Source organism: Bradyrhizobium sp. CSS354, from assembly GCF_029051725.1.
Lineage (GTDB): Bacteria > Pseudomonadota > Alphaproteobacteria > Rhizobiales > Xanthobacteraceae > Bradyrhizobium.
The window spans coordinates 1-55,553 of the sequence record NZ_JAACFU010000024.1; the positions used below are offsets into that span (position 1 = coordinate 1).

Sequence of the window (55,553 nt, forward strand, 5' to 3'; positions counted from 1 at the left end):
CCCTTCAGCCTCCAACCCCGTCCCCAGCTGATCCGCCCCCAGATCAGTCAGCTCGCATTCCAGGCATTCGACATCGAGGCGGATGGCGCCGCCTTGAGCAAACAGGAGCAGCGCGCTCCCGCCGGGGGCGTCCTGGCCGTGGAATTCGATGCCGACGAGGTCCAGGACAGTGTCCGGGGCGTCGAGGTCGATGTCGCGCGACTTGCACGCGAGCACGCGGTCGAAACGGAGGGCGGCCACCAGCCTGCGCGGCTCGGCCTCGCCGTCCAGCGTCTGCTCCCAGTCCAACCGGCTCATGCCGACCACCAGCCGCTTTTCGCTTTGTCGCCAGATGATGTCAGAGGGCTGCACGCGGGCGTCCTGGACGTGGGCCGAGATCACGGAGAGGTCGTCGGCGTCGAGTGCGATCAGTTTGAGTTGGGGAGACATCGACGGCGCTTCTCCTTCGGGCGGACAGGGCTCAACGCGCGCGGGCGGCGAAATTTCCTTAGAACTAACGCCCCACTGGACTAGAGGCTATTGATATCCTCCATCTCCAGCACCTTCTTGGGATAGCCGGCGCGGGCGACATGGATCATGGCGCGGCCGATCTGCTCGGTCGAGGTGACGAGCTGCGGCGAGAGCCGGCGCAGCACCGGCCACAGTGGCCAGGTTGCTGCATACACGGCCTGCACCCATGCGGTCTTGGAGCGGGCACCGTGGAGCGGTTGGATCGCACCGGGCCGGAACATGTAGGCCGCCTTGAACGGCAACTTGAGCAGATCGTTCTCGGTCTTGCCCTTGATCCGCGCCCACATCCGCGAACCCTGCTCGGTGGAATCGGTGCCGGCGCCCGTGACATAGACGAATGTCATCTGTGGATTGAGCCGTGCCAGCGCGGTCGCCGCTGCGAGCGTGAGGTCATAGGTGAGATGACGGTAGCGCTCCTCGCTCATGCCAATCGAGGAGACGCCGAGGCAGAAGAAGCAGGCGTCGAAGCCGGTGAGCTGCGCTTCGATCGGCGAGTAGTCCGTGAAATCGCCGTGCGTGATCTCCGTGAGCTTGGAGTTGCGGACGCCGGTCGGACTGCGGCCGATCGCAACCACGCGGTCGATGCCGGCATCCACCAGGCATTCACGCAAGACGCCCTGCCCAACCATGCCGGTCGCGCCGAAGATGATGATCTGCATCGGGAGCTCCGCGACAGGCTCGCGGCTCATGCGGCGGCCGCGATCTCGTCGAAGGATATACCGGTCAACGTCGCCGAGACATCCCACAGCATGGCTGCGGAGGCGAAATCCTTTGCCTGCGGCATGATCTTCGCCGACCGCGGCGGCCCTTTCAATTCGTAGAACCCGTTCGGACCGTAATAGCCGCCGGGCTGCGCCGCCGGCGAGGTCGCCGCCAACAGGGTCGGGAGCGCGCCTTCCGCGGCAGACTGGCTGATGAAAGGCTGCAGCCACCGGCTCACACGCGACTGGAACGTGTTCGCACCCGGCCCGTTCGCAATAAGGTCGGTCCGCGCGTAGCCGGGATGTGCGGCAAGGCTGGTCAGACCCCAGCCGGCGGCGAGGCTGCGGCGCTGCAACTCCAGCGAAAACATCAGCATCGCCAGCTTGGACTGGCAATAGGCCCGCCACGGACGATAGGAATGCTTAGCCTGCAAATCGTCGAAATTGATCGCCCCGGAACGGTGCGCAAGGCTCGAGACGTTGACGACTCGAGCCGCCTTCGCCCGGCGAAGCTGCGGCAACAGCTGCGCCGTCAGCGCGTAATGACCGAGGTAATTGGTGCCGAGCTGCATCTCGAAACCATCCGCCGTCTGCTGCCGCTTCGGCAGCGCCATTACGCCGGCATTGTTGCCGAGCAGGTCGAGCTGCTCGTTGCCGGCGGCAAAGCGCCTGGTAAAATCGGCAACGGAGGCGAGGCTGGCGAGGTCGAGATGCTCGTAGGCGATCAGCGCATTGGGAAAGCGCTCGCAAATGCCCTCGATCGCGCGCAGACCCTTTGCGTCGTTGCGCCCCGTGAGTATGACGATGGCACCGGCGCCCGCCAGCGCCATGGCCGTCTCGTAGCCGAGGCCGCCGGTCGCCCCGGTCACGACGGCAGTCTTGCCGCTGAGGGAGGGGATGTCTGCCGTGGTCCAGTCGGTCATGCGATAGCTCCGTCGGGGCTGGGAAAAGCCCCGCGACGGCTCTAAATGTGCACTGGGTGCAACTTTGCAAGTGGTGAAATGATTTGAAGCTTTCCAAGGTCGCCGGGAAATCAATCAACAAGCGCACCAAGCCATTGCCGGCAGAAGCAAAATCCGCCGACGGTCCCGGCCTGCGCCAGCGTAAATTGCAAGAGACCCGCGAGCGGTTGACCCGCGGGGCGATGGCACTATTCCTGGAGCGCGGCTTCGAGGCCACGACCATCGACGACATCGCGGCCGCGGCGGACGTGTCGCGACGCAGCTTCTTTCATTATTTCGCCTCGAAAGAGGACGTGGTCGCGGCCTGGCAGGAAGGCGCCGCCGCCGCGCTGGTCGCGGAGGTCGTGGCGCGGCCGGCGGGCGAAACCATGCTGACCGCGGCGGAGAACGCGATCGCGGCGGCGCTCAAGCGGATCGATCCGGCTGAGGCTGCGGCAATGTCGCGGCTCAAGCGCGACAATCCCGCGCTTCGGGCCCGCGATCAGCTCAAATACGAGAAGCTCGAGCGGGCGCTGGCCGAAGGGCTCGCCCTGCGCGCCCGAACCAAATCGGACCAGCTGAAGGCGCGGCTTGTCGCCATGATCGCCACCGGCGCGATGCGCGTCGGCGGCGAGAGCTGGATCGGCGGAGGGGCGCGGGAGAAGCCGGAAGTTTTCGTCAAGCGCACCTTCGACGCGATCAGGGCGATATTGGCGTGATGCCGCTCACTCCTTGAAAAACGCCAGCAGGTCCGCGTTGATGGTCTCGGCGTGCGTTGTCGGCATGCCGTGCGGGAAACCCTTGTAGGTCTTCAGCGTGCCGTTCTTGAGCAGCTTGGCCGACAGCGGCGCGGAATCGGCATAAGGCACGATCTGGTCGTCGTCGCCGTGCATCACCAGCACCGGCACACTGATCTTCTTCAAATCCTCGGTGAAGTCGGTTTGCGAGAACGCGACGATGCCGTCGTAATGCGCCTTTGCGCCGCCCATCATGCCCTGGCGCCACCAGTTCTGGATCACGGCTTCCGACGGCTTTGCGCCGGGACGATTGTAGCCATAGAAGGGGCCGGCCGCGATGTCGCGGTAGAAGCTGGCGCGGCCGGCAGCGAGCTGCACCTGGAAATCGTCGAACACGCTCTTCGGCAGGCCGCCGGGATTGGCCGCAGTCTGCAGCATCAGCGGCGGCACCGCGGAGAGGATCGCGGCCTTCGCCACCCGGCTCTCGCCATGGCGCGCGATGTAGTGCACCACTTCGCCGCCGCCGGTGGAGTGGCCGACATGGATCGCATTCTTGAGGTCGAGATGGGCCGTCACGGCCGCGAGATCATCGGCATAATGATCCATGTCGTGGCCGTCGGCGACCTGGGACGAACGGCCATGGCCGCGGCGGTCATGGGCGATGACGCGATAGCCGTGCGTGACGAAGAACATCATCTGCGCGTCCCAGTCGTCCGCCGACAGCGGCCAGCCATGGCTGAACACGATCGGCTGGCCACTTCCCCAATCCTTGTAGAAGATCTCGACGCCGTCCTTGGTGGTGATGATAGGCATTGTCAGGCTCCTTGAATGATCAGGCGAACGCCATCGGTTTGAAGCGGCGCCAGGCGCCGACGGTGAGCACCACGAAGAACACCAGCACGAGGCCCTGCACCACGGCGAACACGGGGCCTCCGGGCGGCGCCGGCGCCACGGCGGGTGCGAGCGCGGCGAGCGCCGGCACCTTCAGGAACGACTGGATCACCAGCACGAAGACGTTGAAATACAGCGAGATCATCGCGGTCACGATGTACACCGGGCGCCAAACACCAGCGAGCTTCATGCCGTAGAGCGCGAGGCAGGCGATCGCGAGCAGGACCAGCGAGATGATGGCGATGATATGCGACGGCAGCAGCTCCTTGAACGGAAACAGGAAGCCGGTGGCGCTGGTGAGGATCGTGAACAGCAGGAAAATCGCGGTGAGGCCCGGCATCGACTTCGAGCCGAGCAGGCCGAACATCACGACGAGGCCGGCCGCGATGCCGATCAGGCTGATGATGACATGGACCAGCGTGAAGGCGGGCAAGCTCAACCCAAGAACCATGGCATCTCTCCTAATCTCCGCATTGAGATCGGGATTGATATTACGGTCCTCATCGGATTGCCACATGCGCTGGCGTCACACATGCGTGCGCAGCCATGCGTCGTCGTGCGAATCGAAAAACGCATGGCTGAATTTTTTGCAACGCTGTCACAGACGACGGCAGCTTGTGGTGCGTAGCCCGGATGGAGCGATCGCGTAATCCGGGATTGTCGCATGCAAATGCAGTGGCCCCGGATTACGCTGCGCTCCATCCGGGCTACACGACGAAAGTCGAATCGCGGCTCACACTTCCTTGGTGTCGAAGATCAAGAGGTCAGCGCCGCCACTGGCGAATTTCGGCACGTCAGCGCCGGTCGCCTTACCTTCCGGGCTGGCGAATGCCGCCTGGATGTCGGCCGTGCTGTCGAAGGTGAGAATGGCAACGAGATGGATTCCGGAAGGTCCAGCGGGGGAGCCGACCGGCCCCTTGCTGATGGCGTACTTCTTCAGGCCTGGAAGTTTCTTCGCGAGCGGAATGTGGGTCTCGGCATAATATTTGTCGAAGGCCGCAGCATCCGTGGGTGTTTTATACAGCACGACGATTTCAGCCATTTAGTCCTCCCGTTAAGCGTCTTCTTTGTCGATCCTCATGGTGAGGAGGCGCGCGAGCGCCGTCTCGAACCATGCAGGCCCGGCTGTTGCATCCGGGCCTTCATCCTTCGAGACGCGCGCAATGCGCGCTCCTCAGGATGAGGAGATAGTCACGCATCACCCGGCAAGATGGCAAGCCTCATTCGACTTGCCATTTACTTACCTTGTCCTTGACTAAAGCGCCGGTTTTGCGGCGTCGCCGAGATAGCCGTGCAGGGAGGCCACGACCTGCGCGCCTTCGCCGATGGCGCCGCCGACGCGCTTGACCGAGCCGGAGCGGACGTCGCCGACGGCGTAGACGCCGGGCACCGAGGTCTCCAGCGGCGCGACCAGCCGGCCCTGGTTCTGCTCGGACTGCGCGCCCGTGACGACGAAGCCGCCGCGATCGAGCGTCACGCCGCAGCCGTCGAGCCAGTTGGTGGCGGGATCCGCGCCGACGAACAGGAAGAGATTGCGGATGTCGGCAAAATCCTCGTCGCTCGAGAGCCGGCTCTTCCAGCGGATGCGCCGCAGCAGCGAGGCCTCGTCGCCTTCGAGCGCGGTGATCTCGGTGTTGAACATCAGTTCGATGTTCGGCGTGGCTTCGATGCGCTCGATGAGATAGCGCGACATGCTGGCACCAAGGCCGCCGCCGCGGATGATCATCAGCACTTTTTTGGCGTGCCCCGAGAGAAAAACAGCGGCCTGTCCCGCGGAGTTGCCGGCACCGACCAGCGCGACCTCCTCGCCGGCGCACAGCTTCGCCTCGACGGGCGAGGCCCAATACCAGACGCCGCGGCCTTCGAATTTATCGAGGTTCTCGATCTCAGGCCGGCGATAGCGCGCGCCGCTTGCGACCACCACCGCGCGCGAATGCAGCGGGTCGCAGCCGTCAAGCGCCACCGAAAACGCGCCATCCTTGCGCGTGCAGTCGAGCGACTTCACCGTCACCGGGATCATGATTTCCGCGCCGAACTTTTGCGCCTGGTTGAAGGCGCGCGCGGTCAGGGCCTGGCCGGAAATTCCGGTCGGAAAGCCCAGATAGTTTTCGATGCGCGCGCTGGCGCCGGCCTGGCCGCCGAAGGCGCGGGTGTCGAGCACCGCGACGGAAAGTCCTTCTGACGCGGCATACACGGCGGTGGCGAGCCCGGCCGGCCCGGAGCCGACGATCGCGACGTCGTAGATACGGTCGTTGCGCGGGCCGCCGATCATGCCGATCGCGCGTGCAAGCTCGGTTTCGCCGGGATTGCGCAGCACCGCACCATCGGGGGTGACGACCAGCGGCCAGTCGTCCGGCTTGGGCGAATAACGCGCGATGACGTCGGCGGCGTCGCGATCGCGCGCGGGATCCAGCAGATGATGCGGCTGGCCGTTGCGGGTGAGGAAGCCCTGCAGCCGCACCACACCTGCCGAATGCGACGGGCCGATCAGCACCACGCCGCCGACGCCGCCCTGGAGCAGATTGACCCGGCGCAGGATCAGCGCGCGCATGATGCGCTCGCCGAGCTCGGCCTCGGCGACCAGCAGCGCGCGCAGCCGCTCCGGCGGCAACAGCAGCGTCTCGACTTCGCCTTCGGCGCGGCCGTCGACCAGCGCCGGCCGTCCCGAGAGCTGGCTGAGCTCGGCCAAAAATTGCCCCGGCCCCTGGTCGATCAATGGGGTGACATGGCCAAGGCCGTCGCGCTGGGTGATGGCGACGTGGCCCTTCAGCACGACGAACATGCCGGGCCCGGGCTTGCCGGTCTCGAACAGGAATTCCCCATCGGTATAGTTGCGGACCTCGCCGAAATGTCTCATCCGCTCGATCTCGGCCGATGTCAGCGTCGGAAAGGTCTGTTCAGGGCGGGTGAACCGCGACATCTGCGCGTCACCGTCGGGTCGTTGCGATTCGTCCTGCCCCATTGCCACGTCCATGCACTCCAAAAAATTCTAGTCGCCGGTCTTGCCGGCCATCTCGCCGGCGGTCCCCTCATTTAGGGAATCATCTTCGTTCTGCGAGGGGCCGCCACTTGCGGCCCGTTCGCGCGCCTGCATCTTTCGCCGTTTCAGGTTTTCGCGCAGCGCCGATTTGAGCCGGTCGTCGCGGGACGCCCTCGCCTGTCTCGACTCCTGTCGGTCGCCCTTGTCGTTCTCGTCTGCCATCGGGGTCCATTACAGCGATCGGCGATAGCATGCCCGAGGAATAAGGCAGCTCAAGAGGCCCGCGCGATCCGATCGTGCGAAAATCGAAATGGATCGAATCTGGCGCATCCGGCAACTGGCCAGTTGGGTGGGGGTATCGGAACCGAATCCGGGGAAAGTCGGCCGTTTCGAGCCAAAACAGGCATTTTGGCCTCGATATCGGCCCGATTTTATCGGTTTGGCGGAGCTAGCAAGCTTGCACAGGAGGGGGGCTTGTGGCAGATATCGGCCCGCTTGGTAGGCCCCTCGTGGCGGCCGATTCTTACCCCAGCACATGCTGCCGTAGCTCAGTGGTAGAGCACTCCATTGGTAATGGAGAGGTCGACAGTTCAATCCTGTCTGGCAGCACCATTCCCTCGCTCAAATCACGCATGAAGCAGCCTTCTCGCGGCATGGGATGCCCGAGTTTTGCTTTTCCGTAGCCCTCTTCTGTGAAGAGAGCGCAGGGAAGACCGGGTGCCGGCTGGCACCCGCGGTCCGCTGCGCAAAGATGTAGCGCAAAGAGACCGCACAGCAGCATACAGGTGACGCCGAACACTCGGCCTTCCCTGCGCAGTGGGTTGACGGCTTATGCCGCGCTCTCCCCGGCGACGAGTTCCTTTTGTCACCGTCGCCTTGCGAATTGGCGATGGACGAAGACCCGGTTGAGCCCCGATCCATCTCCGCAAGGCTTGACCGTAGCAACGACGGCCAGGACCACGCGATTTTGCCGTACGCAGCGATCCGGCTTCGCCAAGAGGCTTCGCCGGACACGTCCTGCTTCGCCCAAAAGGGCTTCGCAGGGCGTTGGCGCCGGTCGTCCGCACGCTAGACAAGACCTCACGAGGTTCATCTCGCCCTGGTCCCCCCTTCGTGCCCGACGCTGCCGCGTCCACCGCACCCCGATCCACGTTCGTTACGACGGACGATCGCCCCTCTCCCTGGACCGGGATGACGGACGGATACTGCGATTCCGAATTTCGGTAAAGTGGAATATTTTTGTGAGGGAGGGTTGACGAGGATCTGTGGGAGGCGGTGTGTTGCCCGACGGGTTAAAATCAGGTTTTCAATTCCCGCGTCAGACAGTTAACCCCACTTCCCGCCAGTCAGCTTCATTCCAAACATGGAGAGGGCTTCATCTACAAAAGCCTCAAGGGTTGCCGCCGTGCTAGCGACGCACGGCGGCTGGCCACTGACAGGAAGAATGAAGCCCCGCTGCCCCACTCTAAAATAGATTCCAATGCCGCGCTCAGGCTCATTCGATGCCATAACGATGAACCCTCCAGATGGCTCCCATGGGAAATGAGAGGCCTCAACGGTTTGAAGGTATTCGAGCTGTCCTGAAATTCGGGCATCGACAACGCGAACAACGCAGCCGCTGATTGCTCCGACAGTTGGCTCTTTTCGGCTGACGCATTCCCAGCACAGTGCTTCCATAGCATCGGAGACGATCGAGAATTCCTTCTCGCCGTTTGTCACTGGGTCTGACTGCACAACTCTTCCATTCTCATCGATCGTGTGTCGCTCAGTTGCCCGCTATATTCCTTCTTTAGTTGGAGAAACCTATTCCACTCCTCGGCGTCGCCGATATGCGCGTTAATCGCCTGTCGAACGTTGGCAGACTCGATGACGAATAGTTCCTTCCTCACGCCATTCTTCAGGACAAGAAAATCAGCGTCAGTGATGCTTCTAGAAGCGAGCCATTCGGTGGGATCGAGCGTGGGATCAACAGATAGGGCAAATTTCAAAGCGGCGACCGCAGAATAAGCGACATCAAAATTGCCCGCAAATCCGATCGCAAGTTCGCCCGTCAGTATTTGTATTTTTAAGCTGTGAAATTCGCCGTTGACTGGGCCAAGATCGCCTTTGAGTGCAAAGTGCTCGTGGCTGAGGAGCGTATCTCCCACCATAAAGCAAATATCGGCTCCAGCATACGCTACCACCAGCGTCATTGTCGTTCCTCCCAATTAAGCGCTCGTCCGAGAAGCGATCCCATCGAGACCTTGTTCGACGACGCAGCATGATGGGTTTCGCAAGGGCTCTGCCCATCCTACGCGAGCTGACCGGATCTACCGCCGACCACGGCGCCACGAGGCTCCGATCAGCCAAAACACGAACCTGACAAACAGGATCGCGGCCGTGATCTGGATCCAAAGGAAACCACCGAGTTCACGCAAGACAATTTCGGCCTGAGCGCCCCAATAGCCAGGAAGCGCATCGCCGACAGCTTCAATACCGTGCGTTCCGGTCCGCAGGGCCCATCGGACCCACTCAGGCTTGTAAAAGAGCGTCGCGCCGAGCAAAATCCAAGTCAGCAAAGCAGTGCTAAGTCTGAAGGAGTGCACCTTGGCGTGGTGCTTGAACGTCGCCAGTCTTCCATTTTCTCCGGCTTGAGCCATGTTATTTTCCTATTCGAAGCCTACGGTGCCGGGAAGTTCGTAGGATGGGTACGGCGAAGCGAAAACCCATGGAAGGCTTGCTCGATGACGAATGGTGACGGGTTTCGCAAGTGCTCTGCCCATCCTACGCGAGCTTAAGACCAAGAAAAGGGGAGAGGCATGCTTGGGAACGCGAAGGTGGCAACCCGGCTTCCAGCCAAAGACCTGGATCGGGCGCGAGCGTTCTATTCGGAAAAACTCGGGCTCGAGCCGGTCGAACAGCGCGAGGGTGGACTCCGTTACGTCTGTGCGAATGGCGAGTTTGCGATATTCATCTCGGCCGGACTGCCATTCGGCACGCACACACAGATGGGCTGGGAAGTCGAGGATATCGAGGCAACGGTGCGCGAGCTTCGCGTGCGGGGAGTCGAGTTCGAGGAATATGACCTACCCGGCTTGAAGACCGTTGATGGAATTGCCGCGATTACCGGGAATTACCCCAGCAAGGGGATCGGTGAGCGGGGCGCGTGGTTCCGCGACAGCGAAGGTAACTTGCTGGGAATCGGGCAGCCGATTCGATCTTGACGAGCAGCTAGGTCGCTCGTGTCGTCGACATGCGGACGGCCGCCTCCAATGGCCGTCACGCTCGGGCACGGTCATTTCAGCGCGACGGAGGACCACAAGCGCCCAAAAATGGGTAAAGCGAAGCGAAACCATCAAGGCCATGCACGGTGACGAAACATGATCGGGTTCGCAAGTGCTCTACCCATCCTTACGCATTATCACTTGATCACTTCTCGTCACCATCTGATGCTCCGCAAAGCGATCGTCGCTGCGGCGCAGCCGTCGGCAAAGCTCGCGATTGATGTTCTGCAGGACGATCACATAGGCGTGGATATCGGCCTTGTAGCAGGCGTAGAGCTTCTGGGCCGTCAGCTCGTACAGCACGGTCGGACTCTCCGCGACCACCGTGGCGGATCGATTCTGCATTTCGATCAGCGTCATCTCGCCGAAGAAATCGCCGGGCTCCAGAACGGAGATCGGGATGACGCTCCCCGAATTGGCCCGTTTGCTCACCGCCAGCCGGCCGGACTTGACGATGAACAGCGAGCGTCCGGGATCGCCCTCCGTCACGACGGTTGCTCCGGTATCAAATCGGCACTCGACCAGCATCGACATCAGGAGGTCGAGACTTTGATCCGGGATACCGCCGAAGAACGGTGTGGCGAGCAGGAATGCTTTCAGGTCGGGGACACTGACGGCCATCCCGCGAGGATAATCTTCACCGCCATCCGCGGCAAGCAGACCGGACATCGGCGCTGACGATGCTCAACGCGTGTGAAAGGCGGCGTAGCCCGGATGGAGCGCAAGCGTAATCCGGGGCCGGTGGCTATGGATGCGGTCGTCCCGGATTTCGCTTTGCTCCATCCGGGCTACGAACCCTAATCTGGCCATGTCACTGCCGCGCAGCAGTCTCGCCGCGCAACGTTCGCCTTCGCCAGAGGTCAGCCATGACCTTGACGGTCGCCGCAAGCACAGCTGCGCACAGCGCCGCCTTCGAGATTGTCTCCATCGTTCCCTCGATCAGCAGGCAATGGGCGACGCTGCCTGCGACGATGACGATCGCGAGCGGAATATGGACGATGCGCCAGGTGCGCAGCCGCAGGCCCAATCGCCGGCGGAGTGGCGCCAGAAGCGCGACGATGAAGATGGCCCACATGGCGGTCACGCCGAAGGGGGAGAACGGCGTCGGTGAGGTATAGGTCAGAGCGTCGATCATATCGGGCGGACTGGTGATCCAGAGGCCGGCGACATGGATCACCATCGCCAGAGCGAGCGCGCCGCCGATCCACTGATGGGCGCGCCGGCCGCGATAGGCCGACAGGCCCGGCAGATATCCGCCGATCAGCAGGGGCTGAACGAGCACGAGACCGAGCGCAATGATCCCGGCGAAGCCGGCGAGGATGTAGACCGGGCCGCGCCATGCGAGCTGTTCGCTTCCCGCAGCGAGCGCGATCGGCACGCCGATGGCCAAGGCAAGGGCGACCCAGATCAGGGGCGCCCGGGCCGATCTCCGCCCCTTCTTCTCCAATGCGATCAGGCCGCCTGCAGGACGAAGTGCGCCTCGAGGCTGGTTTCCTTTGCGCTCCGCATCACCGGCCGCAGAAAGACTGTTTTGAACTCGCCGCTGTCATAGGCGAGGTGGCCATGCGGCTGGCCGAAAATCGGAATGATCTGCGGCATATCGAGCCGGAACTTGCCGTCCTTGTCGGTCAGCGTGGCGCCATGGCTCTGCGGCTCGTGCTCTTGGCCTTCGGTGGTGTGCGCCCAGATCTGGATGCGCTGCCCAGCCAGTGGAGCCCCGTCGCCGGCGCGGCGGACGGTGCCACTCATCCAGAAGCCGCCCTTGCCGATCCGCTCCACGATCGCCGCGCCCTTGCGGTAGTTATTCGCCCCGCCCGACATCGTTTCGGTCGGTGCGAGGCCGTCCGCGCGGGCGGGCAACAGCAGGCCGGAGGTTCCGGCTGCCAGGATGGAACCGCCGGCGACGAGGAGGTTGCGGCGGCTGAGTACGACCGAGGCCATGTCAATTCCTCCTTGTGACCGTGCGATTTGGCGACCATGCGATTTGCTGCGGCAAGGATACAACAACCAGCGCGAGGCGCCCAGTGGAGGCAAGGCGCATGATCGGTCGCAATGACGGTGTTGTGAACGGGGTGCAGGCCGCCCGCACATGCATCAGTGATCGTCGTCTTCCTTGACCAGCGTCAACAAGCGAAGCGTCAAGAACGTGAATACGGCGACCGTCACCGCGACATCGTAAGCGCCGAGCCCGACGGAGACGCCGATGGCGCCGGTCGCCCAGAGGCTCGCGGCCGTCGCGGTGCCCTGCACCGAATTCCCCTGCTTGAGAATAGCGCCACCGCCGATGAAGCCGATGCCGGTGATGAGGCCCTCGATCACCTTTGCCATCCCGTCAGGCGAATGCACGAGCAGGCTTTCGCTGGCCTGCACGAAGCCGCAGCTTGCCATTGCGACCAGCGGAAAGGTGCGCAAGCCCGCGCTTCGCGCCCGCTTCTCGCGATCCCAGCCAATGGGAACGGCGAGCGCGAAGGCCGCAGCCAGCGCAACGACATGAACGCCGATGTTGAATCTGTCCAAAGAAAGCCCCCGAAATGAAAATCGTCGCCATTGATCAAACAGGCCGGCAACGCCGCAATGCGGCCCGCGGTTTCAGTGCAGGCGGATTTGCCGCATGCACCAGCACAGCGAGGGCTTCGCCTCCGCGCGATGAAGCCGCCGGCGCAGCACATTTTCGTTTCGGCTGGTATTCCTGCGACCGGCTCCTACATGTCGAGTCCACGTTCCCATCGCACGCGCCATCCGGACCCGCCCATGATCCCTTTCTCCGTACTCGACCTCGCTCCCATCCGTCAGGGCGGAGACGCATCACAGGCATTTCGCAATTCGCTCGATCTGGCGCAGCATGCAGAAGCCTGGGGCTACAAGCGGTTCTGGCTGGCCGAGCATCACAACATGACGGGCATCGCGAGCGCGGCGACGTCGGTGGTGATCGGGCATGTCGCGGGCGGGACAAAAACCATCCGGGTCGGGTCCGGCGGGATCATGCTGCCGAACCATTCGCCGCTGGTCATCGCCGAGCAGTTCGGCACGCTGGCCTCGCTCTATCCCGGGCGGATCGATCTCGGGCTCGGCCGCGCGCCAGGCACCGACCAGTTCACCGCGCGGGCGCTGCGGCGCGATCTCGCCACCAGCTCCGAGAATTTTCCGCAGGACGTGCTGGAGTTGCAGGCGCTGCTCGGCGACGTGCAGCCGAACCAGACCATCCGCGCCGTGCCGGGCATGGGGACGAAGGTGCCGCTGTGGATCCTGGGATCCAGCACCTTTGGCGCGCAGCTCGCAGGCATGCTCGGCCTGCCGTTCGCGTTCGCCTCGCATTTCGCGCCGCAGATGATGATGCCGGCGCTGCGGGAGTATCGCGCGCGGTTCGAGCCCTCGGCGCAGCTCGACAAGCCCCATGCGATGGTCGGCGTCAACGTGTTCGCCGCCGACAGCGACGCGGACGCGCAGCGGATGTTCTCATCGCTGCAGCAGCAGTTCATCAATCTGCGCCGGGGCACGCCCGGCCCGCTGCCGCCGCCGGTCGACGACATGGACGCGCTGTGGTCGCCGGCCGAGAAGGCGATGGTCGGCCAGTCGCTGTCCTGCTCGGCGGTCGGCTCGCCTGCCGTGATCGAAGAGAAGCTGAAAGCGCTGATCGCCGAGACCGGCGCGGACGAATTGATGACGACGGGACAGATCTACGACCACGCCGCGCGGCTGCGCTCGTTCGAGATTGCGGCTGGGGTGCGCGACAGGCTGGCTTCACAGCCGGCCGCGTGAGCGCAGTGGGTGCAGTTCACGAGGTCGTCATGCCCGGGCTTGTCCCGGGCATCCACGTTCTTAGTGCCGCGTGGCGACGCGTGGATGGCCGGGACTAGCCCGGCCATGACGTTGTGGAAGCCTTGGTGCCCGCTCTCCCCTCAATCCGGAAAGCCGAACAGCTTCGCCGGATTGTGCACCAGGATCTTCTCCAGCTCCGCCTGATCAGGAGCGTAGCGGTACATCAACTCCAGCAGGTCGGCGTCGTTGGGCGGCTGCTTCACCGAGACCGGATGCGGCCAGTCGCTGGCCCAAACGCAGCGGTCGACCGCCGCCTCGATATAGGCGCGCGCGATCGGGATGACGTCATCGTAGGGTGGGCCGAGCTTCGAGGTCTTCTCGCCGAGCGACAGCATCACCCAGAAATTGCCCTTGGCGAGCAGCTCGAGCATCTTGCGCAAATTCGGATCGTTGCTGCCGGCTTCCGGATCGGGCCGCGCCATGTGGTCGATCAGCACGGGCACGTCGAGATTCTCGTATTTGGCGACGCTGGAGACGATGCCGTCCTTCTCGGGCTGGATCTTGACGTACCAGCCGAGCTCGCGGATGCGCGCAATGGCGCGGGCGAAATCGGCATCCGACAGCACGGCGCCGAGCTCCTGGCGGAAGCTGAAGCGCGCGCCGCGAACACCTGCGTCATGCAGCTTTGCGAGATAAGCGTCGTTCGCCTCGGCGAACACCAGGGCGTTGGCGCAGCCGCGATAGTTCGGGCCCATCGCGGCGAGACCGTCGAGAACGACGGCATGGTCGGCGCCATAGGTGGTGGTCTGCACGATGATGCCGCGCTCGATGCCGAGCGTCTTGTGCACGCGCAGCGCCGCTTCCCAGGTCGCGGTCGGCATCCGATAGGCCGCGCCGGGACGTTCCGGATATTTGTCCACGGGACCCAGGACGTGAAACTGGCTGTCGACGGTTTTGGGCGGCGGCGCCTTGACCGGGCGGCGCGGATTCGGGTCGAACGGCAGATAGGTCGGCATGCGCAAAACTCCCTCAGTCGATCATGGCGGTGAAGTCGCACTGCACCAGCGCGCCGCCGTCCATGTTGTCCATCGGCAGCGCGTGGCGCGCCGGGCGCGAATGCTCGTCCGGAAACATCTTCAGCCACTCGACATTCACGGGCCCCCGTTGCGTACGGTCCTTCAGCCACACCGTCATCTTGATGATGTCGTCCGTGGTGCCGCCCGCGGCCTCGACCGTCGCCTTCATATGCGCGAACATGTTGGCGCATTGCGCGTCCAGGCTCTCGGGCATCGCGCCAGCCCCATCGCGGCCGAGGATGACGCCCGACATCACGAGATTGCCGATGCGGCAGGCGTTCGGAATCGGATTGGCGTGCTTGAAGCCGCCGATATGGATGCTCTTGCGCCGCGTGTGACCGGTCATGATGCGCTCCCTCTTTGTTGCTTGTTCAGACGAACTGGCACGACACCGAGCCGAAAGCGCCATAATCGGCATGAAACGTGTCGCCGCGGCGGATATCGACGGGACGCGTGAACGATCCCGCCAGCACCACCTCGCCGGCGGCGAGATGTTCGTCATGCGGCGCGAGGCGGTTGGCGAGCCAGGCGATGCCGTTGGCGGGATGGTTGAGCACGCCGGCGGCAAGCCCGGTCTCCTCGACCTCGCCGTTGCGGAACAGCAGCGCGCCGATCCAGCGCATGTCCGCGTCCATCGGGCGAAACGGCCGGCCACCCAGCACCAGAGCGGCGTTGGCCGCGTTGTCCGAGATCGTGTCCATCACCTTTCGCGCCTTGCCCGTCTGGGGGTCGACGCGGTGCATGCGCGTCTCCAGAATCTCCAGCGCCGGGGTCACGTAGTCGGTGGCGTTGAGCACGTCGAAGATGGTGCAATCGGGCCCGCGCAGCGGCGCCTTGAGCACGAAGGCGAGCTCGACCTCGATTCGCGGCGCGTGGAAGCGGTCGAACGGAATCGGCGTGGCATCGGCATAGAACATGTCGGCGAACAGCACGCCGTAGTCGGGCTCGGAAATCCCGACCACGCTCTGCATCGCCTTCGAGGTCAGGCCGATCTTGTGGCCCTTGATGACCCGGCCGCGACCGAGCTGGAGCTTGGTCCAGGCGCGCTGAACGGCATAGGCATCCTCAATACTGAAATCGGGATAATCTTTCGTGAACATCGTGATCAGCGTCTTGGTGCGCTCGGCCTCGTCGAGGCGCGCGGCAAGGCGTTCGATCGTGGGAGTATCCAGCATGGCTTAACTCTCCGCGGCCACGGTATTGCGCAGCACGCCGATGCGGCTGGATTCGACCTCGACGACATCGCCGACCTTGAGCCAGCGCGGCGGGTCGAAGCGGGCGCCCGCCCCGGTCGGCGTGCCCGTCACGATCATGTCGCCGGGCTTGAGGGTTGCGAAGGTGGAGAGATAGGAGATCAGAAAATCGAACGGGAACATCAGCCGCTCGGTGGTGTCCTGCTGCCGCACCTCGCCGTTGACGCGCGTGACGATGTCGTGAGGCCCGCGCGGGTCGAGTTCGTCCGATGTGACGATCCAGGGACCGATGCTACCGGAGCGGTCGAAATTCTTGCCTTGCGTGACATTGAACTTGCCGTGGCGCAGCCAGTCGCGGATCGTGCCCTCGTTGCACAGCGTCATGCCGAAGATGTGCGCCCAGGCCTTTTCGCGCGGGACGTGGCGGCCGCCCTGGCCGATCACGATGACGAGCTCGCCTTCGTAGTCGAGCTGATCGGATACCTCAGGCTTCTCCAGCGGCTGACCGGAGCCTGTCATCGAGGACATGCTGCGCACGAACAGGCTGGGATATTTGGGCAGGTCGGAGCTGTCTTTATACTCCGCATTGCGCTCAGCATAATTGACGCCGATGCACCAGAGCTTTTCCGGAGTCAGCACCGGCGGAAGCAGCACGAGATCGTCGAGTGCGTAGTCCGGCTTTTGTCCGGCGACGGCTTCCTGCGCGTCGGCCAGCGCATTGGCCGCGATCAGCGCCCTCAAATCGGAGAAGTCACGGCCGATCCGCCGGGTCAGGTCGACGACACCGCCGTCGATGGCGGCACCGTAGCGCGGCTCTCCGTCCACGAGATAACTTAGGAGTCGCATGGTCGTTCTCCAATGGTCTTGTGGCGCGCGCAGGGGCGGCGCGCTCAGTCTTTCGATTTGGGAGTCTGGAACACGCCGCGCAGCGTCACGATCTCGCCGAGCCGGGCGTAGCGCGGTCCGCCGATGCGTGCGATCGGATCGAGCGCCGCGGTTTCGACCTTGCCGTCGTTCACGAGGCCATCGCGGAGGTGGAACATCACGACTTCGCCGACGATCAGCCGGCTGCGGGCGTCGCCGAATTCGAGGCACTGCCGGAAGCGGCATTCCATCGCAACCGGTGCGATGCTGAGCCGCGGCACCTTGATGCGCTCGCTCGGATGCGTCTCCAGGCCGAGCTCCGCGACCTCGCTGATCTCAGGCGGGTGCTCGACCGACGAGTCGTGCACGGCCTGCATCAGCGGGGTATCGGCGATGTGGATGACGTATTCCTCGGTGTCCAGAATATTATGCGCGGTGTCCTTGTAGTCCGCGCCCTTGCGGCCGACGCTGATGGCCAGCATCGGCGGCTTCTGCGAGACGAAGGTGAAGGCGCTGAACGGCGCGAGGTTGAGCACGCCTGCGCGCGACAGGCTCGTCACCCAGGCGATCGGACGCGGCACCACGATGCCGGTCATCAGCCGGTAGATGCGTTCGGCGCCGAGCTCGGTGGGGTCGATCCGCATCGATCAATCCGCCTTGATGTTGGCCTTGCGCACGATCGGAATCCATTTGGCGTCCTCGCGCGCGAGATAGGCCTTGAATTCGTCCGGCGTCATCGCGACAGCTTCCCCACCGAGCTTCTCGAACTTGTCGACCACGGCCGGGTCCTTCAGGATCGCGGTCAGCGCCTCGTGCAGCTTGTCGATCACGGACGCCGGCGTGCCTGCCGGTGCGAACAGGCCGGTGAAGGTCTGGCCGTCAAAGTCCTTGTATCCGAGTTCGGCGAAGGTCGGCACGTCGGGCAGCGACTTCAGGCGGTGCGGGCTGGTGACGGCCAGCGCCCGGAACAGGCCGGCCTTGATGTGCTGCAGGCTGACCGTGAGCTGGTCGAACGCGAACTGCACCTGCCCGCCGAGCAGATCGTTGACCGCTGGCGCATTGCCGCGATAGTGCGCGGTGACCCATTGCAGATCGAGGCTGGACTGCATCAGCTCGCTGAGCAGATGGTTGGTGGTGCCGGGACCGGGCGAGGCCATCGTCAGCTTGCCGGGCTCGCGCTTGGCGAGGTCGATGAATTCCTTGAAATTCGTCGCCTGCACGGAAGGATGAACCTCGAGCACCAGCGGCGTCATCGAGATCGTCGTGATCGGCAGGAAGTCCTTCTTCCAGCTGTAGACGTCGCGCTTGTTGATTTCGGTCGCGAACAGCACCGGGCCATTGGCGCCGACGAACAGCGTGTAGCCGTCGGGCGCGGACTTCGCGAAGGCCTCGCCCGCGATCATGCCGCCGGCACCCGCCTTGTTCTCGATGATGAGGGGCTGGCCGAGCTTTTCCTGGAGCTTGTCTGCGATGATGCGCGCGGCGCTGTCGACATTGCCGCCGGCTGGATAGGGCACGATCAGCTTGACGTTGCGCGCCGGCCATTGCTGGCCCGACGCCGGTCCCGTCAACATCGCCACTGCGGCAGCTATGGCAATCCAGATTAATCTCATGTTAACCTCCCGGCGGCGCTTCCAATTTTACGTCGATTTGCCTGAATTCGTACACGGCATCTCGATTCGGAGCGCAATCTCCAGATGCGCGCTTTACCTGTCGAGTGAATTGTGGCGTTCTTGTCCATATTATGGACAACACGACTTCCGCGAAATCCACCCGCCGCATGACGGAGCCGCGACAGGGCGCACAGGCGATCCGGCGCGCACTCGCGGTGTTGCGCATTCTCGCCGCCGGCCGCGAAGACGGCGTCCCGCTGGCCGAAGTGGTGCGGGCCACCGGCCTCACCCGCCCGACCGTGCACCGCATCGTCCACGTGCTGATCGAGGAAGGCATCGTCGAACGACACGACAAAACCGGGCGCTACGCGATCGGCAACCAGGTGCCGGAGCTCGCGCTCGCACGGGCCCGGCCGTCGCGGCTGCTGATCGCCGCAAATCCGTCGCTGCAACGCGCCTCCACCGAGATCGGCGACACGCTGTTCCTGACGGTGCGGACCGGCAACGACACGCTGTGCGTCGATCGCAGGATCGGCGTCTATCCGATCCAGGTACTGTCGATCGAAGTCGGCGCGCGCCGGCCGCTCGGCGTCTCCAGCGCAGGCGTTGCCATCCTCGCCGCGATGCCGTCCCAGGACGCGCGCAAAATCGTCGCAGCCAATGAGAAGCGATTCGAGGCCTACCGGACCGACGCTGCGACGGTGCTGGGCCAGGTCACCGCCGCAAGACGGCTGGGATACGGCATGAGGGAAATTGGTCTCGTGCAGGGCACGAAATCGATCTCCACCTGGATCAAGACGCCGGACGGCCGCCCCGCTGCTGCGATGACCGTCTCCGCCGTTCGCACGAGGCTCGGCCCGCGCCGCGAACAGGAGGTCGCGGAGATCCTGCTGCGGGAGGCGCGGATCATCGAGCAGGCGATCCGGGGTTAGACCACGTTGTCAATAGGCTGACGCAGCACGCGTTTTTGTGGCACAAGGGCCGCCTCCGCCGACCGAGCAACGAGGCCCCGCATGCCCGCGCCAAAACCGCCCGCCTTCGAGACCCTGAGCCTGCATGCGGGCCAGCATCCGGATCCCGCGACCGGCGCCCGCGCCGTGCCGATCTACCAGACCACGTCCTACGTGTTCCAGGATTCCGATCACGCCGCCGCGCTGTTCAACCTCGAGCGCGCCGGCCACATCTATACGCGCATCTCCAATCCGACCACGGGCGTGCTCGAGGAACGGCTGGCGGCGCTGGAGGGCGGCGTCGGCGCGATCTGCACCGCGAGCGGCATGGCCGCGCTGCATCTGGCCATCGCGACGCTTCTGAACGCCGGCGACCATATCGTCGCGTCGAGCTCGCTCTATGGCGGCACCATCAACCTGCTGGCGCACACGCTGCCGCGCTTCGGCATCACCACCAGCTTCGTCAAGCCGCGCGATCTCGACGCGTTTCGCGCGGCGATCAGGCCGAACACGAAGCTGGTGATCGGCGAGACCATCGGCAATCCCGGGCTCGAGGTGCTTGATATTCCAAAGGTCGCGGCGATCGCGCATGATGCGAAAATTCCGCTGCTGATCGACAACACGTTTGCCACCCCCTATCTCAGCCGCCCGATCGAGCTCGGCGCCGACATCGTCATGCACTCGGCGACCAAATGGATCGGCGGCCACGGCATCGCGATCGGCGGCGCCATCGTCGACGGCGGCCGGTTTGATTGGCGTTCATCCGGAAAATTCGGCGTACTGACCGAGCCCTATGGCGGCTATCACGGCATAGTCTTCGACGAACAGTTCGGCACCGCGGCCTTCATCATGCGCGCACGCACCGAAGGCCTGCGCGATTTCGGCGCTTGTCTATCGCCGACCAATGCGTTCCAGTTGTTGCAGGGCGTGGAGACGCTCGGCGTGCGCATGGACCGCCACATCCAGAACACGCACCTCGTGCTGGAAGCGCTGAAAGCCAACAAGGCCGTGGATTGGGTGCTGCATCCCTCGCTCGAGGACCACGCGGACTACCAGCTGGCAAAGACACTGCTGCCGCGCGGCGCCGGCTCGATCGTCTCCTTCGGCATCAAGGGTGGCCGGCCTGCTGGCCGCAAGTTCATCGAATCGCTGCGCATGATCAGCCATCTCGCCAATGTCGGCGACGCCAAGACGCTGGTGATCCACCCGGCGTCAACCACGCACCAGCAGATGGACGCCGAGCAGCTCAAGGCCTCCGGCATCGGCGAGGAGCTGGTGCGGCTGTCGGTCGGCATCGAGACCGCAAGCGACATCATCGACGATCTCGCGCAGGCGCTGCGCATCTCGCAAAAGGTCTGACACCATGAAGCTCTCCGTCAACGGCGCCGAGGTGCTGGTCGCAACCGGCGGCCGCGACTTCGACAGATCCCTGCCTGCGGTCGTCTTCCTCCATGGCGCAGGCTTCGATCATTCGACCTGGGCGCTGCACACCCGCTGGTTCGCCCATCACGGCTTTGGCGTGCTGGCGCCTGATATGCCCGGCCACGGCCGCTCGCCCGGACCTTCGCTCGGCAGCATCGCCGAGATGGCCGACTGGACGGCGGCCCTGCTCGATGCGGCCGGAGTTACGAAAGCGCATCTGATCGGCCATTCCATGGGCTCGCTGATCTCGCTGGAGACGGCCGCACGTCACCCCGACAAGGTGTCCGCGCTCAGCCTGATCGGCACGGCCGCGACCATGACGGTCGGCCCGGATCTGCTGAAGGCGGCCGAAGCCAATTCGCAGGATGCAAACGACATGGTCTCGATCTGGGGCCTCGGCTTCAACGCCGAGCTCGGCGGCAGCCTCGCACCGGGCCTGTGGATGCATGGCGGGGCGCAGGCTGTGTTGAAACACTGCGAGCCGGGCGTGCTGTTCAGGGATTTGTCGGCCTGCAATGCTTACGCCAGTGCGCTTCAAGCAGCCGCGAGCGTGAAGGTGCCTACGACGCTCATCCTCGGCGAGCGGGACATGATGACGCCGGTGAAGGCCGGCAAGGCACTCGCGGCGGCGATCCCGCATGCGAAGACCGTCGTGGTGCCCGGCGCCGGTCACATGATCATGGCCGAGCGCCCGGATGAACTGCTGGTGGCGCTCAGGAACTGACAGGATCAATCGTCCATCTTGCGCGTTGCGGTCAGATATCCCTGTGAAGATCCAGAGGGAACAGGACCCATGCCAAGACAGGAAGTCATTCGCAAAGCCAGGCAAGACAAGCGTGCCGGTAAATCGGCAACCACGCAGGCCGGCGAATTCGTCAAGGACCAGATCGACAAGATCCGCAAGGGCAAACATGGCGCGCGCTCGACGAAACAGGCCATCGCCATCGGTCTGTCCGAAGCGCGCCGCGCCGGCGTCGATCTGCCCCCGCCGCGCAAGGGACGCGTCAAGAAGGCGACGCGACGCAGCGCCAAATATGCCTATGAGGTCGGTCAGGGCAAGCGCACGCCGAAACGCCGGCCGCGCGTGTCGCGAGCCGTCGAAAAGGTCTTGAAGAAGGAGCCGCGCTCGACCGCGTCGCGCAGTGCACTATCGAAACAGGGCAAGCGTGCTGCGAGCCAGCGATCCGCCGCCTCGCGTTCGGCCACCGCGCGCAAGGCAAGCCGTACCAAAGGCGCCAAGGCCCGCTCCACCGCCGCGAAGAAGGCGGCACGCACCAGGGCGCGCCGCCGGAGTTGATCAGTTCGCGCGCCGGCTTCGCTCGGAGAGCACGTTCTCCCCCTTCTTCCCTTCTTGCGGGAGAAGGTGGCGCGAAGCGACGGATGAGGGGTTCTGTCCACGCGTAACGTTTTCCGTGAGGACAGAGACCCCTCACCCGTCTCGCCGCTACGCGGCGAGCCACTCTCTCCCGCAAGGAGAGAGGGGAAGAACGAACTCACCACATCGTCGCGGCCGCACGCTCGGGCCAGATGCGATCGTACTCCGCGCCGCCGACCCTGTTCTCGCTCATCTCGGCGAGGATCTGGCCGGGCGTCGGCAGCGTCTTGGGGTCGATGCGCTTGTCGGGATTCCAGAGATCGGAACGGACGATGGCGCGGGCGCACTGGAAGTAGATTTCGTCGACCGTCATCACCATCACGCTGCGCGGCGCCTTGCCTTCGACCTTGAACGAGGCCAGCAGCTCGGAATCGATGGAAAGATAGGCCCGACCATTGGCGCGGACCGCATTGCCGGAGCCGGGGATCAGGAACATCAGCGACACCCGTGGGTCGCGCACGATGTTGCGCAAGGAATCGACCCGGTTGTTGCCGCGGCGATCCGGCAGCATCAGCGTCTTCGGATCGTGAATGCGGACGAAGCCGGAGAGATCGCCGCGCGGCGAGCAGTCGATCCCCTCGGGTCCGATGGTGGCAAGCGCGGCGAACGGCGCCTTTTCGATAAAGACGCGATAGAGCGGGGTGACATGGTCGGCGACTTTCACGGTCGAGGCGTCGTTGGTGACACCGTAGATGGCCTCCAGCTGCTCGACCGTTTCGATCACCGACATTCCAGTCTCCTTGCGGTGCGGGCTATTCGAGCCAGCCTTGATTCCTGATCACGCGCAGAAGCTGACGACCATGATACTCCGCGCTGCCCGCGTTGAGAATGGTGACATCGGCCTGCGCCGATGCGTCGTCGACGTTGCGCGTCAGCCTTTCGGCGATACTGCCGTCACTGTGCCGGGCGCGAGCGGCAAGCCGCTGCGCCAGCACATCCGGCGGCGCAGTGATCGCGACCACCACGACGTTGGCATAGGTCTGGCGCAGCGCGCCGATCACGGTGCGCGAAACATTGGCGACGACGGCGCGGCCGGCACGAATGTCACCGTCGAGGTCGCGCGGCAGCGCGTAGCAATGCCCATGCGCCTCCCAATGCACGGCGAATTCACCATGCTCGCGCGCGCGACGGAATTCGTCAGGGCTCACCGCAATATTGTCTTCATCGGCCGAGGATTCGCGCGTCACGACACGGCGCGGGAAGACGATGTCGTGATCCTCGATGCACGCCGCCCGCGCCAGCCGCAGCAGCGTGTCCTTGCCGGCTCCGCTGGGGCCGACCACGAGCACGAGCCGCCCCGGCCCGACCGCGCCCGTCTGCGTTCCCGCCACGGTGACGGTCTCGCTCATGCGACACGGCCCCCTTCGCGCCAGACGCTGCGGACCGCAGGGACGTGGCCTGCGACGTGCACGCGAATCAGATCGGCACGCTTGCCGACGGAAATCTCACCGCGGTCGGACAGGCCGACCGCCTCGGCGGGCGCCTTCGTCACGGTGCGGATCGCCGCCGCAAGACTGATGGCGGGCACGTGCTCGGGCAAATGCAGCGCAGCCATCAGAAGGCTCGAGGGAATGTAGTCCGACGACAGGATGTCGAGCAGGCCCTCGCGGGCGAGATCGACCGCGGCGATGTTGCCGGAATGCGAGCCGCCGCGCACGACGTTCGGCGCACCCATCAGGATGTCGATCCCGGCCTCGTGCAGGCCGCGCGCGGCCTCCAACGTGGTCGGGAATTCCGCCACCGAAACGCCATCGCGCACGGCGTCGACGACGTTCTCCTCGGTGGTATCGTCATGGCTCGCCAGCGGGATCTTGTACTTATGTGCCAGCGCCACGATCTCGCGCATGTTGGTCGCGGCATAGGCCTTCTGATACTCGAAACGCTTCGCGAACAGTTCGTCGAGCTGGGCGTCGGTCTTGCCGCCGCCCTTGCCGCGATAATAGTCGCGCAGCTTGCCTTCGTCGCGGAACTGGCGCTGGCCGGGGGTGTGGTCCATTAGCGACATCAGCCGCACGTCGGGACGGTCGATCAGCTCCCTGGCCTCCTCGACCACGCTCGGCATCGGGATTTCGCAGCGCAGATGCAGGAAGTGATCGGCGCGCAGCAGGTCGGCATCGCGCGCGGTCGTGATCGCCGCGGCAAGCACGCCGGCGCGCCCGTCGACTTCCTCGGCGCCGTCCTCGCGCCAGACCCGGAGCGAGTCGAACACCGTGGTAATGCCCGATGTCGCGAGCTGGCCATCATAGGAGACGACGGCCGCGACCGGATTCCAGAACACTTTTGGTCGCGGCACGTAATGCGCCTCGAGATGGTCCGTGTGGAGCTCGATCAGGCCGGGCATGATCAGATCGCCGCCGGCATCCTCGGCGCCCGCAGGCGCCCTGCCCTCACCGATCTCGGCAATGCGTCCATCGGCAAGAGCGAGCCAGCCCTGCTCGATCACCCGTTCCGCCAGCACGATCCTGGCGTTGGCGATCACGGTGTCCTTCTTGGCGCTCATGTCCATTTCCTTCAGGCCGCAGCGGCGAAGCTGGTGACGTCGACGATGCGGTCGGCAATCTGATGACGGATTTCGTCGTCATGGACAATGGCGACCATGGCGACGCCGTGGCGCTTCTTCTCGGCGACCAGCTCGACCACGACAGCGCGGTTGGCGGCGTCGAGCGAGGCGGTGGGCTCGTCGAGCAGCAGGATCGGCAGATCCGAGATGAAGCCGCGCGCGATGTTGACGCGCTGCTGCTCGCCACCGGAGAAGGTCGCGGGCGGAAGCTGCCAGAGCCGCTCGGGGATATTGAGCCGATGCAGCAATTCGCCAGCACGGGCTTGCGCCTCAGCGCGCGCCAGGCCGTTGACGATCAGGGGCTCGGCGACCACGTCGATGGTGGCAACCCGCGGCACCGCGCGCAGGAACTGGCTGACATAGCCGATGGTGGCGCGGCGGATGTTGAGGACCTGCCGCGGCTCGGCGGTGGCGAGATCGATCACCTCGCCGCGATGGCGAATGCCGATGCGGCCAGAGTCGCAGCGATAATTGCCGAAGATCATCTTCAGGATCGATGATTTTCCGGCGCCTGATGGCCCCGACAGCACGACGCATTCGCCCGGGTTGACGTGGAAGGTCACGCCGCTGACAACAGGCAATTCGATGCCGCCCTGCAGGTGCATCGTAAAGCTCTTGTTGGCATCAGTGATGTCGATCATGGCGGTCATTGGAAAACTCTTCCTGGAAGGCTCATGGCGGCAGAATTGAGGAGACGAGGAGTTGGGTGTAGGGCTCGCGGGGATCGTCGAGCACCTGATCGGTGAGGCCGGTCTCGATGACGCGGCCGCCCTTCATCACCATCACGCGGTGCGACAGCAGGCGCGCAACCGCGAGATCATGGGTGACGATGATGACCGCGAGATGCAGCTCGGCGACCAGGCTGCGCACGAGGTCGAGCAGGCGGGCCTGCACGGAAACATCGAGGCCGCCGGTCGGCTCGTCCATGAACACCAGCCGCGGCTCGGTGACCAAGTTGCGGGCGATCTGGAGACGCTGGCGCATGCCGCCGGAATAGGTCCGCGGCGCATCGTCGATGCGTGCGATGTCGATCTCGACGCGGGTCAGCCAGTCCGACGCGGTATCGCGGATGCGACCGTAGTGATTCCAGCCCACCGCCATCAGCCGCTCGCCGACATTGGCGCCGGCCGAGACCGCCATGCGCAGCCCCTGCGCGGGGTCCTGGTGGACGAAGCCCCAATCGGTGCGGAACAGGAAGCGTCGTTCGGCCTCGCCCAGCGTGGCGAGATCGCGGGCGACGCCGTCGCGCATCCGATAGGACACCTGGCCGCCGCTGGCCGCGAGCTGGCCCGACAGGAGCTGCAGCAGCGTCGATTTGCCCGAGCCGGATTCGCCGACGATTGCCAGCACTTCGCCGGGATAGAGCGAGAACGAGACATCGCGGCACGCGGCGATGCGGCCATAAGATTTGCTGAGCGACTCGGCAACGAGCAGTGGCTCGTCATTCTCGAGCATGTCTTGATCAGCCATTCGATGCCTCCTGCGCCTTGTCCTTGTACGGCGCGGCGCTGAGGCTGCCGTGATGGCCGGCGGCCTGGCGGCCCTCGCAATAATCGGTGTCGGAGCAGACGAACATGCGCCCGCCCTTGTCGTCGGTGACGATCTCGTCGAGATAGGAATTTTCCGCGGCGCACAGCGCGCAGGGCGCATTGAAGCGATAGGGCTCGAAGGGATGGTCCTCGAAGTCGAGCGACACGACTTGCGTATAGGGCGGGATCGCATAGATCCGCTTCTCGCGGCCGGCGCCAAACAATTGCAGCGCCGGGCAATTGTCCATCTTGGGATTGTCGAATTTCGGCGTCGGCGACGGGTCCATGACGTAGCGCGCGTTGACCTTCACCGGATAGGCATAAGCCGTCGCGATGTGGCCGAAGCGGGCGATGTCCTCGTAGAGCTTCACATGCATGAGGCCGTATTCGGCGAGCGCGTGCATGCGCCGCGTTTCGGTCTCGCGCGGCTCGAGGAAACGTAAAGGCTCCGGGATCGGCACCTGATAGACCAGTACCTGATTTGCGTGCAGCGACGTCTCCGGAATGCGGTGACGGGTCTGGATCACGGTCGCATCTTCTGTCGCCGTCGTCGTGGCGACGCCGGCGGTCTTGGCAAAGAACTTTCGGATCGAGATCGCGTTGGTGGTGTCGTCGGAGCCCTGATCGATCACCTTCAGCACGTCCTGCGGCCCGAGGATCGCAGCGGTGACCTGGACGCCGCCGGTGCCCCAGCCATAGGGCATCGGCATCTCACGGCTGGCGAACGGCACCTGATAGCCGGGGATCGCGATCGCCTTGAGGATCGCGCGGCGGATCATCCGCTTGGTCTGTTCGTCGAGATAGGCGAAATTGTAGGCGGGCGCGTTCATTCCGCGGCCTCCTTCATGGCGTCGGGCGCATTGGCATCAGTGAATTCCCTGCGCAGCTTGCGCAACAGGCCGAGCTCGGACTGGAAGTCGACATAATGCGGCAGCTTGAGATGCTCGACGAAGCCGGTCGCCTGGACGTTGTCCGAATGCGACATCACGAATTCCTCGTCTTGCGCCGGGGCGAGTGCCTCCTCGCCGAGCTCGCGGGCACGCAACGCGCGGTCGACCAGCGCCATCGACATGGTCTTGCGCTCGCTCTGGCCGAAGGCGAGGCCATAACCGCGCGTGAAGCACGGCGCTTCGGTCGCGGAGCCCTTGAACTGGTTGACCATCTGACACTCGGTGAGCTCGATCGAGCCGAGCGGCACGGCGAAGCCGACGTCTTCAGCCGAAAATTCGACCTCGACCTCGCCGAAGCGAATCTCGCCGGCAAAGGGATGGTTGCGCCCGTAACCACGCTGGGTGGAATAGCCCATCGCCAGCAGAAACCCTTCGTCGCCACGCGCGAGATTTTGCAGGCGCAGGTCACGATCCGCCGGAAAGTTCAGCGGCTCGCGGGTGAGATCGCCGACGCTGGCGCCCTCTTCCGCTTGCGGCGAGGATTCGATCAGCCCGTCGCGGCCGAGAATGTCGGTCACCCGCGGCGTCGGCGCCGTGGATGCTTCGGCCGTCGCCGGCGCTTCCGGCACAAAGCCCTCGGCGAGCGAGGGATCGAGCAGGCGGTGGGTATAATCGAAAGTCGGGCCGAGGATCTGGCCCCCGGGAATGTCCTTGAAGGTCGAGGACACCCGCCGCTGCACCCGCATCGCGCCGGTCTCGACCGGCTCGCTGGCGCCGAAGCGCGGCAGCGTGGCGCGGAAGGCGCGGACCAGGAAGATCGCCTCGATCAGATCGCCGCGCGCCTGCTTGATGGCGAGCGCCGCGAGCTCGCGGTCATAGAGCGAGCCTTCGCTCATGACGCGGTCCACGGCGAGGCCGAGCTGCTCGGAGATCTGGTCGAGGGAAATTTCCGGCACGCTTTGGTCACCGCGCCGCGCACTGGCGAGCAGGCGATGGGCGTTCTCGATGGCGCGCTCGCCGCCTTTGACTGCGACATACATAGTTAGCTTCCCTTGCTCACGACACGCGTGGTGCGCGGGATCGCAACCACGGCGTCATCGGCGACCAGCACCACATCGACGCCCCGCGGAAACAGCGTTTCGTTGACGCGCAGGCGCTCGAACAGGTCGAACGGCTTGATCGACGCCTGGAGCGTCGCGACGCCGTCGATCCCGGGACCACGCAGCTCGAAGCTGCGCCCCGAATCCAGGTTCTCGACCTGAAGGATCAACGTCGTCGACCGATCCGGATATTCGCTGGTGCCCAGCGCGAAGCGCTCGAGCGAAGGCAGTTCCCCGCCGTCGCTGATCAGGGCGAAGCTCGCGATCGAGGAATCCTGCACCACCGGCGCGCCGGTGTGGAATTTCAGCCATTTCATGACGTCTGTGCTTTCCGACATGCGCGCATCGAGCCAGAGCGGCGTGTCGTGATCGAACAGCGTCAGCGCGATCGCGGCCGTGCCGCGCATCATCGTCTGAGGCGCTCCTGATGTCGGCACGATGCGCTGGACCGAGCCCGGCCGCGCCATCGCGTCCATGACCGAGCGAAAGGTCGATTGCGCCGACAGCACCTTGTCGGCGAACCCCGGCGGCAGTTCCGCAATCGTGGTCATGATCTCACCCTTCACCGCGCACCATGGTGTAGAAATCAACCTTCGTCGCAGCGGTCTCGGCCGCCACCTGCTTGCGCCTGATCATCAGCTGCTCACGCAATGGCGCGATGATTTCCCGCTCAACCGCGCCACTGAAATCACTGGACTGCACCAGCGCATCGCACAGCGCGATCAGCCGCGCCTTCTCACCGTCGCGACCGAGCGTGTAACCGAAGCCGACCTCGCCGCTCGCAAGCCGCACCGCAGCGCGCGACACCGTGGCTTCGCCGAGATTGAACGGCGCACCGTCGCCACCGACGCGGCCACGCAGCATGACGAGGCCGTTTTCCGGCGCACGCAGATCCTGATGCGCCGGCAGGGCGAGAGCGCGGAGGCGAGCGGCGATCTCGCCCGCCTCCGCGTGCGCCAGCACGGCCATTGCGGCCTGGCGCTGGGCTTGCTGATTGTTGTGCTGGGTCACCAGATCCACCGAACTTTTCTGCAGAACTTGCCGAATCCAAGTTGTCTATGATACTAGACAACTTGATACCGGAGCGCCATGACTGTTTCGTGACAAAGGCGTGATTTCTGGAGTAGCTTGCCGGCCACATGAGCATGCAGGACACAGCTTCCTCCGGCGTCGCGTTGTGGCGCCTCGTTGCCGACGGCATCGAGCGCGGCATCGCCGACGGCCGCTTTGCGGCCGGCGACAAGCTGCCGGGCGAGGTGGAGATCGCCGAAACCTATCGCGTGAACCGCCACACCGTGCGGCGCGCGCTGGCAGCGCTTGCCGAGCGCGGCATCGTGCGGGCCGAACGCGGCAGCGGAACCTATGTCGAGGCGCAGAAGCTCGCCTATCCACTGCGCTCGCGGACCCGTTTCTCCGAGATCGTCGGCGCCGACGGCCGCGAACCGCATGGCCGGTTGATCGAGGCGTCCGATGATGTCGCGACCCGCGAACTCGCGCGCGAACTTGGATTGAAGGCCGGCGCACCGTTGGTGCGGATCGAGGCGATGCGCCTCGCCGACCGCACGCCGATCTGCGTCTCCACGACGTGGCTGTCGGCGCAGCTGTTCCCGGGTGCGGGCGAGATCTTTGCCGCGACCCGCTCCATGACGAAATTGCTCGAGCATTACGGCGTCCGCGACTATCGCCGCGGCGCGACCCGGATCACCGCCGGCATCGTCGACGCAACCGACGCCGCACGGCTCGATCTGGCGCTGGGACGGCCGATCCTGGTGGTCGACGCGACCGACCACGATCTCGACGGCAAGCCGCTGGTGACCAAGCATTCGCGCTTTGCCGCGGAGCGGGTGGAGTTTCTGGTGGAACCGTAGAGGGAGCGGCGAAGACCTACGCCACCGCCCTTCGGCCGATGATCGCAAAGCGGAGTTTGCCCGAGACGAAATCGATCGCGGCGACCGCGACCAGGATCATCAGGATCAGGAACGACACCTTCTGCCATTCCAGCACGCGAATCTGCTCGGCGAGCTGGAGGCCGATGCCGCCGGCGCCGACGATGCCGATGATGGTGGCCGAGCGCGTGTTCGACTCGATGAAATAGAGCACCTGCCCGGCGATCACAGGCAGGACCTGCGGCAGCAGACCGAAGCGTATCTCGTGCAGCGCGCTGCCGCCGGAGGCGCGGATACCCTCGACCTGCTTCTGGTCGGCGCCCTCGATCGCCTCCGAAAACAGCTTTCCGAAGGCACCGAAATCCGACACGGCAATGGCGAGCACGCCGGCAAACGGGCCGAGCCCGACCACGTTGATCCACACCAGCGCCCAGATCAGCGTGTCGACGCCGCGGATCGAATCCAGGAAACGTCGAATCGGGAAGCGCAAAATGCTCGACGGCACGACGTTACGCGCGGCAAGCAGGCTGACCGGCAGCGCGAACACGGCCGCAAGCGTCGTGCCGAGCAGCGCGATCGACAGCGTCTCGCCCAGCGCCTTCAGATAGATCGGCAGCGACGAGCCGGGATCCGGCGGGATCATCATCAAGCTGATCCAGCCGAGCTGGCTGAGCCCGGCGACGAAGCGCGAGGGCGAAAAATCGAGATCGATGAGGCCATAAACCAGGATCGCGAGCGCCGCGACGATCATCGCCGGCATGGCGAGCCGCGCCGAGGCCGGCCGGTCGAACACATCAGGGTAGCGCGCGCGAAGCTCTCGCGTGTCGAACTCCTGCGGCCCCGTCACGTCCGCGCCTCCTTGCCGAACAGGCGGCCGCGCAGCCAGCCGGTGCTGATGTCGATGATGAAGACCGTGACGATGATGGTGAGCAGGATCGCGCTGACGTCCGAGTAATAGAACTTGCGGATGGCGACGACGAGCTCCTGGCCGATGCCACCGGCACCGACGAAGCCCATCACGGAGGCCTCGCGGACATTGATCTCGAAACGCAGCAGCGCGTAGCTGGCATAGCCTGCCGTGACCTGCGGCAGGATGGCGAAGCGCATGCAGGAGAGCCAGCTCGCGCCGGTCGAGCGGACGCCTTCGACCGGTTTCATGTCGGCGTTCTCGACGATCTCCGAGAACAGCTTTCCGAGTGCGCCGGTGGAGTGAATCGCGATCGCCAGCACGCCCGCCATCGGTCCGAGGCCGAAGGCGATCACGAAGATCAGCGCAAACACGATGCCGGGCACCGTGCGCGCGAATTCGAGCAGACGCCGCACCACGAAACGCAGCCAGGGCGCGGGCGAGGTGTTTTCAGCGGCGAAGAAGTTCAGGCAAAAAGCAAAAGTCGCGCCGATCAGCGTGCCGACATAGGAGATCAGCAGGGTCTCGCCCAACATCTTCAGCCATTTGCGCCAGCCCCAGAGCCACTCGCCGACATCGGTCCAGACCCGCTGGCCGGTGTCGAGTGTGAGGATGCGGTCGAAATAGCTGATGAAATTGCCGTAATGGGCGAACAGCGTGCGCAGATTCACTTCGGCGCCGATCGCGGCGAGACACAGTGCTGCGGCAAAGATCACGGCTCCAAACAGGAGTCGGAGCCGCTTGCGCGCGACCGCCTGGCGATAGGCGGCGTTGAGCACGGCGAGCTGCTGCTCGGGAAGGATCGAAACCGAGACGGTCATCTTGGCCAGGAAAAATGGTCAATCAAAGAGAAAGAGCCGGGTCCATCGACCCGGCTCCAGTGCGTCGGCCCGAAACTCAGGACGCCTTCTTCTTACGCAGCGCATCGACGAACTTGATCAGTTCGATCGTGCCATCCCAATCCTTGGTGGTCGCGGGATGAAAACCCTTCTTCTGGCCGTCCTGGAGGCGATCGAACGCAGCCTTGTCCTTGGCCGGCGCGTCGAAGAACGCCTTGGCGATCGCGGCCTTGGCCTCTTCCGGCAGATCGGAATTGTAGGCATAGGGGCCGTTGATGATCGGCGCCGACTTGTGGATGATGCGGAAATCGTCCTTCTTCATCGCCGAGCCGTCGGCATTCTTCAGCATGCCCTTGGTCAGCATCTGCGCCAGCGTCGAATCGTCGTCGCTGGTCCACTGGTTGGCGGCGACGTCGACCGTGCCCTGCGCCAGCGCCAGGATCGCGTTCTCGTGGCTGCCGGTGAAGACGACCTTGCTGAAATAGGTGTCGGCGTCCGCGATGCCCAACTTGTCGAGCTCGAAGCGCGGCACGTTGTTGCCGGAGGTCGAGTTCGGGTCGACGAGGCCGAGGTTCTTGCCCTTGAGCTGGTCGATGCTCTTGTAGGGGCTGCTCGCCTTGACGAAGAACGCCGAGTAATAACCAGTGGAGCCGTCGGCGTTGATGTCGTTGGCGAAGGCGTCGGTCTTGACGCCGGTGAGGCGGGCGCGGGCGAACGACGCCGAGCCGTAGCTCGCGATGTGGATGTTGCCGGCGCGCTGGCCTTCGATCACGGCCGCGTAGTCGTTGGCGATGCGCAGCGTGACCTTCACGCCCAATTCCTTGGACAGGTAGCTCATGAACGGCGCCCAGCGCTCGGTCACGCCCGAGGCGTTTTCCGCCGGAATGACCGCGAAGGTCAGCTCGGGATATTTGGCCTTCCAGTCCTCGGCGGAGGCTGAAGTCGTGAACGCGAGCGCGGCGGCGCCGGCAAGAATCAATCTGCGAGTGATCATGATACCCTCTTCATCGGTTGGGGTCGGTTGACGCAAAACTGGTGACTGTTGACGCGGCGCGGCTCAGGCGGCGGCCGCCGTTCCAAGCGCTGGAATTCCCTCTCGCACCGGCGCAGGCGTGCTGCCCATGACATCGGCGGCTTCGAGATCGTAGAGCTCGCGCGCAACGTGCTCGGTCAACTCCGCCGGGGCGCCGTCGAACACCACGCGACCCTGCGCCATGCCGATCAGGCGGTCGCAATAACTGCGCGCCAGGTCGAGCGAATGCAGATTGCAGAGCACGGTGATGCCGAAGTGCTTGTTGATCCGCAGCAGCGCATCCATCACGATCTTGGTGTTGCGCGGATCGAGCGAGGCAATCGGCTCGTCGGCGAGGATGATGTCGGGCTGCTGCACCAGCGCCCGGGCGATCGCGACGCGCTGCTGCTGGCCGCCGGAGAGCTGATCGGCGCGCTGGGCCGCGAGCGGGGCGATATCGAACTGTTCGAGCGCGGACATCGCCAGCGCCTTATCCTGCTCGGGCCAGGTCTGCGACAGCGAGCGCCAGGCCGGCATCGTCGCAAGCCGTCCCATCAGGACATTGGTGAGGACATCGAGCCGGCCGACCAGATTGAACTGCTGAAAGATCATCGCCGAGCGCGCCCGCCACTGCCGCAGCTCCTTGCCGCGCAGCGCCGTGACGTCGAGGCCGTCGAACAGGATGCGGCCCTGCGAAGGGGTCGTGAGACGGTTGATGGTCCGCAGCAGGGTCGACTTGCCGGCGCCGGACCGTCCGATCACGCCGACGAAACCGCCGGGAGAAACTTGAAACGAGGCATCGTCCACCGCGGCTTTCACGCCGAAGCGACACGTCAGACCTTCAACCACCAGCATGCAGGGCTCCAGAGTAGCTGGGACCCACCGCTAACGCCGGCGCTTGACACTTGTGTGACACGGACATTGCGGTGCGGCGATCCTACACACCTCATCCACACCTCATCCGCTGTCATCGTGTCGTCATGACATTGTCATCAAGCCGCTCGAAGAGAAACGCCCGCCCTCTCGTTCGGATGCAACATGGCCGCCAAAGCCCTTTCGGTCCAGCCGACCATCGATCCCTCGGCGACGCTGCACGACACCAGGCTTGGAGCCTACACCGAGGTCGGTCCGCGCACGATGCTGCACGAGGTGACGATGGGCGATTACTCCTATGTCGTGAACGACGCCCAGATCACCTACACCACCATCGGAAAATTCTGCTCGATCGCGGCGATGACGCGAATCAATCCGGGCAATCACCCGATGCACCGCGCCACGCAGGCACACTTCACCTATCGTTCGAGCGCCTACTTCGAAGGCGAGGGCGACGACGCGGAATTCTTCGACTGGCGGCGCCAGCATCACGTCCATATCGGTCATGACGTCTGGATCGGCCATGGCGCGATCGTGCTGCCGGGCCGCGACATCGGCACCGGCGCGGTGATCGCGGCCGGCGCCATCGTCACCAGGGACGTTCCGGCCTACACCATCGTTGCCGGCAATCCGGCGCGCATCGTTCGGCGGCGGTTCTCGGAAGAGGTTGCGGGGCGGCTTGCGAGGCTCGCCTGGTGGGACTGGGATCACGACAAATTGCGTGCAGCATTGCCCGATTTCCGCAAGCTCGGGATTGAAGATTTCCTCACGACGTATGAAGCACGAGGAAGTTCTCTCAAGGGTCCTCTTGGCAGCAAATCAAGCGCGGTCGCGTGACAGACATTTTTCTTGAGGGAGGCCGGACCCTGATCGGCTCCGAGCTGGTGGAGACGTCGCTTGCGCTGTCCGGACAGGACATCGCCGAGATCGATGCGTCTCGCGGGCGGGCCCGGCTTGCGATCGACGCGCGCAACCTATTGGTCCTACCGGGCATCGTCGATCTGCATGGCGATGCCTTCGAGCGGCAGATGATGCCGCGCGCCGGGGTCGACTTTCCGATCGACGTGGCGCTCGCCGACAGCGACCGCCAGGCGATCAGCAACGGCATCACCACCGTGTTTCACGCCACGACCTGTTCGTGGGAGCCGGGCCTGCGCAGCGCCGACAATGCGCGCGGCCTGATGGAGGCGATCGAACGGCAACGCCCGCAATTCGCCGCCGACACCCGCTTTCATCTGCGCCACGAGACCTACAATCTCGACGCCGAAACCGAGATCAACCAGTGGCTCAGCGAGGGCCGCGTCGACCTGTTCGCCTTCAACGACCACATGGACGGCACGGTTGGGGACATGGCCAAGCCCCGCAAGCGCAACCGCATGGTGGAGCGCACCGGACTGTCGAGCGAGGAATTCGACCGCCTCGTCGGGCGTGTGCTCTCCCGCGCCAGTGGAGTGCCGGCTTCCGTGTCACGGCTGGCCGCGGCGGCACGCGCCGCCGACGTGCGGATGCTCTCGCATGACGATGCGACGCCGGTGATGCGCCAGGGCTTTCGCGCCATGGGCGTGGCGATCGCAGAGTTTCCGATCAACGAGGAGACGGCGCGGGAGGCGGCAAGCCACGGCGACGCCATCGTCTACGGCGCGCCGAACGTCGTGCGCGGCGGCAGCCACACCGGCTGGACCAAGGCATCCGACATGATTGCCAAAGGGCTCTGCTCAGTGCTGGCCTCGGACTATTACTATCCCGCGCAGCTGCTCGCTGCGTTCCGGCTCGCCGCCGATGGCGTGCTGCCGCTGACCGAGGCCTGGAACCTGGTCTCCGCCGCGCCCGCGCGCGCGACGGGTCTTGCCGATCGCGGCGTGCTCGCGGAAGGGCGACGCGCGGACATTTTGCTGGTCGACGACGGCGTGCCGCTGCGGCCGCGGCTGATCGCCGTGATATCAGGCGGCAAGCTCGTGCATCTCACCGACGCGACGCGGTTGCTCGGCATGGCAGCTACCCCGCGCGAAGCTGTCGTCGCGGCATAAACCCGCTATGCTCGGACGATGACAAGTTTCCCCCGCTACGCGATCTATTTTGCCGCAGGCGTCGACAGCGCCCTCACCCGCTTCGGCGCGGAGTTGCTCGGCTACGATGCCTATACCGGCAACGAGCTGCCCTTTCCCGCTGACGCATCGCGTCCCGCGCCGGACTGGCGCGACATCACCGCCGATCCCCGCAAGTACGGTTTTCACGGCACGCTGAAGGCGCCGATGGCGCTCGCGCCGGACAGGACAGAGGCGGAGCTCTTGGCGGCCTGCGCGGCCTTCGCCGGCGAGGCGCGGATGATCCCGGTGATCCGCCCGGTCGTCGATGCCATCAGCGGCTTCATCGCGGTCATTCCGGCCGAGCCGGTCGATGCGCTCCAAGAGCTCGCCGCCGATTGCGTCCGTGCGTTCGATGGCTTTCGCACCGCCCTGACGGCAGAGGATCGCGCGCGTCGCAAGCCCGAGAAGCTCAGCGAGCGACAGCGCGACTATCTCGATCGCTGGGGCTACCCTTACGTGATGGAGGAATTCCGTTTCCACATGACGCTGACGGGGCGGCTTAACGCGGAGCGGCGCGGGCCGATTCTGCAGATGCTGCGGGAAAGGTTTGCTGCTCTCGGTCTCAAGACGCTTGCGATCGATCGCGTCGCGCTGTTCAAGCAGGATGACGCCAAAGCTCGCTTCCGCATCATCGGCGAGTGGGCCTTGACGCAGTAAGCGTCAGTGCCAGCTCGCGAGATTGAAGCCGAGCGCCACAACGCCAACCAGAATGAGGCTGGTCGACCAGATTACATCCAGATTGAACCAGCTTCGCGAGACGAACCTCAATCCCAGATGGCGGTAGACCAGCCATGCCAGGCATCCGCCGGCGCTGACCATGGCGGCAACGTGCACCAAAGACACCAGCACCGCCATCCCGAGACTCGCCTTCATCAACGCGCCGGCGGCCTCATGGCCGGCATCGAGTTCGAAGGCCTGGCAGAGCCCGAGATAGATCGGCACGAGCATCAAGGCGGCGCCATGAGCAATGGCAACGGCAAATGACCAGAGCGCCAATTGCGTCGGCGGAATTCGTGCCAGCGCGCGCGGATGGCGCCGCTCGACCAGCCGATAGACGCCGAAGCCGATGAGGAGAAGGCTCGCGCCGAGCTGGATCGAGCGCTGCCACTCGGCCAGCACGAGCAGGAGCGCGAATGGCAGCAGTACGAGAAGTGTTGCCAGGAGATGTCCGGCCGCCAGAGCCCACAACGCACGAAAGAGCGCGCGCGGGCTCTTGTCCATGAGCCCGGCCGAAACGGCGAGCGGCCAGCCCATTCCCGGATTGACCCCGTGATAGAGACCGCTCGCAACAAGAGCGAGCCACAGCCAGCCCTGGCTCGCGTGTGCCCAATCTAGGCCGACGGGTAGCAAAAGGAGTCCGTCGAACAATCGCCGCCCTCCAGCCTGATCTGGTGCGCACGATATCCGTCGGGGAAGCTCACGAAGTAGTTCTTGTCGAGCTCGAGGCCACCATTGCGACCGACATTGGCCATGACTTCCACACCCGGAACGCCATCGGGATAGAACTGGTCGTCCCAGGTGGAATAGAGCGAATTGGTCCAGTACACCCGCCTGCCGTCCCGGCTGATCTCGACCATCTGCGGACCGGCCGCAAATGCCTTGCCGTTCGGATGGGGGGTGCGGCGCGCGATGCCGCCGATGTGAACCGAGCCCGCAAGCTTCGGCTTTCGCGGATCACTCACGTCGTACTGGCGCATTTCACCCGTGCCCCAGCACGAGACATAGAGAAAACGATCATCCATCGACAGGTCGATGTCGGTCACCAGCGGCGGCACGGCGCCAAAGCCCTGAAGCAGCGGCGGGAGCTTCTCCTTTGGCGCAGGCTCGGGAGGGATCGTCGCCGTCTTCTCCGCATGGAATTTTCCGCCTTCGCGCCACCAAGTCCAGATCGATGCTTCGAGATTCGTGGTGTCGACCACAACGCCTACGAAGCCGTATTCGCGAACCGGATCGTGCGCCGGCCGTACCTCCAGCGCCATCTGATGGTTGGCGCCGAGGTCGATAGTCTGCACGTTGCGACGGGCGCGAAGATCCCAGAAGTGGAGACGATGGCCATATTTGTTCGCCAGCAGATCTTCCGCGACGATCCCGTTCTCGAACTGCGGCGGCAACGCCCATTCACTCGTCACCATGTAGTCGCGCGGCAGGTTCCACCAGAAATCATAGTGCAGCGTCTGCGGACCGCGGTCGATCTCCCATCGTCCAAGGACCTCGAACGTCTCGCAATCCACGATGAAGACGCCTGGAGGCCCGTTGGTGCCGTCCTTGCCGCCGCCGCCGAGCGTGCTCACATAGACGCCGTCCGGCCCGCAATGGATGGTATGCGGCCGCGAATAGCCGGTCTTTTTGAAGACTTCCTCGGGCTCGATGATCTTGTGGATTTTGGCTTTGGTCGGATCGGGCTTGGTATCGATGATGTAAATCCGCGACGAGCGCAGCCCGGGGATGATGAGATAGCGCCGCTCGATGAAGGCATGCCCAGTGAGCGGCGACAAGGCGGAGGAGCAGGCATTCCAGCCGAAGTGATGAAACTCATCGCCCTTGTTGGGCATCGTCACGGTGTGGACGATCTGGCTGTAGGTCGGCGATCCCGGCTTGACGTCGATGACCGCGAGAGCATCCGGTTTTGAAAAATCCGGACTGAGCAGCAACGTGTAGGCAAAGTTCTCGGCAGCTGCTTCCATCGCAAGCTTGGGCGATGCGTGAAAGGTGGGATCCGGCCTCATCGTCATGGCACTGCCTCCCTGTTTCGTTGGTTCGCACCAACCTGCTTCGGAATAGCGGCATAATGAAGAGTTGTTGCGCGATGTCTCGATATGCTCCGCGGGCCTGGTTGGCGAGCGTACAATATGTCATCGCCGGGCTGCGCGAAACCGCCCGAACCGCGTTAATTCGACGCTTTCAGCCGGATGGAAGCTGGCGGGATCAGGCCAGGGCGCGCACCTCACACCGTGCATCACACTCAGTGTCGTCCCGGCCTAGTGCGCAATCGCGCACGGGAGGCGGGACACATAACCTTCGGGCGCGCTTGTCCAGGACGCCGGCAGAGGCTACTTCCCCCACCTCAACGCCAGCGCATCGCGCTCCTTGGCCAGCTCCAGCAGCCCTGCCCGCGTCGCCGGATGCAGCGGTTGCAACGGATGCCGCACCGTGTCCGACTTGATCACGCCGCCGGCCTGCATCATCGCCTTGCAGGCGATCAGGCCGCACTGGCGGTTTTCGTAGTTGATCAGCGGCAGCCAGCGTTCGTAGGCGGCTTTCGCCTCTTGGCGTTTGCCGGCGAAATAGGGATCGACGATCTGGCGGATGCCGTCGGGGTAGCCGCCGCCGGTCATCGCGCCGGTGGCGCCGGCATCGAGATCGGCGAGCAGCGTGATCGCTTCCTCGCCATCCCAGGGACCCTCAATATCGCTGCCGCCGGCCTCGATCAGGCTGCGCAGCTTTGACGCGGCGCCCGGCACCTCGATCTTGAAATAGCGGATGTTGGAGAAGTCGCGCGCCAGCCGCGCGAGCAACTCGACCGACAGCGGCGTACCGGCGACAGGCGCATCCTGGATCATGATCGGAATATTGATCGCGCCCGACAGCACCTTGAAGAATTCGACGACGCCTTTCTCGGGTACGCGGAAGGTTGCGCCGTGATAGGGCGGCATGACCATCACCATGGCGGCACCGGCCGCCTCGGCCTGCTGGCTGCGCGCGGCGCAGACGGCCGAGCTGAAATGCGTGGTGGTGACGATCACGGGAACGCGGCCCGCGACATGCTCCAGCACCGCATGCATCACGGTCTCGCGCTCGGCATCCGTGAGCACGAACTGCTCGGAAAAATTGGCGAGAATGCACAGACCGTTCGAGCCTGCGTCGATCATGAAATCGATGCAGCGGCGCTGTCCCTCGAGGTCGAGCTCGCCGCGCGCGTCGAAGATGGTGGGTGCGACCGGGAACACGCCGCGATAGGGGCGCTGGGCCTTGTGTTGGGGCGTGACCGGCATCGAACTCTCCATCCCTGATATCTCTTACATCTGCCGCGACGCTCGCGCAGCGTCACAGATGTACCCGCCGCGTGCATCGGCGGCAATGCCGATCGCGCGACGGTGGGACGGAAGATTGTCGAAGTTATGCGGTCCTCACCGCACCCAAAAAGCCCTCGACCGCTACGCGGAGACGATCGGCGTCGGCGGACATTTTCGTCACGGATACCGACAGGACCGAACCGGCATTGCCCGTCTCCTGGTTGAGCCTGGCGACGCTGCCGATGGTGTCGGTGACCTCGCGGGTTCCCTGCGCGGCCTGCTGGAAGTTGCGGGAGATCTCGGTGGTGGCCGCGCGCTGCTGCTCGACTGCGGCGGCGATCGCCGTCATCTTCTCGTCGATGCCGCTGATCGCGCCGCCGATCGCGCGGATGGCAGTGACCGCCTGGCCGGTCGCGCCCTGGATCTCCGCGACCTGGCGGGAGATCTCTTCCGTCGCCGTCGCCGTCTGCGAGGCGAGGCTCTTGACCTCGCCGGCGACCACGGCGAAGCCGCGGCCGGCCTCGCCCGCGCGCGCGGCTTCGATGGTGGCGTTCAGCGCCAGCAGATTGGTCTGCCCTGCGATGGCGTTGATCATCTTCACAACCTCGCCGATGCGGCCAGCGGTCTGATCGAGGATCTCGACCGTCGCATTGGTCTGCGCTGCCTGCGACACGGCTTCGCGGGCCTCGCGGGCGCTGGCCTGCACCTGCGCGGAGATCTCGCCGACGGACGCCGAGAGTTCTTCGGTCGCGGCTGCGATGGTCTCGAGATTGTTGGTCGCCTGCTCGGCGGAGGACGAGACCGCCGCGGTCTGGCTGCTCGATTCCGAAACCAGCGAGCGCACGTCGGTCGCGGTGGCATCGAGCTCCTTGGTCGACGCGGCAACGCTGTGAATGACGGCTTGCACGGTGTCGTCGAAACTGCGGCAGGCTGCATCGACGGTGCCGGAGCGGGCGAGCTGGAGCGCCTGCTGCGCTTCGCGCTCCCGACCCAGGCGTTCCGCGGTCGCGGCACTCTCGCGCAGGCTTTCGAGCGCGGCGGCCATGGTGCCGAACTCGTCGGGATGTCTAGATTGCGGAACGGGCGTCGCGTAATCGCGGGCGCTGATCTTGGCGATGGCATCCAGGATGGCGCGCACTGGGCGCATGAGGCGATTGCGGACCACGTAGACGCCGGTCAGGGTCACGGCCAGCGCGAGCAGGAACGCGAGCGACTGCACGACGAGATTGGTGAGCGCCTTGGCCTGTACCGTTTCCGCCCGGACGATCGACTGGTCGAGCGCCTTGTTCGCCACCGCGACGATGGACGCGAAGGGTGACTGACAAAGCGTATTCCATTCCGCGGCGGGCATCGCGGGCTTGCCACTGCCGTCAAAATTCTTGGTGAGCTCGCCGATCTGCTTGAGGGCGCCGTCGGTCTTGGTCTTCGCGTCCGTCGCGGCCGTCACCAGCTCCGCCGCCACGCCGGGCGCAGCCAGCAACTCGGCCATGCCCCCCCAGCCGGAGGTGATCGTGCCATCCCATTGCGCCACTGATCGCTTCTGAGCGTCGTCGAGCGGCTTGCTGCTGTTGACGTTGGAGCGAAGGGACGAACAATGGATTCCATAACGATCGCGCACCTGCCAGGCGAAGCGCCGGACCTGGATCATGCGGGCGATGAAGGGGTCGTCCATCCAGGCACGGTTCGACACCGCGGTGGAGGCGAGGTTGGCCGTTTCGATCACCTTGGTGACGGCATCGTACCAGGAATTGGTCCGCTCGATCTTGCGTTCGGCGCGCGGGCGCTTGGCTTCATCGTAGAACAGCTGGAATTGCGGGGAGGCGGCGCTCCAGCCTTGCTTCAATGTGCCAGAGAGTTCGTCGCGGCGGGCGAAGTCGACGGTGGCAAGCGCGGCGCCGATCGCGTCGTAGCCGCCCTGCTCGGCCTTCTCCGCCGCCTCGAGTTTGGCACGCGGATCATCCTCGCCGAGGATCGCGCTCTGGGCATCGCCGCGATTGTTGCGCAGCGCCAGCACGCCATGGAAGATCGCCTTGTCGGCGGCGGCAAGCCGCGCGGTCTCGAGGCTGTCGCTGTAGCGGCCGAACGCTCCGACCATCTGGATCGCCGTAGACGCCAGCGCACCCGCAGCCAGCAGGGCCATCAAGGTCAGGAGGAGCGAACTTACCGATTTCTTAAACATTGCCATGGTGTCGGGGCCTACGCTTTCTAGCGTCACCTTGCCCGCGACATGCCAATGTTCCGTTAAGGTTTTAATCGAATTGGCGTGAGTTTCCGACCCGACAAGCCTTCCTGCAGCCCCGGATCTCACGCAACCTTGGTGAAATCCGGCGGACGGCGTTCCGCAAACGCCGTGAAGGCCTCGCGCGCCTCGGCGGTGCGCAGGCGCAGTCCGAACTGCTCGCCTTCGGCATTCATCTGCGCGACCAGCGCCTCGCCATTGCGCATCAGCTTCTTGGTGGCGGTGAGCGCGCCGGCCGGCTGACGGGCAAGACGCTGCGCCAGCGCGAGCGCTTCGGTATCGAGTTTGTCGAGCGGCACCACGCGGTTGGCGAGCCCCCATTCCAGCGCGGACTTGGCCGGCACGGTCTCGCCGAGCGCGAACATCTCGTAGGCCCGTGCGTAACCGATGCGCGCGGGCATCAGCTGGCTGGAGGCGGCTTCCGGCACCAGCGCTAGGCTGACGAAGGGCGTCGACAATTGCGCGTTGTCGGCAAGCACGACGAGATCGCAATGCAGCAGCATCGTGGTGCCGACGCCGACGGCGCGGCCCTGCACCGCCGCAACCAAGGGCCGGGTGCAGCGCGCCAGCGACTGGATGAAGCGCACGACGTTGCGGCTTCCTTCCGACTTGCCCGCTGCGACCGCGGCGAATTCGCCGACGTCGTTGCCGGCAGTGAACATGTCGCCTTCGCCACGGATCAGGATCACGCGGGCCGACGTATCGGACTCGGCGGATTCGATGGCATCGGCGAGCTTGCCGTACATCGCATCCGTCAGCGCGTTCTTCTTGTCGGGGCGCGCCAGCGTGAGCGTGAGAATTCCGCCGCCGTTCTGGATCCGGACGTGCTCGGTCATGGGTCTCTCCTCTATTCCTCTGGATCTCGCGAAAGTTCTCTTGAAAGCTCTCTTGAAAGTTCTCTTGGAAACTTGTCCTGAATGCTGGTCAGCCAGCGCGCGACGATATCGATCTCCGCACTGGTGAATCCGTCCGTCAACGCGGCGTTGACCTGTGCCGCGTTGGCCTTTGCCTGTGCGAGCGCTGCACGGCCCTTCGGCGTCAGCCAGACGCGCCAGGCGCGCCCGTCCTCCCGATCGGCCCGCCGCTCGATCAGCTTTGCAGCTGCCGTGCGGTCGACGAGGCCGGAGATGCCGGCCGGCCCCAGATCGAGCGCCGTGCCCGCCTCACCCATGAGCACGCCGTCCTGCTTGCCGAGAATGAACAGAAGTCCTGCCTGCGCCGGCGTGACCTCGCTCGAAGGCTGCGCCGCCATCCAGCGCTGCAAGCGCCGCTGCGCAACGCTCAGCAGGTAGATCAGCCGATGATGCCCCGCGCCGGCCTCCTTATTTCGCATGCGAAATAGATAATCGAAGCGGCTCGGAATGTCAAAGCACCGCAGGCGGATCGATGTGCCGCGGCAGTCGTCGAGCAACAGGGCCGCACGGGCGCACCAGGACCTCACCCACCAATCGCAATTAGGTGCCGCCGCAACGCTTGACGGTCGCTTCTTTTTATGTTCCCTATTCGTTCTATTCAATCATAGATTGTCCCGGAGACCTTTCGTGATGAACAGTATGCGTGGCCCGAACCAGCCGACCCAGCTCGTAATTCATAATGACGATGATACGCCGGACCAATTCGTGATGGATCTGCTTCGGCAGGTTTTCGGCAAATCAGACCGTGAAGCGACCGCGCTGATCACCCAGATCGAGCAGAAGGAAAGGGCGGTTTGCGGACCTTACCCCCAATCCGTCGCCGAAGCCCTTTTCAAATCTGCGCAACAATCCATCGGCCTGGCCGGCCATCAACTGCAGGTCACGCTTGAGGCGGTCACGACTCCTTGCGAACTCTGCGGCAAGCCGGAGGGACAGATGGACGTGCGTATCGGCAGCCGCACGGTCTGGCTGTGCAGCGACTGCATGCGTGCGGCGGATGAGCCCTCGAACGAACAAGAGGAAGATTTCGACTTTGCTTGCGACGTTCTCGATTGGCACCTTGCCAGCACCGCGCGCAGCAAGCTCGTGACCACGATCCGCCAATTTCCCGGCCACATGCGGGTCGATCTCCAGGCCGCGGTCGACCGGCTCTTTGGCAAGGCCATCCGGCTGGTGGGATTGAACGAGGAGCAGCGCTACGAAACGCTGTCGATTCCACGACTGCTCAAGGAGGGCCGCTATGCGATCGCGATTGCCCCGCTGCAATATTCCGACGTCGACGTCGGCGAGAAGAGCCCGGTCAAGTGTCTGGATAACGGACTGTGGCTGTGTGAGCAGGATCATCTCCGCTATGCGGTTTTGCTCTGCGCACACCGCGAATACAGTCGCGAGCCCGGAATTCGGATCGAGATCCTGGTGCCCTCAGGTTCCGCAGGCGCGGCTCTGGTCCAGCAATGCTTCAGTGAATTGGAAGAAGCCGTACAGGCTGCGCGGACCTATCGCGGCAAGATCCTGTCGCTCGATGCCGACTCCGACTATCGCGGTCGCTCGCGCGGCATCACGGTGCATCGCTTGCCGCAGGTCGCGCGCGACGAGGTGATCCTGCCGGAGCAGACCCTGCGGCTGCTCGATCGCAACGTTCTGACCTTCGTCAACACCCGAGACCAACTGCGCCGGCTGGGTCAATCGACACGCAAAGGCATCTTGCTGTACGGGCCGCCGGGCACCGGCAAGACCCACACGATCCGCTATCTCGCAACGCATTTGCCCGGGCATACGACGCTGATCATCACGGCCGAGCAGATCGGTCTGCTCGGTGCCTATATGAGCCTGGCACGGCTGCTCCAGCCGTCGATGGTGGTGATCGAGGATGTCGATCTCATCGCCCGTGACCGCGATGACATGGGGCCGTGTGAGGAATCCATGCTGAACAAGCTGCTCAACGAGATGGACGGCCTGAAGGAAGACGCCGACATCCTGTTCGTCCTGACCACCAACCGGCCGGAGGACCTCGAGGGAGCTCTCGCGGGTCGCCCCGGCCGCATCGATCAAGCTATCGAAGTGCCGCTGCCCGACGAGACTGGCCGCGGCAAGCTGGTCCGGCTCTACGGCAAAGGACTGCCAATCGAGGACGCGGTCATCGCCGAAGCGGCCCGTCGCAGCGAAGGCACGAGTTGCGCCTTCATCAAGGAGCTGATGCGGGGCTGGCGCAAGGAAGCATCGCGCGGGACGGCGGCAACACCGTGATCTCCGCCGATATCGACGAGGCGCTTGACGACATGCTGTTCTCCGGCGGCCGGCTCAATGCGCAGCTGCTCGGCGGCGCCCAGGCGATGGCGGCGGGGTGACGCTCCGAAGTGGCGCGCCTGCTAGGGCGCGCAGGTGAAGCTCGCCGCCTCTGTCACCGGGCCGCTCTTGTAGTGCGGCCACGCCGGCCAGCGGCACAGCGGCAGCGCGCGAAGCGTCGCAAAGGACGGCGCTTCGACCTTCTGCTCGGTGACTTCCAAATCGCCGGGCGCCTTGCCCTTTTCGACCCAATCGACCAGCACGCTCAGCATGTCGACATTGGCCGGCGCGCCGGAGCCGACGTGGTCGACCCCGGGCGCGGTGTAGAGCCGCGCGAACTCCGCCGTCTCGGCCTTGCCGAGCTTGCGTTCGACGTTCTCGAAATAGCGGATGCCGGCATAGGGACTCTGCGCGTAGTCCGCCATATGTTCGAGCATGATCAGCCGCCCGCCGCGAGCGCGGAAGCGATTGAGGTCGGGATCGGTGGAATCCATCAGGCTGGAGACCTCGAGCAGCCGCGCCTTGTGCTGTTCGGGCCTATACGTCGTCACGTCGAGCTTGGGATCGCGCGCGAACACATATTGGATGCCGCCGGCGCCGTAGATCCAGGCGATGCCGTTATTGGGCGCAGGCGGCTGCGCGGGAGGCGCCGTGCCGAGCCACCACGCGACCCAGCCGCCGGTCGGGCCAACCGCCGGCGTGTCTTCGCCCGACACGCCCCAGCCCGGATAATCGTCAAGGCCATTGGCAAGCGCGAACGGGAATTTGTAGGTCGCATGCAAGGTGTCGATCGCCTTGATCTGTGCGTCGGTGAGGCACTGATCGCCCGTCTTGCCGCTCGCGCAACGCAGCGTCTCCGCCTTGAATGCCGCCTTGCAGGAAACGGGATCCTGCACCAGCGCGTCATCGGAACCATCGGCCTTGTCGCAAGCCGCTCGCACGGCATCGCCCACGAGCTTCACCTGGGTCGGATTGATCCAGCCGTCACCCATGGTCGCGAGACCCGAGCGGGTGCCGGCATGCTGCAGGCCGACCCAGTTGATGACGGGCACGCGGGCAAAGATGCCGTCGAAATCATCGGGATAGCGCTGTGCCATGGTGAGGCCTTCGCGGCCGCCTTCGGACGAACCCATGAAGTACATCTTCTCGGGTCTCTTGGCGTAAGCGCGCTGCATCAGCGCGACGGCGGCATCGCGCACCTTCTTGTAGGCGCGATGGGCAAAATTCTCGAAGGCTTCGTCGTTGAGTGCGAACAGCTGCGGCGGCTCGCCCGGCTTGGACTCATGACCGGAATCGGTGCCGTAGGTGACGAAGCCGCGCGCGAGCGGCGACGGCTTGTCGAAGGGATAGGCCGGCGGCAGCGCCAGGCCGGTGATCAGCACACCGTTGAAGCCGCCGCCGCCATATTGCAGCGAACGGCCGTTCCATTCGACGGGAAGATTGACCTGAAATTTGATCGGCGGCGCCTTGGGATCGGTGGGATCGATATGCCCGAGCAGCTTGCAGAAGCCGGGATTGGCGGGCGTGACGCGCCCCGACGGCGTCGGGCCGCGTTCGGCGACGGCCAGTTGCGACGGCGCCAGCAACGTCGCCGAATCGATCTTCACGGCGTCAGCGCCGCCGACGAGGCCCTTGCAGACGGTGTCCGCATCCTCAGTCAGCGTCACCGCTGAAGCGGAATTCGCGCCCAGCGCGCCCGCTGCGCCCACCAGCAATGCGCACAGCTTCACATGGATTTGCGCCATCGTTTCCCCCTGAGTTTCTGTTCGTTCCGCCAGCAGGCCGCATTCAAGGCGCCCTGCGGCCAGTCGTCAATGCAGTGCTAGTGCTCGAACACCAGCCGCGCGCCGACGGTGCCCTCGAGGCTGCGGATCTGCTGCAGCAGCGCGCCTGAATCCTGGCCGCCGAGGTCGGCGTCGAGCACGACGTAACCGAGGTCGCCGGAGGTCTCCAGATATTGCGCGGCGATATTGATGTCGCGCTGGAGGAAGACCTCGTTCAGTCGGCGCAGCATGCCGGGCGCGTTGCGATGGACGTGGCTGAAGCGCGCGCCGGAGGGACGCAGATGCAACTGCACCTCCGGAAAATTCACCGCCCCCGTGGTCGAGCCGGTGCTGAAAAAGTCGACCAGCTTGCGCGCCACCTCGCCGCCGATGCGCTCCTGCGCCTCCTCGGTCGAGCCGCCGATATGCGGGGTGAGGATGACGTTGCCGAGGCCCTGGACCGGGCTCTTGAAGCGGTCCGAATTCGAGGAAGGCTCGACCGGAAACACGTCGATGGCGGCACCCGCGAGATGGCCGTCGCGCAGAGCTCCCGCCAGTGCATCGAGATCGACGACGGTGCCGCGGCTGTTGTTGATCAGGAGGGAGCCGGGCTTCATCGCCCGCAGCTCTTTCTCGCCGATCATCCCGGATGTCTCCGGCGTCTCCGGCACGTGCAGGCTGACGACGTCGCTCTGCGCCAGCAGCTCTTCCAGCTTCTCGACCGGCTCGGTGTTGCCGTGGCGGAGCTTGTCGGTGCGGTCGAAATAGATCACGCGCATGCCGATCGCCTCGGCCAGCGTCGAGAGCTGCGAGCCGATATTGCCGTAGCCGATGATGCCGAGGGTGCGGCCGCGCACCTCGCGACTACCGGTCGCCGACTTGTCCCAGCCGCCCTCATGGGCCGACACCGAGCGCGGAAAGATGCGCCGCAGCAGCATCACGATCTCGCCGATCACGAGCTCGGCGACGCTGCGCGTGTTGGAGAACGGCGCGTTGAACACCGGAATGCCGCGCTTACGCGCCGCCAGCAGACCGACCTGGTTGGTGCCGACGCTGAAGCAGCCAACGGCGAGAAGCTGGTCGGCCGCCTCCAGCACCTCATCGGTAATCTGGGTGCGCGAGCGGATGCCGAGCAATGACACGCCCTTGAGCGCCCGCCGCAAATCCTCGCCGTCCAGCGCCTTGGTCAGGCGCTCGACATTGGTGAAACCCGCGGTTCTGAACAGGTCCACGGCGCTGTCGTTGACGCCTTCGAGCAGCAGCGCCTTCGCGTTCCGCTCAGGGCTTTGGCCTGGGGCTGGCATGAAATCTCCGTGGGTCACAGCTTCGCCGCAGCTCATAGACCGCGGGGGATGCGCAGCACAATAGGGTTCGGATACGGGGAGAAGATGGCGGGGCGGTCGTCAGATCACGTAAAACCCGTGCGTTCGGTCCAGACGCAATTGGTCGACCAAGCCGTATTCCCAGTCGAGATAGGCCTGCATCGCGCGCTCGTCGACGCCGGTGCCTTCATAGGGGCGACGGTAGCGGTGGGCGGGGTTGGGCCTGGGCAGGACGTGCGGCGGGCCGACTTCGAGCGCGCCGTCATAGCCGCCTTCCCGCACATAGACCTCCCAACCCATCTGCGCGAGCCAGGACGCCGTCATGTCGGCGCGGACGCCCTTGTCGTCGGTCAGCACGATGCGCGCGCCACGCACCGGTGCGGCCATGTCGGTTTCCTGCACGAGCTGGCCGCCGGGATAGTGGCGGAAGCCCGGGAGATGGCCGGCGGCATATTCCTCGGCGTCACGCACATCGAAGCGATAGAGCGTGCGATCGGTCTGCGCGACAAGCGCAGCCATCTCGCTCGCGCCGATGTGGCGCACACCGGCGCGATAGGCGACGTCGCGGGCATTGGCCGGGCCGCCCTCGAACGACCCGATCGCACCACGCCGGTCGGCACCATGGTCGAGCGTATGCCGCGCCAGCGTCCAGCCGATGGTGCCGTTGCGCAGCGCCCGGACCTTGTTCGGCACGCCGGCATTGATCAGCGATTGGGTGCCGATGATCGAGCGGGTGCGGCCGGCGCAATTGACGATGATGGTGGTGTCGGCGTGGGGCGCCGCCTGCCCTGCCCGCAGCACCAGCTCCGCGCCGGGCACGCTGACCGAGCCCGGAATGTTCATGGTGGCGTATTCGTCGAAGCGGCGGACATCGAGGATGGCGATGTTGGCCTTGTCCGCGATGAGTTGTGCCACCTCGTCGGCACTGAACGAGGGCGTGTGCCGGCGCGACTCGACCAGCTCGCCAAAGGCTTTTGAGTAGGAGTTGACGTCCTCGAAGATTTGATAGCCCGCGTCGCGCCAGGCCATCAGCCCGCCGTCGAGCGCGCAGATGTTCGTGTAGCCCAGAGCCGCGAGGCGCTCGGCGCCGGCAGTGACCAGTTCTTCGCCATCGTCATAGAGCGCGATCGGCACATCTTTGCGCTGCAGCCTGACCTCGGCTTCGATCGCAATCCGATCGGCGGCCAAATTGGCGGCGAACAGCGGATGTCCCGTCGCGAAGCCAGCCTCGTGCCTGAGATCGAGCAGCGCGATCTCCTCGCGCAACAGCAACGCGCGGCGGATATCGGCGGGGGTGACGGTCGGAAGCTTCATGGCATGAACTCTGGGAAGTGACCATGAGCTTTTGAACCATTGTTGCGGCATTGGCTAGCCATGCCGCGTACATTCCAATTCGGTAGCCCTTGTCAGACACATCTTGTTCGAGGAGGAAGATCCTACCCGCGAACGCCTCTCGACCCGGTCGCGAGTTCATCGCGTCGGCGTCACCTCAATCACATTCGTATGTAGCGACCACTTTCGCGAAGTCGAGCCGATCGAGAGCATCGCGGTCGATCCAGAAATGAAGCGTGCATCCGATGTTGGCGTGCCAGTCAAGAAACGCGAGATCACCTTGCATCTGGAGCAATAATATATCCTCTAAGTGCTGCTCCGTCGCATCTTGCGGGCCGCTGCCATATCCCAGCATCTGATGCAGGGCGGTGTTGAAATGGCGATATTGGCCATCTCTTAGGGTCGGGGCCTTCCAATGATTTCGACGCGCGAAATTCTTCAAATAGCTGAGAGGAACTTCGTCGAGAGCTTCGACGTTCTGCTCCGCCATGCATCGGATCGTATGATTGATGGCATTGCCGAGGTCCGACGCGATTGTGGACGAATACGTATAGAGGTATTGTCGGATACTCTCGTAGGTGAGCACGACGTCGGTCCACCAAGCCCGAAAGATCGCTCTTGTGTCCGCATCCACGTTATCCATCGGCGTCAGCGCCCGACAGCGCTCGAGCCATCCGATTGCGCCAGCCCGAAGGCGCTTCAGTTCCGCGGCTCCGTCGTCGTTGAGCGGCTTGTAGGCGTATTTGGGTGTCAGGTCGCGAACGACGTGCGACAGCACAGACCGAACCACATGATTGATCAGGAGCCAGTTGAAAGGCCAATGATCGTCCTTCTCGTATTCGGACGCCATTCTGAATTGCAGAAAATCAGGTCCTCGCGGCTCACCGGGACCCAATGCCTTGCATAATTCTGCGATCATGAGTTCGCCTCCGACGGCGTCCTCGTGGAAATAGAAGTCCCGGAAGACCTGGAAAGAAAGTGGATATTTGAATTCGACCTTGGAATGAAAATCGAGCGCCGGATCGAGCCATTTGACCTGGGCGTCACCACCGGTCCCCGCCAGCGGCATTAGATCGGACGGTGGTGCGCGGTCAGGATATGCGTCACCCGCAGCAGTACCGTAGAGAATGCGGCAAGGCGGACGTCCTTCGCCCACGAACACGGAGCTGCAGAAGAAATAGAGCGTGCCTCGTTTCGGCAGCGGCGACCAACCGGAGCCCGGGACCTCGCCTAGGTCGATCTGGGCGAGGAAGGTGAGCGCGACGGTCTCCAAGGTTTCGTTCGCTCTAACCTCCGCCGTCGGCCACTCGAACTCCGGAGGCAGCCTGGGAAGCCCGCCGAAGAAACTTCGCGCTGGGTGCGCGAGCGGCACCGGCAGGTCACTGCGTCTCACCAGTACGGCAGGCAGCGCGGTCTCTTCGATCTCGTCGCGTTCGGACAACGCCATCAGATAACCACCACTTTAGGATGCACCTCGCCAATCGAACCATTTTGCGAAGGCTCCGACAAGTGCTTCTTGTCCGCAGCGCCAACGCGATTCGTTGTCACCGCTATTCGGCGATCGCCGAACGGCAGTCGACGCGATCACTCGCCCGGCATGAGCCGGCCGAGCGGTGGCTGCGCGGGGCGTCGCAGCTTGCGGCGCGAGAGATAGAGCAGGACGCCGGTGACCGCGAACAGCGGCATCAGCGCAGCCGCGACCATGAACGCGAGCTTGCCGGGCCAACCCAGAATCGCGCCGCGGTGGATGTCGAGCACGTTCGCGAGGATCTTCTCGCCGAACGTCTTGTCGGCGTAGCGTTCCGCGGAGACCAGCTGACCGGTGACGGCGTCGATGCGGAATTCGTCGCGCGTGGTATCGAGCGTGGAATTCTTCCCCCACGACCGGACCCGTATCACCGTACCCGAACCGGCGGGCAGCGTCAGCAACGCCTTAGAGAAGCGGCTGCCCTCCTCGCGCTGGAAGGCGGCCCACGCGCGATCAAAGCCGATCGGCTGTGCCGTCTCGCTGGCGCCGGCGGCACGCGACGCCTTTGCAGGCGTCTTGGGCTGCATCTTAGCGGCGGCGACTTGCGGCCGCGACAGCAGCCAGACGACTCCGTCCTTGTACCAGTCGAACGAGTACCAGAGCCCGGTGAGCGTCATCACCAGATAGACCGGCAGGACCCAGGTGCCGATCACCGCATGCAGCGAGCGATGCAACCCGCGCCCGCTGATGCGGACATTGGGCTTCAGCCACATCTTCGCGCTGCCTGCGCGCCGCGGCCAGCGCAGCACGAGGCCCGAGATGAGCATCACGATGAGGCCGAGCGCCGCGATGCCCGTGATCTGGCGCCCCCAGCCCTTGGCGTCACCGGGAATCAACAGCCAGCGATGCAGCTTGCGCACGGTCGCAAAGAATCCCTCGCCGCGCGGCGCACCCAGCACGCGCGCGTCATAGGGATCGACATAGAGCGAGGACGGCCGCGCGCCCTGTTCGTCGCGGGCAAAGCGGACATGCACCGGGGCGGACGGATCACTCGCTAGCGTGACGGCGGAGACCTTGCCGACATTCTGCCCCGCGGTCAGGCGCGCAACCAGCTCGTCCGGCATCAGCGCCGCTGCCTGGCGCGGCGCGACCTGCATGATGCCGCTGTTCAGATAGTCGCCGATCTCGTCCTCGAAACTCATGATCATACCGGACAGCGCGATCACAGCGAGCAGCAACGCGAGCACGAGGCCCGCGATGGAATGGACCCGAAGCAGGGTCGCCTTGATCGCGCGCCAGGGGTCACGCATTGGCACGGGCCTTCCCGCTCGGCGCGGTCATCAGGCGAGCGTCCCTGCGCGACATGCCCATCGCTAAAACTTCACCGTCGCCGACAGCGACACCCGCCGCGCGTCGCCGATGGCGACGTTCAAATTATTGACGGCGGAGGGATAGTAGACGGTGTCGAACAGGTTCTTGACGTTGAACTGGTAGATCACCGGCGTGTTCTGGTGTTTCGTCTCATACGTCGCGAAAATATCGGCGACCACATAAGACGGCAGGAAGAAAGTGTTGATGGAATCGCCGGGGCGGTCCCCAACATAGCGCGCCGCCGCCGAGGCGGAGCTGACCCGGTAGGGCTGTGCCGAAGTCATAGACCAGATAGAGCGAGGTGGTGTTCAAGGCGACGTTTTGCAGCTTCTTGCCGAGCAACGTCAAATCCTCGGATGCCGTCACGCGGGCGTCGGTGTAGCCATAACTGCCGATCAAGGCCCAGCTGTCGGTGAGCCTGCCGGTGACATCCAACTCGACTCCGCGCGAGTGCGCACGGCCCACGGTGTGGAGTTCCACCACGCCGGCGCTGTTCGTCTTCGTCGTCTGCACGTTCTTCTTGTCGAGATCGTAGAGCGCCAGCGTTCCGGAGATACGCTTGTTCAAATCGAACTTCACGCCGGTCTCGTATGACACGCCTTCTTCCGGCGCGACATTGGAGCCGATCGTGACGCCGATCGGCGCAATGGTCGAATTCGGCTTCAGCGATTCGGTGTAGCTCGCATAGAGAGAGATCTGGTCGGTCAGCTTGAAAATGGCGCCGCTAAGCGGGAGCACCTTGTCCTGAGATACATTGGTGTTGGTGACGAACGGCTTCCCGCGCCCGGCGATCTGGTCGTAATCCATGTACCGCACGCCGCCGACCAACGCGAACCGCTCTGTCAGATGCAGCGTGTCTTGGACGAACATCGACCATTGGCCGAGCTTGTCGGTCTGCGCACTGTCTGGATTGGACACCGTCGTTCCCGGTCCGATCAGACCGTAAACGGGATTGTAGACATTGAAGGCGGGAGTTGCCTGCCGGATCAGATTGTCCCGGTAGATCGTGCGATACTGGCCGTCGCCACCGAACACCACATCATTGCGCATGTCGCCGAGCCAAAAGCCGCCGGACATGTAGGACGTTCCGTAGCTGGCGTTGCTGAGCGAGCCCCGTGTGCCGTCGTTGCTGCGGGTCTCGGCGCCCGTCGTGAAGTTGAGCGTGGAGATGCGGAGCTGGTTGGCGCTGAAGGTTTCCGTGTTGTAGCTGTAGCCGGCGTAGAGCTTCCAGTCCTGATTGAAGCGGTGCTCGACCGACGCCTGGATTAGGTCCGACGTACCCCATGTGTTATTGAATGGCTCGTCGAGCCGGCGCGTCGTGGGCACCGCCAGCGGCGCCTTCGTCACCGGATTGAACGCCGTGCCGCGATCGAACGGATAGATGAACTCGCGATGCTCGTAGTTGAGCTGCACCGTGGTGTCCTGACCGTACCAGGCCAGCGACGGCGCAACCAGCATCTCGCGATGCCGGCCGAAATTACGCCAGTAATCCTCGCTGACGCCGTAGCCGATGAAGCGATAGGCGAGGCCCTGGTCACCAATCGGACCGGTGATGTCGAGCAAGCCGTCAGCGCCAGTTCTCGAGGCATTGAAGGCCGAGCCGAGCAGCGTGACCGAGCCATGCTGGTACAGCTCCGGCCGCTTGCTGATAGTGTTGACGATGCCCCCGGGGTCCATGATGCCGTAGAGCAGCGAGGCCGGTCCCTTCAGCACTTCGACGCTCTGGACTGCGGGATTGAAGCTGCGCCCCTGCACCAGCGGCATGCCGTTGCGCATGATCGAGCCGTCGCGGTTGTCGCCGAAGCCGCGGCGGATCACTGCGTCCTGGCTGCCGGCGAGCGTGTTGGTCTGGGTGATGCCGGAAACGTTGATCAGCGCGTCGTCGATGTTGCGCGGGAGCTGGTCCTTCAACACCTGCGCGGGCACGATGTTGACGGCCTGCGAGGTGTCGAGCGGCGAGGCGCCGCTGCGCAACGTGGTTGCGCTCGGCATCGCGCGGTAGCCGAGCTTTGCGGCTTGTTGCGCGGCGGCTTCCGCGGCGGCGCGTTCCGAGAGCGTCGGCGCTGCGGGGGCTGGATTGCGATTGCGCTGGCGCGCTGCGGCTTGCGTACGGCGTGGAGACTGCTCCGATGCACGCGCCGCTTTCGGCCGCGGTGCCGGCGCCTCCACCGTCACCGGCGGCAGTGCGGATTGGGCCTGCGCGGTCGCCGAGCTGGAGGGACATTCAGCGAGCAGCACGGCCGCGCCGATGAGAAGACCCGCGCGGCTATCGCCGGCAAGCGTTCGACGGCCGCTGACGCGCTGGCCGTCCAGATAGACACGCACTTTCGATTCACTTCCAGGTCAGACGCAGAAGCTGGCGCGTCTAACAGTCGTGCTACGCGAAGAGAACCGTAGGCGGCCTTGAATCGCTCTAGTGTTGAACGGTTCTAGATTCCGATCGCGCTATTCGGCAATCCTCGATTGATTGCGCAGCGAGCGCGACACGCAGCGCGCGAATTCACAGCACCTGTGGCGGTTTTGCGCGATCTCACGCGATGGCGGGCACCATCAATTCGTCGAGCTTCCGCTTGAGCGCGGTGCCGTCGGACAAGGCCCGGAGCGGCGGCCGCACGCGCAGCCAGCTCGCATCGCCCGTCTGTGCCGCGAGGATGGCTTTCAGCGTCGTGAGGAAGGATGGCGATTTCACCACGATGTCCACGGCAGCCTGCATTCGTGCTTCGACATCCTTGCCGTCGATCATTGCCTTGACCAGCTCCGGCGCGATGTTGGCCATGCCGCAGATGGTGCCGGCACCGCCGGCGGCGATCGCGCGGGTGATGTCAACCTCGTTGCCGACAGTGATGGCGAGCTCGGGCGCGGCGGCGCGGAACGCCTGGAACTGCTT

58 protein-coding genes, 1 tRNA gene and 1 pseudogene (1 of these 60 running past the window's edge) are annotated in these 55,553 nt (G+C 64.6%); 13 read left to right on the forward strand and 47 right to left on the reverse strand.

Annotated features, from left to right (window positions below):
• The 3 genes from GWG67_RS34270 to GWG67_RS34280 all read right to left on the reverse strand — a co-directional run.
• Positions 1–429 (reverse strand): DUF2948 family protein (locus GWG67_RS34270; protein ID WP_275173974.1); only part of this gene is annotated, 429 nt, incomplete at its 3' end.
• Positions 430–509: 80 nt separating this feature from the next.
• Positions 510–1,169: an NAD(P)H-binding protein gene (locus GWG67_RS34275; RefSeq protein WP_275173976.1), complete on the reverse strand. Its 660-nt coding sequence runs from the start codon at positions 1,167–1,169 to the stop codon at positions 510–512.
• A gap of 26 nt (positions 1,170–1,195) precedes the next feature.
• Complete coding sequence (locus GWG67_RS34280; protein WP_275173977.1) at positions 1,196–2,134, reverse strand: SDR family oxidoreductase; 939 nt, start codon at positions 2,132–2,134, stop codon at positions 1,196–1,198.
• An 83-nt stretch (positions 2,135–2,217) separates the two neighbouring features.
• Between GWG67_RS34280 and GWG67_RS34285 the strand changes: the two genes are divergently transcribed.
• The gene (locus GWG67_RS34285; protein WP_275173979.1) at positions 2,218–2,871 is read left to right on the forward strand and encodes a TetR/AcrR family transcriptional regulator; all 654 of its coding nucleotides are present in this window, start codon (positions 2,218–2,220) and stop codon (positions 2,869–2,871) included.
• Between the two features lie 6 nt (positions 2,872–2,877).
• On the opposite strand, the gene GWG67_RS34290 is transcribed toward GWG67_RS34285, so the two are convergent.
• The 5 genes from GWG67_RS34290 to GWG67_RS34310 all read right to left on the reverse strand — a co-directional run bounded on the left by GWG67_RS34290 (position 2,878) and on the right by GWG67_RS34310 (position 6,982).
• On the reverse strand, positions 2,878–3,702 hold the full coding sequence (locus tag GWG67_RS34290) for an alpha/beta fold hydrolase (protein WP_275173981.1): 825 nt from the start codon (positions 3,700–3,702) through the stop codon (positions 2,878–2,880).
• Positions 3,703–3,721: 19 nt separating this feature from the next.
• Positions 3,722–4,231, reverse strand: coding sequence for a hypothetical protein (locus GWG67_RS34295; protein WP_275173983.1), 510 nt, complete (start codon positions 4,229–4,231; stop codon positions 3,722–3,724).
• Positions 4,232–4,513: 282 nt separating this feature from the next.
• Positions 4,514–4,822, reverse strand: a complete 309-nt coding sequence (locus tag GWG67_RS34300; protein WP_007615494.1) for an EthD family reductase — start codon at positions 4,820–4,822, stop codon at positions 4,514–4,516.
• A 213-nt stretch (positions 4,823–5,035) separates the two neighbouring features.
• Entirely contained in the window at positions 5,036–6,742 is a 1,707-nt protein-coding gene (locus tag GWG67_RS34305) for an FAD-dependent oxidoreductase (protein ID WP_275173984.1), read from the reverse strand.
• 27 nt (positions 6,743–6,769) lie between these two features.
• Positions 6,770–6,982 (reverse strand): hypothetical protein, encoded by a 213-nt coding sequence (locus GWG67_RS34310; RefSeq protein WP_275173986.1) that lies wholly within the window; start codon positions 6,980–6,982, stop codon positions 6,770–6,772.
• 315 nt (positions 6,983–7,297) lie between these two features.
• Between GWG67_RS34310 and GWG67_RS34315 the strand changes: the two genes are divergently transcribed.
• Positions 7,298–7,372 (forward strand) — tRNA-Thr (locus tag GWG67_RS34315).
• Positions 7,373–8,086: 714 nt separating this feature from the next.
• On the opposite strand, the gene GWG67_RS34320 is transcribed toward GWG67_RS34315, so the two are convergent.
• From GWG67_RS34320 to GWG67_RS34330, 3 genes are all read right to left on the reverse strand, one after another.
• The gene (locus GWG67_RS34320) at positions 8,087–8,479 is read right to left on the reverse strand and encodes a hypothetical protein (RefSeq protein ID WP_275173988.1); all 393 of its coding nucleotides are present in this window, start codon (positions 8,477–8,479) and stop codon (positions 8,087–8,089) included.
• A complete protein-coding gene (locus GWG67_RS34325) occupies positions 8,476–8,952 on the reverse strand; it encodes a hypothetical protein (RefSeq protein WP_275173990.1) in 477 nt (158 codons plus the stop codon). The genes GWG67_RS34320 and GWG67_RS34325 overlap by 4 nt, the downstream gene beginning before the upstream one ends.
• A 117-nt stretch (positions 8,953–9,069) precedes the next feature.
• Complete coding sequence (locus GWG67_RS34330; RefSeq protein WP_275173992.1) at positions 9,070–9,399, reverse strand: hypothetical protein; 330 nt, start codon at positions 9,397–9,399, stop codon at positions 9,070–9,072.
• A gap of 159 nt (positions 9,400–9,558) precedes the next feature.
• On the opposite strand from GWG67_RS34330, the gene GWG67_RS34335 reads away from it, so the two are divergent.
• Entirely contained in the window at positions 9,559–9,963 is a 405-nt protein-coding gene (locus GWG67_RS34335; protein ID WP_275173994.1) for a VOC family protein, read from the forward strand.
• 177 nt (positions 9,964–10,140) lie between these two features.
• Here GWG67_RS34335 and GWG67_RS34340 read toward each other — a convergent pair whose 3' ends face one another.
• The 4 genes from GWG67_RS34340 to GWG67_RS34355 form a co-directional block, all read right to left on the reverse strand.
• The gene (locus tag GWG67_RS34340) at positions 10,141–10,644 is read right to left on the reverse strand and encodes a Crp/Fnr family transcriptional regulator (RefSeq protein WP_275173996.1); all 504 of its coding nucleotides are present in this window, start codon (positions 10,642–10,644) and stop codon (positions 10,141–10,143) included.
• A 190-nt stretch (positions 10,645–10,834) separates the two neighbouring features.
• Positions 10,835–11,413, reverse strand: coding sequence for a ferric reductase-like transmembrane domain-containing protein (locus GWG67_RS34345; RefSeq protein WP_275173999.1), 579 nt, complete (start codon positions 11,411–11,413; stop codon positions 10,835–10,837).
• A 62-nt stretch (positions 11,414–11,475) separates the two neighbouring features.
• The gene (locus GWG67_RS34350) at positions 11,476–11,964 is read right to left on the reverse strand and encodes a Twin-arginine translocation pathway signal (RefSeq protein ID WP_275174000.1); all 489 of its coding nucleotides are present in this window, start codon (positions 11,962–11,964) and stop codon (positions 11,476–11,478) included.
• Positions 11,965–12,117: 153 nt separating this feature from the next.
• Complete coding sequence (locus tag GWG67_RS34355) at positions 12,118–12,540, reverse strand: MgtC/SapB family protein (RefSeq protein ID WP_275174002.1); 423 nt, start codon at positions 12,538–12,540, stop codon at positions 12,118–12,120.
• Between the two features lie 234 nt (positions 12,541–12,774).
• Between GWG67_RS34355 and GWG67_RS34360 the strand changes: the two genes are divergently transcribed.
• The gene (locus GWG67_RS34360; protein WP_275174003.1) at positions 12,775–13,782 is read left to right on the forward strand and encodes an LLM class flavin-dependent oxidoreductase; all 1,008 of its coding nucleotides are present in this window, start codon (positions 12,775–12,777) and stop codon (positions 13,780–13,782) included.
• 140 nt (positions 13,783–13,922) lie between these two features.
• Here GWG67_RS34360 and GWG67_RS34365 read toward each other — a convergent pair whose 3' ends face one another.
• Genes GWG67_RS34365 through GWG67_RS34390 form a run of 6 tightly spaced genes read right to left on the reverse strand, consistent with a single transcriptional unit; the run spans position 13,923 to position 18,528 of the window.
• Positions 13,923–14,798 carry an amidohydrolase gene (locus GWG67_RS34365; protein WP_275174005.1) on the reverse strand — a complete coding sequence of 292 codons (876 nt, stop codon included), beginning with the start codon at positions 14,796–14,798 and terminating at the stop codon, positions 13,923–13,925.
• Between the two features lie 13 nt (positions 14,799–14,811).
• A complete protein-coding gene (locus GWG67_RS34370) occupies positions 14,812–15,204 on the reverse strand; it encodes a RidA family protein (protein WP_275174007.1) in 393 nt (130 codons plus the stop codon).
• 25 nt (positions 15,205–15,229) lie between these two features.
• Entirely contained in the window at positions 15,230–16,033 is an 804-nt protein-coding gene (gene hpaH / locus GWG67_RS34375) for a 2-oxo-hept-4-ene-1,7-dioate hydratase (protein ID WP_275174009.1), read from the reverse strand.
• Between the two features lie 3 nt (positions 16,034–16,036).
• Positions 16,037–16,897, reverse strand: coding sequence for a fumarylacetoacetate hydrolase family protein (locus GWG67_RS34380; protein WP_275174011.1), 861 nt, complete (start codon positions 16,895–16,897; stop codon positions 16,037–16,039).
• Positions 16,898–16,941: 44 nt separating this feature from the next.
• Positions 16,942–17,559, reverse strand: coding sequence for a flavin reductase family protein (locus tag GWG67_RS34385; protein WP_275174012.1), 618 nt, complete (start codon positions 17,557–17,559; stop codon positions 16,942–16,944).
• Positions 17,560–17,562: 3 nt separating this feature from the next.
• Positions 17,563–18,528, reverse strand: a complete 966-nt coding sequence (locus GWG67_RS34390) for a tripartite tricarboxylate transporter substrate binding protein (protein ID WP_275174014.1) — start codon at positions 18,526–18,528, stop codon at positions 17,563–17,565.
• Between the two features lie 131 nt (positions 18,529–18,659).
• On the opposite strand from GWG67_RS34390, the gene GWG67_RS34395 reads away from it, so the two are divergent.
• From GWG67_RS34395 to GWG67_RS34410, 4 genes are all read left to right on the forward strand, one after another.
• Positions 18,660–19,460, forward strand: a complete 801-nt coding sequence (locus GWG67_RS34395; RefSeq protein ID WP_275174016.1) for an IclR family transcriptional regulator — start codon at positions 18,660–18,662, stop codon at positions 19,458–19,460.
• 81 nt (positions 19,461–19,541) lie between these two features.
• Positions 19,542–20,837 (forward strand): O-acetylhomoserine aminocarboxypropyltransferase, encoded by a 1,296-nt coding sequence (locus GWG67_RS34400; RefSeq protein WP_275174017.1) that lies wholly within the window; start codon positions 19,542–19,544, stop codon positions 20,835–20,837.
• A gap of 4 nt (positions 20,838–20,841) precedes the next feature.
• A complete protein-coding gene (locus GWG67_RS34405) occupies positions 20,842–21,624 on the forward strand; it encodes an alpha/beta fold hydrolase (RefSeq protein WP_275174018.1) in 783 nt (260 codons plus the stop codon).
• Positions 21,625–21,693: 69 nt separating this feature from the next.
• Positions 21,694–22,197, forward strand: coding sequence for a DUF6496 domain-containing protein (locus tag GWG67_RS34410; protein ID WP_275174019.1), 504 nt, complete (start codon positions 21,694–21,696; stop codon positions 22,195–22,197).
• A gap of 196 nt (positions 22,198–22,393) precedes the next feature.
• Here the strand turns inward: GWG67_RS34410 and GWG67_RS34415 are convergent, their stop codons facing one another.
• Genes GWG67_RS34415 through phnG form a run of 9 tightly spaced genes read right to left on the reverse strand, consistent with a single transcriptional unit; the run spans position 22,394 to position 29,374 of the window.
• The gene (locus tag GWG67_RS34415; protein ID WP_275174020.1) at positions 22,394–23,005 is read right to left on the reverse strand and encodes a pyridoxamine 5'-phosphate oxidase family protein; all 612 of its coding nucleotides are present in this window, start codon (positions 23,003–23,005) and stop codon (positions 22,394–22,396) included.
• 22 nt (positions 23,006–23,027) lie between these two features.
• Complete coding sequence (gene phnN, locus GWG67_RS34420; protein WP_275174022.1) at positions 23,028–23,624, reverse strand: phosphonate metabolism protein/1,5-bisphosphokinase (PRPP-forming) PhnN; 597 nt, start codon at positions 23,622–23,624, stop codon at positions 23,028–23,030.
• Positions 23,621–24,775, reverse strand: coding sequence for an alpha-D-ribose 1-methylphosphonate 5-triphosphate diphosphatase (locus tag GWG67_RS34425; protein WP_275174024.1), 1,155 nt, complete (start codon positions 24,773–24,775; stop codon positions 23,621–23,623). Before GWG67_RS34425 ends, phnN begins: the two co-directional genes overlap by 4 nt.
• 11 nt (positions 24,776–24,786) lie before the next feature.
• Positions 24,787–25,485, reverse strand: coding sequence for a phosphonate C-P lyase system protein PhnL (gene phnL / locus GWG67_RS34430; protein ID WP_275174026.1), 699 nt, complete (start codon positions 25,483–25,485; stop codon positions 24,787–24,789).
• Between the two features lie 22 nt (positions 25,486–25,507).
• On the reverse strand, positions 25,508–26,305 hold the full coding sequence (gene phnK, locus GWG67_RS34435) for a phosphonate C-P lyase system protein PhnK (RefSeq protein WP_275174028.1): 798 nt from the start codon (positions 26,303–26,305) through the stop codon (positions 25,508–25,510).
• Complete coding sequence (locus tag GWG67_RS34440) at positions 26,298–27,194, reverse strand: alpha-D-ribose 1-methylphosphonate 5-phosphate C-P-lyase PhnJ (protein WP_275174029.1); 897 nt, start codon at positions 27,192–27,194, stop codon at positions 26,298–26,300. Before GWG67_RS34440 ends, phnK begins: the two co-directional genes overlap by 8 nt.
• A complete protein-coding gene (locus GWG67_RS34445; RefSeq protein WP_275174031.1) occupies positions 27,191–28,294 on the reverse strand; it encodes a carbon-phosphorus lyase complex subunit PhnI in 1,104 nt (367 codons plus the stop codon). The genes GWG67_RS34440 and GWG67_RS34445 overlap by 4 nt, the downstream gene beginning before the upstream one ends.
• 2 nt (positions 28,295–28,296) lie before the next feature.
• Positions 28,297–28,905, reverse strand: a complete 609-nt coding sequence (gene phnH, locus GWG67_RS34450) for a phosphonate C-P lyase system protein PhnH (RefSeq protein ID WP_275174033.1) — start codon at positions 28,903–28,905, stop codon at positions 28,297–28,299.
• Positions 28,906–28,909: 4 nt separating this feature from the next.
• Positions 28,910–29,374: a phosphonate C-P lyase system protein PhnG gene (phnG, locus tag GWG67_RS34455; protein ID WP_275174035.1), complete on the reverse strand. Its 465-nt coding sequence runs from the start codon at positions 29,372–29,374 to the stop codon at positions 28,910–28,912.
• Positions 29,375–29,493: 119 nt separating this feature from the next.
• Here phnG and phnF point away from each other — a divergent pair, with 119 nt between their 5' ends.
• Complete coding sequence (gene phnF / locus GWG67_RS34460; protein WP_275174037.1) at positions 29,494–30,222, forward strand: phosphonate metabolism transcriptional regulator PhnF; 729 nt, start codon at positions 29,494–29,496, stop codon at positions 30,220–30,222.
• 16 nt (positions 30,223–30,238) lie between these two features.
• Here the strand turns inward: phnF and phnE (GWG67_RS34465) are convergent, their stop codons facing one another.
• The 4 genes from phnE (GWG67_RS34465) to phnC form a co-directional block, all read right to left on the reverse strand.
• Positions 30,239–31,087 (reverse strand): phosphonate ABC transporter, permease protein PhnE, encoded by an 849-nt coding sequence (gene phnE / locus GWG67_RS34465; protein ID WP_275174039.1) that lies wholly within the window; start codon positions 31,085–31,087, stop codon positions 30,239–30,241.
• Complete coding sequence (phnE, locus tag GWG67_RS34470) at positions 31,084–31,968, reverse strand: phosphonate ABC transporter, permease protein PhnE (protein ID WP_275174040.1); 885 nt, start codon at positions 31,966–31,968, stop codon at positions 31,084–31,086. Before phnE (GWG67_RS34470) ends, phnE (GWG67_RS34465) begins: the two co-directional genes overlap by 4 nt.
• A gap of 76 nt (positions 31,969–32,044) precedes the next feature.
• Positions 32,045–32,980, reverse strand: coding sequence for a phosphonate ABC transporter substrate-binding protein (phnD, locus tag GWG67_RS34475; protein ID WP_275174042.1), 936 nt, complete (start codon positions 32,978–32,980; stop codon positions 32,045–32,047).
• Positions 32,981–33,043: 63 nt separating this feature from the next.
• Entirely contained in the window at positions 33,044–33,853 is an 810-nt protein-coding gene (phnC, locus tag GWG67_RS34480; RefSeq protein WP_275174043.1) for a phosphonate ABC transporter ATP-binding protein, read from the reverse strand.
• 183 nt (positions 33,854–34,036) lie between these two features.
• On the opposite strand from phnC, the gene GWG67_RS34485 reads away from it, so the two are divergent.
• Genes GWG67_RS34485 through GWG67_RS34495 form a run of 3 tightly spaced genes read left to right on the forward strand, consistent with a single transcriptional unit; the run spans position 34,037 to position 36,615 of the window.
• The gene (locus tag GWG67_RS34485; RefSeq protein ID WP_275174045.1) at positions 34,037–34,708 is read left to right on the forward strand and encodes a chloramphenicol acetyltransferase; all 672 of its coding nucleotides are present in this window, start codon (positions 34,037–34,039) and stop codon (positions 34,706–34,708) included.
• The gene (locus tag GWG67_RS34490) at positions 34,705–35,898 is read left to right on the forward strand and encodes an alpha-D-ribose 1-methylphosphonate 5-triphosphate diphosphatase (protein ID WP_275174047.1); all 1,194 of its coding nucleotides are present in this window, start codon (positions 34,705–34,707) and stop codon (positions 35,896–35,898) included. Before GWG67_RS34485 ends, GWG67_RS34490 begins: the two co-directional genes overlap by 4 nt.
• 18 nt (positions 35,899–35,916) lie before the next feature.
• The gene (locus GWG67_RS34495) at positions 35,917–36,615 is read left to right on the forward strand and encodes a DUF1045 domain-containing protein (protein WP_275174048.1); all 699 of its coding nucleotides are present in this window, start codon (positions 35,917–35,919) and stop codon (positions 36,613–36,615) included.
• Positions 36,616–36,618: 3 nt separating this feature from the next.
• On the opposite strand, the gene GWG67_RS34500 is transcribed toward GWG67_RS34495, so the two are convergent.
• The 6 genes from GWG67_RS34500 to GWG67_RS34525 all read right to left on the reverse strand — a co-directional run bounded on the left by GWG67_RS34500 (position 36,619) and on the right by GWG67_RS34525 (position 43,543).
• Entirely contained in the window at positions 36,619–37,212 is a 594-nt protein-coding gene (locus GWG67_RS34500) for a hypothetical protein (protein WP_275174094.1), read from the reverse strand.
• 77 nt (positions 37,213–37,289) lie between these two features.
• A complete protein-coding gene (locus GWG67_RS34505; RefSeq protein WP_275174050.1) occupies positions 37,290–38,690 on the reverse strand; it encodes a selenium-binding protein SBP56-related protein in 1,401 nt (466 codons plus the stop codon).
• A gap of 318 nt (positions 38,691–39,008) precedes the next feature.
• Entirely contained in the window at positions 39,009–39,950 is a 942-nt protein-coding gene (locus GWG67_RS34510; protein WP_275174052.1) for a dihydrodipicolinate synthase family protein, read from the reverse strand.
• A 124-nt stretch (positions 39,951–40,074) separates the two neighbouring features.
• Positions 40,075–42,156 (reverse strand): methyl-accepting chemotaxis protein, encoded by a 2,082-nt coding sequence (locus GWG67_RS34515; RefSeq protein WP_275174054.1) that lies wholly within the window; start codon positions 42,154–42,156, stop codon positions 40,075–40,077.
• 119 nt (positions 42,157–42,275) lie between these two features.
• The gene (locus GWG67_RS34520; RefSeq protein ID WP_275174056.1) at positions 42,276–43,046 is read right to left on the reverse strand and encodes an enoyl-CoA hydratase; all 771 of its coding nucleotides are present in this window, start codon (positions 43,044–43,046) and stop codon (positions 42,276–42,278) included.
• 11 nt (positions 43,047–43,057) lie between these two features.
• Positions 43,058–43,543 carry a MarR family winged helix-turn-helix transcriptional regulator gene (locus GWG67_RS34525; RefSeq protein WP_275174057.1) on the reverse strand — a complete coding sequence of 162 codons (486 nt, stop codon included), beginning with the start codon at positions 43,541–43,543 and terminating at the stop codon, positions 43,058–43,060.
• A gap of 211 nt (positions 43,544–43,754) precedes the next feature.
• On the opposite strand from GWG67_RS34525, the gene GWG67_RS34530 reads away from it, so the two are divergent.
• Positions 43,755–45,371: an ATP-dependent Clp protease adaptor ClpS gene (locus GWG67_RS34530; protein WP_275174096.1), complete on the forward strand. Its 1,617-nt coding sequence runs from the start codon at positions 43,755–43,757 to the stop codon at positions 45,369–45,371.
• 122 nt (positions 45,372–45,493) lie between these two features.
• Here GWG67_RS34530 and GWG67_RS34535 read toward each other — a convergent pair whose 3' ends face one another.
• From GWG67_RS34535 to GWG67_RS34565, 7 genes and pseudogenes are all read right to left on the reverse strand, one after another.
• Positions 45,494–47,155, reverse strand: coding sequence for a tannase/feruloyl esterase family alpha/beta hydrolase (locus GWG67_RS34535; RefSeq protein WP_275174059.1), 1,662 nt, complete (start codon positions 47,153–47,155; stop codon positions 45,494–45,496).
• Between the two features lie 77 nt (positions 47,156–47,232).
• A complete protein-coding gene (serA, locus tag GWG67_RS34540; RefSeq protein WP_275174061.1) occupies positions 47,233–48,477 on the reverse strand; it encodes a phosphoglycerate dehydrogenase in 1,245 nt (414 codons plus the stop codon).
• Positions 48,478–48,576: 99 nt separating this feature from the next.
• On the reverse strand, positions 48,577–49,809 hold the full coding sequence (locus GWG67_RS34545; RefSeq protein WP_275174062.1) for a rhodanese-like domain-containing protein: 1,233 nt from the start codon (positions 49,807–49,809) through the stop codon (positions 48,577–48,579).
• Positions 49,810–49,984: 175 nt separating this feature from the next.
• Positions 49,985–51,274 carry a DUF1963 domain-containing protein gene (locus tag GWG67_RS34550; protein ID WP_275174063.1) on the reverse strand — a complete coding sequence of 430 codons (1,290 nt, stop codon included), beginning with the start codon at positions 51,272–51,274 and terminating at the stop codon, positions 49,985–49,987.
• A 137-nt stretch (positions 51,275–51,411) separates the two neighbouring features.
• Entirely contained in the window at positions 51,412–52,605 is a 1,194-nt protein-coding gene (locus GWG67_RS34555; RefSeq protein ID WP_275174064.1) for a PepSY domain-containing protein, read from the reverse strand.
• Positions 52,606–52,668: 63 nt separating this feature from the next.
• A pseudogene (locus GWG67_RS34560) lies at positions 52,669–54,991 on the reverse strand (TonB-dependent siderophore receptor).
• A 205-nt stretch (positions 54,992–55,196) separates the two neighbouring features.
• Positions 55,197–55,553, reverse strand: partial view of a dihydrodipicolinate synthase family protein gene (locus GWG67_RS34565; RefSeq protein ID WP_275174066.1) — the 3' end only. It continues 528 nt past the right edge of the window; 357 of the gene's 885 nt are visible here — the last part of the coding sequence; its start codon lies off the right edge, out of view; it ends in the stop codon at positions 55,197–55,199.

Bases quoted from the DNA above. Each gene is read 5' to 3' on its own strand.
- GWG67_RS34305 (WP_275173984.1), bottom strand. From the start codon at position 6,742: ATGGGGCAGGACGAATCGCAACGACCCGACGGTGACGCGCAGATGTCG.
- GWG67_RS34545 (WP_275174062.1), bottom strand. From the start codon at position 49,809: ATGAAGCTTCCGACCGTCACCCCCGCCGATATCCGCCGCGCGTTGCTG.
- GWG67_RS34380 (WP_275174011.1), bottom strand. From the start codon at position 16,897: ATGCGACTCCTAAGTTATCTCGTGGACGGAGAGCCGCGCTACGGTGCC.
- phnK (WP_275174028.1), bottom strand. From the start codon at position 26,305: ATGGCTGATCAAGACATGCTCGAGAATGACGAGCCACTGCTCGTTGCC.
- GWG67_RS34510 (WP_275174052.1), bottom strand. From the start codon at position 39,950: ATGCCGGTCACGCCCCAACACAAGGCCCAGCGCCCCTATCGCGGCGTG.
- GWG67_RS34325 (WP_275173990.1), bottom strand. From the start codon at position 8,952: ATGACGCTGGTGGTAGCGTATGCTGGAGCCGATATTTGCTTTATGGTG.
- phnL (WP_275174026.1), bottom strand. From the start codon at position 25,485: ATGACCGCCATGATCGACATCACTGATGCCAACAAGAGCTTTACGATG.
- GWG67_RS34275 (WP_275173976.1), bottom strand. From the start codon at position 1,169: ATGCAGATCATCATCTTCGGCGCGACCGGCATGGTTGGGCAGGGCGTC.
- GWG67_RS34310 (WP_275173986.1), bottom strand. From the start codon at position 6,982: ATGGCAGACGAGAACGACAAGGGCGACCGACAGGAGTCGAGACAGGCG.
- serA (WP_275174061.1), bottom strand. From the start codon at position 48,477: ATGCCAGCCCCAGGCCAAAGCCCTGAGCGGAACGCGAAGGCGCTGCTG.
- GWG67_RS34405 (WP_275174018.1), top strand. From the start codon at position 20,842: ATGAAGCTCTCCGTCAACGGCGCCGAGGTGCTGGTCGCAACCGGCGGC.
- GWG67_RS34400 (WP_275174017.1), top strand. From the start codon at position 19,542: ATGCCCGCGCCAAAACCGCCCGCCTTCGAGACCCTGAGCCTGCATGCG.
- GWG67_RS34280 (WP_275173977.1), bottom strand. From the start codon at position 2,134: ATGACCGACTGGACCACGGCAGACATCCCCTCCCTCAGCGGCAAGACT.
- hpaH (WP_275174009.1), bottom strand. From the start codon at position 16,033: ATGCTGGATACTCCCACGATCGAACGCCTTGCCGCGCGCCTCGACGAG.
- GWG67_RS34425 (WP_275174024.1), bottom strand. From the start codon at position 24,775: ATGAGCGCCAAGAAGGACACCGTGATCGCCAACGCCAGGATCGTGCTG.
- phnC (WP_275174043.1), bottom strand. From the start codon at position 33,853: ATGCTGGTGGTTGAAGGTCTGACGTGTCGCTTCGGCGTGAAAGCCGCG.
- GWG67_RS34330 (WP_275173992.1), bottom strand. From the start codon at position 9,399: ATGGCTCAAGCCGGAGAAAATGGAAGACTGGCGACGTTCAAGCACCAC.
- GWG67_RS34440 (WP_275174029.1), bottom strand. From the start codon at position 27,194: ATGAACGCGCCCGCCTACAATTTCGCCTATCTCGACGAACAGACCAAG.
- GWG67_RS34370 (WP_275174007.1), bottom strand. From the start codon at position 15,204: ATGACCGGTCACACGCGGCGCAAGAGCATCCATATCGGCGGCTTCAAG.
- GWG67_RS34340 (WP_275173996.1), bottom strand. From the start codon at position 10,644: ATGGCCGTCAGTGTCCCCGACCTGAAAGCATTCCTGCTCGCCACACCG.
- GWG67_RS34500 (WP_275174094.1), bottom strand. From the start codon at position 37,212: ATGGGCTGGCCGCTCGCCGTTTCGGCCGGGCTCATGGACAAGAGCCCG.
- GWG67_RS34350 (WP_275174000.1), bottom strand. From the start codon at position 11,964: ATGGCCTCGGTCGTACTCAGCCGCCGCAACCTCCTCGTCGCCGGCGGT.
- GWG67_RS34395 (WP_275174016.1), top strand. From the start codon at position 18,660: ATGGACAACACGACTTCCGCGAAATCCACCCGCCGCATGACGGAGCCG.
- phnH (WP_275174033.1), bottom strand. From the start codon at position 28,905: ATGACCACGATTGCGGAACTGCCGCCGGGGTTCGCCGACAAGGTGCTG.
- phnN (WP_275174022.1), bottom strand. From the start codon at position 23,624: ATGAGCGAGACCGTCACCGTGGCGGGAACGCAGACGGGCGCGGTCGGG.
- GWG67_RS34295 (WP_275173983.1), bottom strand. From the start codon at position 4,231: ATGGTTCTTGGGTTGAGCTTGCCCGCCTTCACGCTGGTCCATGTCATC.
- GWG67_RS34555 (WP_275174064.1), bottom strand. From the start codon at position 52,605: ATGCGTGACCCCTGGCGCGCGATCAAGGCGACCCTGCTTCGGGTCCAT.
- GWG67_RS34410 (WP_275174019.1), top strand. From the start codon at position 21,694: ATGCCAAGACAGGAAGTCATTCGCAAAGCCAGGCAAGACAAGCGTGCC.
- GWG67_RS34300 (WP_007615494.1), bottom strand. From the start codon at position 4,822: ATGGCTGAAATCGTCGTGCTGTATAAAACACCCACGGATGCTGCGGCC.
- GWG67_RS34485 (WP_275174045.1), top strand. From the start codon at position 34,037: ATGGCCGCCAAAGCCCTTTCGGTCCAGCCGACCATCGATCCCTCGGCG.
- GWG67_RS34365 (WP_275174005.1), bottom strand. From the start codon at position 14,798: ATGCCGACCTATCTGCCGTTCGACCCGAATCCGCGCCGCCCGGTCAAG.
- GWG67_RS34445 (WP_275174031.1), bottom strand. From the start codon at position 28,294: ATGTATGTCGCAGTCAAAGGCGGCGAGCGCGCCATCGAGAACGCCCAT.
- phnD (WP_275174042.1), bottom strand. From the start codon at position 32,980: ATGATCACTCGCAGATTGATTCTTGCCGGCGCCGCCGCGCTCGCGTTC.
- GWG67_RS34530 (WP_275174096.1), top strand. From the start codon at position 43,755: ATGAACAGTATGCGTGGCCCGAACCAGCCGACCCAGCTCGTAATTCAT.
- GWG67_RS34535 (WP_275174059.1), bottom strand. From the start codon at position 47,155: ATGGCGCAAATCCATGTGAAGCTGTGCGCATTGCTGGTGGGCGCAGCG.
- phnF (WP_275174037.1), top strand. From the start codon at position 29,494: ATGAGCATGCAGGACACAGCTTCCTCCGGCGTCGCGTTGTGGCGCCTC.
- GWG67_RS34335 (WP_275173994.1), top strand. From the start codon at position 9,559: ATGCTTGGGAACGCGAAGGTGGCAACCCGGCTTCCAGCCAAAGACCTG.
- GWG67_RS34550 (WP_275174063.1), bottom strand. From the start codon at position 51,274: ATGGCGTTGTCCGAACGCGACGAGATCGAAGAGACCGCGCTGCCTGCC.
- GWG67_RS34505 (WP_275174050.1), bottom strand. From the start codon at position 38,690: ATGACGATGAGGCCGGATCCCACCTTTCACGCATCGCCCAAGCTTGCG.
- GWG67_RS34290 (WP_275173981.1), bottom strand. From the start codon at position 3,702: ATGCCTATCATCACCACCAAGGACGGCGTCGAGATCTTCTACAAGGAT.
- GWG67_RS34385 (WP_275174012.1), bottom strand. From the start codon at position 17,559: ATGCGGATCGACCCCACCGAGCTCGGCGCCGAACGCATCTACCGGCTG.
- GWG67_RS34360 (WP_275174003.1), top strand. From the start codon at position 12,775: ATGATCCCTTTCTCCGTACTCGACCTCGCTCCCATCCGTCAGGGCGGA.
- GWG67_RS34415 (WP_275174020.1), bottom strand. From the start codon at position 23,005: ATGTCGGTGATCGAAACGGTCGAGCAGCTGGAGGCCATCTACGGTGTC.
- GWG67_RS34390 (WP_275174014.1), bottom strand. From the start codon at position 18,528: ATGAGATTAATCTGGATTGCCATAGCTGCCGCAGTGGCGATGTTGACG.
- GWG67_RS34515 (WP_275174054.1), bottom strand. From the start codon at position 42,156: ATGGCAATGTTTAAGAAATCGGTAAGTTCGCTCCTCCTGACCTTGATG.
- GWG67_RS34520 (WP_275174056.1), bottom strand. From the start codon at position 43,046: ATGACCGAGCACGTCCGGATCCAGAACGGCGGCGGAATTCTCACGCTC.
- GWG67_RS34495 (WP_275174048.1), top strand. From the start codon at position 35,917: ATGACAAGTTTCCCCCGCTACGCGATCTATTTTGCCGCAGGCGTCGAC.
- phnE (WP_275174040.1), bottom strand. From the start codon at position 31,968: ATGACCGTCTCGGTTTCGATCCTTCCCGAGCAGCAGCTCGCCGTGCTC.
- GWG67_RS34525 (WP_275174057.1), bottom strand. From the start codon at position 43,543: ATGCGAAATAAGGAGGCCGGCGCGGGGCATCATCGGCTGATCTACCTG.